Below are 56,826 nucleotides of genomic sequence, written 5' to 3'. Positions count from 1 at the left end.
CGACGTGGACCGTGCACGAGACGCTGCGCAAGGCGTACCACATCAGCTCCTGAGGCACCCTGGTCGACACGGGCCCCGGTCCACCAGCCCCGGCTCACCGACGCCCGGTCCACCGGGCCCGGGCTCACCGGGCCCCACGCGTCGTACCGTCACTGCTTCCCGATCGTGTCGGCCGGGGCCGGGGCCGGCTCCGGCCCCGGGTGCGTGGGGGCGGGGCGGGTGAGGACCCGGCGCAGTGCCAGCGCCGCCATCGGCAGCAGCAGGCACGCCCCCACCGCGTTCAGCCAGCCGTAGCTCGCCCGCGCGACGATGACCCCGGCGACCGCTCCGCCGATGCCCGCCGCCGTGTTCATGGTCAGGTCCGACAGGCCCTGCACGGCGGCGCGGGCCGCCTGGGGCACGGAGTCGGTGAGCAGCGCCGAACCGGCGACGAGCCCCGCCGACCAGCCCAGTCCGAGCAGGAAGAGACCGGCCGCCGTCTGCCCGTGGCTGGGGCCCGCGGTACCGGCCAGCAGCGCGGCGCAACAGAGCAGCCCGGCCGCCAGGCCGATCACGGCGAGCCGGCCGAAGCGGTCCGACAGCCAGCCCATCACGGGGGAGAACGCGTACATGCCCATGATGTGACCGCTGATGACCAGGCCGATCAGCTGGAGCCCGGCGCCGTGGTGGCCCAGGTCCACCGGGGTCATCACCATGATCGAGACCATCGTGGTGTGCGAGACGGCCACGGTCACCAGCGCCAGCCGCGCCATCGGCGAGGCCCGGACCGCCGCGATGCCCGCCCGCAGCGAACGGCCCGCCGGCGACCCCTCGTCCTGCGGGGCCAGGGCCCGCGCGGTGAGCAGGGGGTCGGGCCGCAGCAGTGCCCCGACCACCACGGCGGCCAGCAGGAAGATCCCGGCCGCGAAGAAGAACGGCCCCGCCTCCTCGGATATCGCCGTGCCGCGGAAGAGGCGGCCCACCGGGGCGGCGATGTTCGGCCCGAGGACGGAACCGATCGTGGTGGCCCAGATGACGGTGGAGATCGCCCGGGCCCGCCGGTCCGGCTCGGCCAGGTCCGCGGCGGCGAACCGGGCCTGCAGATTGGCCGAGGAACCGGCACCGAACGCGGCCATGCCGAGCAGCAGCAGGGGGAAGCTCTCCACGAGGGTGGACACGACCACGAGCCCCGCGCCGAGCGCACCGATCAGATAGGCCAGCACGAGGCCGGGGCGCCGGCCGCGCGAGGTCATCAGCGCCGCCAGCGGCAGCGAGAGCAGGGCGGTCCCCGCCACCGAAGCGGTGGGAGCCAGCCCGGACAGGGCCTCGGACCCGCTCACCTCCGTGGCCAGTACGGGGGCCAGCGCGATGCCGATCGGCACACCGAGGCCGCCGAGTATCTGGCTGGCTATGAGCACCACGGACGTTCTGCGTTGCAGCGCGGGCAACGCGGCTGCCGTGACCCGGGCGGCCTCGGGGCGGCCGGACCCGGCGGGGGTGTCAGGAGCGTCAAGGGGGTTGGTCACTGACGCAGTGTGCCAGCCCGTACGCAGGTACGAAACCGGGTTCGGGCCGATCCGGGCGGCCCGGGCCGGTGCTGAAGAGCATTCGGAACCCGGCACCGAAGGCCGCTTGGCACCCGCCACCGAAAGGCGTTCGTAACCCGGCCCCGAAGGCAGCTCGGAACCCGGCACCGAAGGCCGCTTGGCACCCGCCACCGAAAGGCGTTCGTAACCCGGCCCCGAAGGCAGCTCGGAGCTCGGCGGCGAGGAATGCTTGCATCCCGGTGCCGAGGGAGGCGCTCAGAACAACGGCTGCGGCAGCACGCCCTCCAGGGCCAGCAGCTTCCGCTTCGTTTCGAGTCCACCGCCGAACCCGCCGAGTCCGCCGCCGCTCTCCACCACCCGGTGGCACGGCACCACCACCGGAAGCGGGTTGGAGCCCATCGCCGCCCCGACCGCCTGCGCGGCCCCCGGCTGCCCGACCCGCTCGGCGAGGTCCCCGTACCCGACGACCGTCCCGTACGGCACCCCCGCCGCCAGCTCGCGGAGCACCTGGCGGTTGAAACCGGAGGTCAGCGACCAGTCCAGGGCGAGCGAGAACTCCCGCGACGAACCCGCGAAATACGCCGCGAGCTGCCGTATCGGCTCGGCGAGCCGGGCGGAACCGGGACTCTCCACCGGCTCCGCGCCCAGTCGGGCCCGCAGCTGTCCGACGGCCTTCCCGCACACCTCGGGACGGGCGTGGAACACCACGCTCACCAGGCCCGTACCGGTCGCGGCAAGGAGCAGCGGACCGATGTCGCTCCCGACGACGGCCCACTCGACGACCCCGTTGCTGTTCATGGGACCACGGTACGACCGGCCACTGACAGCCAAGAGGAGCATCGACCGGCCGCGGCGCCGGGACCGGCCGATGGGCCGGACCCGGGACCGGGGCGGACCCGGGCCGTCAGCCCCGGCCCGTGGCCTCGCGCACCACGTCGGGGTTGTTGGTGATGATCCCGTCCACGCCGAGGCCCGCCAGCCGCTTCGCGGTCGCCGCGTCGTTGACCGTCCAGGTGTTGACCCGGAGCCGCTTCTTGTGAGCGCCCTTCAACGCGTGCACCGCGGTCACGTAGTCGGCCGTGACCGAGGAGTGGGAGGGGTTGATCTGGTCGGTGAAGGCCGCGTACGAGGGAAGGTCGGCCACCGCGGGAGTGCCGAGGAAACCGGTCGTGACGTCGGGACGCTGCTGGTGCACCTTCTTCACGCTCTCGGCGCCGAAGCTCTGGATGACGAGCCGGTTCTTCACGTGGTCGCGGTCGAGCCACCCCTGCCGGCGCAGCTCCCGCAGGGTCGCCTTCTCGATGCCCGGGTAGATCTCGGGGCTCTTGATCTCCAGCAGCAGCTTCTGCCGGTTGCGCTCCACCCGGTTCAGGTACTGCCCGAGGGTGGGCACCCGGGCCCCGGCGAACTCCGGCCCGAACCAGCTGCCCGCGTCCAGCCTGGCGATCTCTGCGGCCGTGAAGTCCTTCACCGCCCACGAGGTCCGGTCGGGGAAGACCTCCTCGACGTTCGTGGTCCGCCTCAGATCGGTGTCGTGCATGACCACCAGCACACCGTCCTTGGAGAGCTGGACGTCGTTCTCCACCCAGTCGATGCCCAGGTCGTCGGCCTTGTCGACGGCGGCCAGGGTGTTCTCCGGCGCGTACGCCGAGGCGCCCCGGTGGGCGAAGACGACGGGGCCGCCCCGCCCCGGGCCCCCGGTCCGGGCGCTGACGGTCCGGACATCGGTGACCGTGGCCGTGTGCCCGGCCGCGGCCGTGGTCCTGCTCGTGGTCCGGGTGTCGGTGGACGACATCAGCAGCGCGCCGGTCCCCATCACGGCTGCGGCGGTGAGGACGGCGGTTGCGGTGCGTGCGTACACGGGTACTCCTTGCGTCAGAGTTGCGGCAGGGCCGAGAGTGACAGCCGTGCCCCAACGGGGGACAGGCGAAGGATGGCCACAACGTGAACGCCGTCGGCGACACCGGGTAACGGGCCGATTTCCGTGTCTATAAGATGCAGCTCTTCTGTTTGTCTGCCGGGCCTCGCGCTTTAGGGTCACCTCCGGACCCGGGCTTCCGCGAAGGGCGTACGAGCATGCAGGGCACGATCGACGGTTTCAGCTACGGGGCGGTGACGCCCGTCGCGGCCTTCCTCATGGCCTGCCTCGGTGCGGCTCTCGGACTGCGTTGCACGACCCGCTCGCTGCGCACCGAACGTTCCTTCAAGGCCGGCTGGCTGGCCCTCGGTGCGACCTCCATCGGCTCCGGCATCTGGACGATGCACTTCATCGCGATGATGGGCTTCTCCGTCGAAGGAGTGGTGATCGGCTACGACAAGCCGATCACCTTCGCCAGCCTCGCGGTCACGATCGGCATGGTCGGCGTCGGGATCTTCCTCGTCGGATACCGCGGCGCCACCCGTATGGCACTGGTGACGGGCGGCACCATCACCGGACTCGGCATGGCCACCATGCACTACCTGGGCATGGCCGGAATGCGTCTGGACGGACAGCTGGAGTACGACACGGTCACCGTGGCCCTCTCCGTCGTCATCGCCGTGGTGGCCGCCACCGTGGCGCTCTGGGCGGCCGTGTCCATCCACGGTTTCCTGCCCAGTCTCGGGGCCAGCGTCGTGATGGGCGTGGCGGTGAGCGGCATGCACTACACCGGCATGGCCGCGCTCAGCGTCCATCTGCACCCCGGTTCCGGCAGCGTGGCCGGCACCACGGCCGCCCCCCTCGTGCCGCTGCTGATCGGCCCCGGCTGCTTCCTGGTCATCGCCGCGGTGGTCGTGATGTTCGACCCCCTGATGGTGCTGGGCACCCCGGACTGGAACGACCCCGGGGCCGCGAACGGAGCGGGACGCCCGCCCGGGACACCGGTCCAGCGGCAGGTGCCGCGGTTCGGGACCCACGCCGACCCGGCGTCGTTCCACTCCCGTCCGCGCGACCCCGCCCCGCCCGGGGAGTGGTGACCGGAGGCCGGCGGAACGGCCGGACGGACCCGGTTGTCAGTGGGGGGTCGTACGGTGGTTCCATGCGGCCCGTTTCGAAGATCGAACGTTCGGTGGCGCCTTTCGAGGTCGTCAGTCCCTACCAGCCCAGCGGCGACCAGCCCGCGGCCATCGCCGAGCTGGAGCGGCGCATCCGCGCGAACGAGAAGGACGTCGTCCTGCTCGGCGCGACCGGCACCGGCAAGTCCGCGACCACCGCGTGGATGATCGAGAAGCTGCAGCGCCCCACCCTCGTGATGGCGCCGAACAAGACGCTCGCGGCCCAGCTGGCGAACGAGTTCCGTGAGCTGCTGCCCAACAACGCCGTCGAGTACTTCGTCTCGTACTACGACTACTACCAGCCCGAGGCGTACGTCCCGCAGTCGGACACCTACATCGAGAAGGACTCCTCGATCAACGAGGAGGTCGAGCGGCTGCGCCACTCCGCGACGAATTCGCTGCTCACCCGGCGCGACGTCGTCGTGGTCGCCTCCGTCTCCTGCATCTACGGCCTCGGCACGCCCCAGGAGTACGTGGACCGGATGATCCACCTCAAGGTGGGCGACGAGATCGACCGAGACCAGCTGCTGCGCCGCTTCGTCGAGATCCAGTACACCCGCAACGACCTCGCGTTCACCCGGGGCACCTTCCGGGTCCGCGGCGACACCATCGAGATCTTCCCGGTCTACGAGGAGCTCGCCGTCCGCATCGAGATGTTCGGCGACGAGATCGAGGCGCTCTCCACCCTCCACCCGCTCACCGGCGAGGTGATCAGCGAGGACCGCTCCCTCCACGTCTTCCCCGCCAGCCACTACGTCGCGGGCCCCGAGCGCATGGAGAAGGCGGTCAACGGCATCGAGCAGGAGCTGGAGCAGCGCCTCGCCGAGCTGGAGAAGCAGGGCAAGATGCTGGAGGCCCAGCGGCTGCGGATGCGCACCACGTACGACATCGAGATGCTCCGGCAGATCGGCACCTGCTCCGGCGTCGAGAACTACTCGATGCACTTCGACGGCCGCTCGCCCGGCACCGCCCCCCACACCCTCCTCGACTACTTCCCCGAGGACTTCCTCCTCGTCCTCGACGAGTCGCACGTCACCGTGCCGCAGATCGGCGCGATGTACGAGGGCGACGCCTCCCGCAAGCGGACCCTCGTCGACCACGGCTTCCGGCTGCCCTCCGCGCTCGACAACCGCCCGCTGAAGTGGGAGGAGTTCCAGGAGCGGATCGGCCAGACCGTCTACCTCTCCGCCACCCCCGGCACGTACGAGCTGTCCCGGGGCGACGGCTTCGTGGAGCAGATCATCCGCCCCACCGGCCTCGTCGACCCGGAGGTCGTCGTCAAGCCCACCGAGGGCCAGATCGACGACCTGGTGCACGAGATCCGCATCCGCGCCGAGAAGGACGAGCGGGTCCTGGTCACCACCCTCACCAAGAAGATGGCCGAGGACCTCACCGACTACTTCCTGGAGCTCGGCATCCAGGTCCGCTACCTGCACAGCGACGTCGACACGCTGCGCCGCATCGAGCTGCTGCGCGAACTGCGCTCCGGCGAGTACGACGTACTGGTCGGCATCAACCTCCTGCGCGAGGGCCTCGACCTGCCCGAGGTGTCGCTCGTCGCCATCCTCGACGCGGACAAGCAGGGCTTCCTGCGCTCGGGGACGTCCCTGATCCAGACCATCGGGCGCGCCGCCCGCAACGTCTCGGGCCAGGTCCACATGTACGCCGACACGATCACCCCGGCGATGGCCCAGGCCATCGACGAGACCAACCGCCGCCGCGAGAAGCAGATCGCCTACAACACCGAACGCGGTCTCGACCCGCAGCCCCTGCGGAAGAAGATCAACGACATCGTCGCGACGATCGCCCGCGAGGAGGTCGACACCGAGCAGCTGCTCGGCACCGGCTACCGCCAGACTAAGGGCGCCAAGGCGCCCGTTCCCGCACTGGCCAAGCAGACCGGCAGCAAGAAGGCCGCAGCCGGCACCGGCACGGTCACCGACCGGCCCGCCGCCGAACTCGCCGGGATCATCGAGGAGATGACCGAGCGGATGCGGGCGGCCGCCGCGGACCTCCAGTTCGAGGTGGCGGCGCGACTGCGCGACGAGGTGGGGGAGTTGAAGAAGGAGTTGCGCCAGATGCGCGAGGCGGGTCTCGCCTGACCGCGTTGCGTTCGGTGTGTTGCAGGACCGACACAAAATGGCCCCGAACGGTCGCAGTGTCGGTGTGACTGCGTAGGGTGCTGGGAAACCGCGCACGGATGGTTGCGGGGAAAGCGGAGAGGGGACAGCGCGTGACGGTCAATATGACCAAGGGTCAGGCCATCAGCCTGCAGAAGGGCGACGGAGGGACCCTGACCGCGGTGCGGATGGGGCTGGGCTGGCAGGCCGCGCCGCGCCGTGGCCTGTTCGGGTCGCGTACACGGGAGATCGACCTCGACGCCTCGGCGGTGCTCTTCGCCGACAAGCAGCCGGTCGACGTGGTCTTCTTCCGCCACCTCGTCAGCGACGACGGCTCGGTCCGGCACACCGGGGACAACCTGGTCGGCGGCGCCGGTTCCGGCGGCGACGACGAGGCGATCCTCGTCGACCTGCAGCGGGTGCCGGTCCACATCGACCAGATCGTCTTCACGGTGAACTCCTTCACCGGCCAGACGTTCCAGGAGGTGCAGAACGCCTTCTGCCGCATCGTCGACGAGACCAACGGCCAGGAGCTCGCCCGCTACACGCTGGACGGCGGCGGCCAGTACACCGCTCAGATCATGGCGAAGGTGCACCGTGCGGGGAGCGGCTGGCAGATGACCGCCCTCGGCAACCCGGCCAACGGCCGGACCTTCCAGGACCTGATGCCGTCGATCCTGCCGCACCTGTGAGCAGGACCTGACCGGACCGGTACGCACCGGTAACCGCAGCTCCCGGAGGCATCGGCCGCCGGGAGCTGCACCGCATGGCGCCGCACCGCACGCGGCGCACCGCATGGCGCCGCGGCGCCCTGCGGCACATCGCACGGCAGTGAAGCGAATCGTCGAGGGGACAGGGCAATGACGGCCGAGCTGGTCCGGGGGCAGAACCACACCTTGCCCCAGACCCGTCTGGAGATCCGGGTATCGGCCGGCACGCCCGTCGTGGCCGGTGCCACGCTCGGCGACGAGAACGGCACGGTGCACGGCACCGAATGGGTCGCCCACCCGGGATCGCCCCAACTGCCCGGCCTCGAAGTGTCCCGCCAGGCCGCCGCCGACCACCGGCTCGCCGTCGACCTCGACGCCCTGCCGGACGCGGTGCACCGGGTCACCGTGCTGCTGGCCCTGCCCACGGGCGTCGGCGGCCCGGTCCGCTTCGGCGCGGTCGCCTCGCCGTTCGTCGCGGTCACCGGACTCGACGGCACCGAGATCGCCACGTTCACCCTCACCGGACTGGACACCGAGTCCGCGGTCACGGCCCTGGAGCTCTACCGCCGCCAGGGCGCCTGGAAGGTCCGCGCCGTCGGCCAGGGCTACGCGGGCGGCCTCGCCGCCATGCTCGCCGACCAGGGCCTGTCCCGGGCGGCCGAACTGGCCCACTCGATCCAGGAAGCGGTCACCCGCGCGACGGCCCGCGCCGTCACCCCGCCCCCGCCGCGCACCCCGGACACCGGCCGCGCCGACCACGGCACGGGCCCCGTACCGCCCCCGCACGACCCCCGGCCGGCCGAACCGCTCACGGAGCCCGCCGCCCCACCGGCCCCGCCCGCCACGAGCGGCGGCCGCATCGACTACGCACACCCCCGCCGCCAGGCCGCCGCACCTCCGCCGCCCCCGTCCACCGCCCCGCCCGCGCAGCCGGGCCGGCCCGCCCCGCCCGTCGCCGGGGACGCGACCGGCTGGTCCATGGACGAGCGCCTCTACAACCAGATCTGGGGCATGTTCGAGGACCTGGCCCGCACCACCGCCGCGTACCGCAGCGCCGTGGAGTTCGCCGAGTCCCGCATGGACCAGGAGCTCGACCGGACCCTGTCCGACCCGCGCAGCCGGATCGGGGGCACGGGCGACCGGGCCCGTCAGGAGGCCCGCGCCAAGCGCGACGAGCTGACCGCCCGCGCCCGCGAGAGCCTCGACCGCGACCTCGCCCAGCTCGCCGCCGAGTCCGACGTCGTGGAGCCCGCGCTCCCCGCCGCGTTCGCACGCTGGGACAACCCCGTCTGGCACGCCTACCGCGTCCCGATGGAGATCCCCATGGCGCTGCGCATCGGCGACCTCCACCTCCCGGAGAAGCCCGACCTGCGCATCCCACTGCTGGTCCGGCTGCCCCTGGAGCGGGGGATCTGGATCGACAGCGGCCGCACGGCCTCCGACGCCGCGGCCCTGATGGACACCACCCGGCTGCGCACCCTGGCCATGGAGAGCGCCGTCGCCCACGCCGCACGCCTGCTGGCCGTCTACCCGGCCGACGAGTTCTCCGTCCACGTCATCGACGCCGCGGGCTCCGGTGCCGCGGCGCTCGCCCCGCTGGTGCACGCCGGGGCGCTCGCCGGGCCGCCCGCCGCCGGGGCCCAGGGGGTCGCCTCGGTCCTCGCCCACCTCACCCGGCGCGTCGACCTGGTGCAGATGGCGATCCGGGCGGGCGCCGCCGACTCGCTGCCGCCGGACCTCGACCCGGGCGAGCAACTGCTGATCGTCAACGACTTCCCGCACGGCTTCGACGACCGTGCCGTCACCCAGCTGCGCTACCTCGCCGACGAGGGCCCCTCGGTCGGCGTCCACCTCCTGATGGTCGCGGACCGGGAGGACGCCGCCGGGTACGGGCCGGTGCTCGACCCGCTGTGGCGCTCGCTGCTCCGGCTCACCCCGGTCCCCGACGACCACCTGGCCGACCCCTGGGTGGGGCACGCCTGGACGTACGAGCCGCCGGTGATGCCGCCCGGAAGCCGGGTCCTGGAACAGGTGCTCGCCGCGGTGGCAGCCGCCCGCCACCCACGACGGTACTGATCCGCGGATCGTTCCGAGCTCTCCCACGCCGCCCTGACCAGCGCTTTTGAAGGAGCTTTACCTTTCTCTTTACCTTTCCTTGGGATTCCCTGTACTCTTCTTTGGACGGAGGGGAGTACTCCCGTACGCGGCGTTCCCGTCAGTACGGACCGTGACCGGTCCCGGGGCGTCGGCCCGTGGCGCACTCCGCGCCCCGGGTGGAAGAGACCTCCGGCAGCGACGACGCTGATCAGTAGCCGTAGCGAACTGCCGGAGGCGCAGTGGACGTTTCATGGACCCTCTGGGCGCTGACCATTCTTGGTCTGTCAGCCCTCATCGCCGTCGACTTCGTCATCGGGCGCAAGCCCCATGACGTGACGACCAAGGAAGCCGGGATCTGGACGATCATCTGGATCGCGCTGGCCGTCCTCTTCGGGCTCGGCCTGCTGGTCTTCGGGGAGAGCCAGGCGTCGGGCGAGTTCTTCGCCGGCTTCATCACCGAGAAGTCGCTCAGCGTCGACAACCTCTTCGTCTTCGTCCTGATCATGGCGAAGTTCTCGGTGCCCTCGCACCTCCAGCAGCGGGTGCTGCTCGTCGGGGTGCTGATCGCGCTGGTGCTGCGGGCCGTCTTCATCGCCGCCGGTGCCGCCGTGATCGCCAACTTCTCGTGGGTCTTCTACATCTTCGGCGCGTTCCTGATCTACACCGCCTGGAAGCTCGTCCAGGAGGCGCGGGCCGGAGAGGAAGAGGAGGAGTTCGAGGAGAACCGTCTCCTCAGGACGATCGAGCGCCGCTTCGGGGTCGCCGACCGCTACCACGGCACCAAGCTCTTCATCCGGAACAACGGCAAGCGCGTCCTGACCCCGCTGATGGTCGTCATGCTCGCCATCGGCACCACCGACGTGCTGTTCGCCCTGGACTCCATTCCCGCGATCTTCGGTCTCACCCAGGACCCGTACATCGTCTTCACCGCCAACGCCTTCGCCCTGATGGGGCTGCGGCAGCTGTACTTCCTGATCGGCGGGCTGCTGAAGAAGCTGGTCCACCTCAGCTACGGCCTCTCGGTCATCCTCGGCTTCATCGGCGTGAAGCTGGTGCTGCACGCGCTGCACGAGTCCGGGGTGAACGTCCCCGAGATCTCCATCCCGGTGTCGCTCGGCGTCATCTGCGGCGTGCTGGTGATCACCACGATCACCAGCCTCGTCGCCGGCCGGAAGCAGGAGCGGGCCGAGGCCGCCGCACGGACGGACGGGATCACGGACGAGGCCGTGGACAAGGGAGCCGAGGTCGACGCCTGAGCCCGCAGGCCGACCCGGCATCCGCCCGGCCGGTCCGACGGGGTACGGAACCGGCCGGGGCGGGCGACACTTCGTCGTCCGCCCCGGCCGGTGTTCTTCGCTCGGAGGTGGGCCTTGGGGCAAGGCCCGACCGCCAGGCCCGCCGCAGTGGTCCGTGCACATGGTGCTGGATGCGCGAGAGCGAGCCCGACATCCTCTTCCGCGGCGGTGGCCGATGCCGCAACTTCCCCCGGATTCTCCAGCTGTTCGCGTGACCGGTCTGCGGCCCTGCAGCCGAAGCGGCGCCCGAAGCCACCTCTTACGGCTTCGGGCGCCCGCGCTGCTGCCACTTCCCGTCGCCCGTGCACTCTCAGCCGAGGAGCGTCGTCAGGATCAGTTTGTAGAAGACGAGGTAGGCCAGTAGTGAAAAGGGAATGGCGGTCAGGAGGGTCAGCGCGCGTTCTCTGTGGGTGCGGCCCATGAGCAGGGGGATGAGAACCAGAAGGGCGAAGCAGGCCCATGCCTGGGAGGCGTAGTGCAGAACCCAGGCGTAGTGGATGGCTTCCGTGCCGAAAACACCCGCCAGGGCGGCGAGACCGATGACGCGGTGGCGTGCGCCGATGCCTCGCCACCCAAAGCCCGCCACCCCGAAGAGGGGGCCGGCGATGAACGCCATGCCGAGCCAGACGAGGGGAGCGAACAGAGAGCCCATGCCGTCGCGCGCGACCTCCGCATAGCCGTAGTAGCCGACGACGAGACCGGACTCGGCGAACAGACCCGCAACGGCGGCCGCGGGCAGGCCGACCTTCCGGGCCGACAGCGCGCCTGCGACGAACGCGGCGACGGACCAGACCGCACCGGAGTTGGCGATCTGATTCCACGCCCCCGGAAGCCAGCCCTGGACCAGATTGGTCAGGACGCCGAGAAGGAGTCCTCCGGCGAATGCCGACGCCGTTGCGCAGGCCCAGGCTCTTCCGCTCGTATCGGGCGCCGAGGCGATGACCGGGGACGCGCTCATGGTGGTTGCTCACTTCTCTGCCGAGGGCTGCATGGCTCGCACCTCTTGGTGCAGTTGTAAGGATGCGTGGTGCCAACGGCGCGTTCCCGTGACCTGCTCCACTGTCCTGTCGCGGAGCAGCTGGTGCGTAGGGACACGTTGAACTGCGTGAATGCCAGGTAGTTCGAGACGGCCGATGGCCGCCGGTCAAACGGCCCGGCTTTCGCGGAAGTTCCGCTCGCCGGGAGACGCAAGCCCTGGCGATGCTCGGCCCCGTGACGACATTTGTACAAGACCGAGGGCCGACAGCCCCGGCATCCTCCCGAGTATGGCTATCCACGACGGTAAGCATGTGCACGGGATGCACTTGGTCCACGACGGCCCGCGGGAGGCGCCGCCGCTGGTGCTCATCCACGGATCGGGGGCCTCGGGCAGCTCCTGGGGCCCGATAGTGCCGGCACTGGCCAGCCGGTATCACGTCATCCGGATCGACCTCCCGGGCCACGGTCAGTCCCCGCCCGCGCCGTCGTACGACGTGCCTGAGCAGGCGGTCAGGCTGGCCGAGGCGCTCGATGAGCTCGGCCTTCGTCCGGTCACCGTGGCCGGGCACTCCAGCGGCGGGTATGTCGCCACCGCCCTCGCCGAACAGCGCCCGGACCTGGTGGGTTCGCTCGCACTGATCAGCAGCGGTCCGAGTCCCGACGCGCTCCTTCCGCAGCCCGTCCTCCTTCGGGTCCTGATCGACCCGCCGCTCGGCCCGCTTCTATGGAGAGTCCGTTCCGACGCGATGCTCCGCCGGGGGGTGACCGCGGTGTGCAACCGCCCGGTGGACGTCCCGAACGACCTGGTCGCCGACGTACGGGGCATCGGTTACCGCACGTTCAGGACGGTGCTGCGCCAAAACGGCGCGTACATCGCCGAGCGGAGCGTACCCGCGCGCCTGACCGCACTCGACGTCCCGGTTCTGGTGATCTTCGGCGCTGCCGACCCCCGCTGGGATCCGTCTTCGGCGCACCACTACGACACCGTGCCGAACGCGCGAGTCGAGCAGCTGCCCGACGTCGGGCACTTCCCCATGCTCGAAGCGCCGCAGGCGACCAGCGAGTTGCTGCTGCGCTTCGCAGCGACGGGCCGCTGACACCCCTCGCTAACCTGGTGCTGTGAAGTCCACCGAATCACCACCTGACTGGGCGTCGGTGGAGGTCGTCGCGTCCCGGCAACGGGGTCGGCTGCCGGGAGCCATCATGGCCGGGTTCCGCCAGCGTGCTCCGGCGCGCGTGGACATCGCCATGGTCGCGCACCCCTCAGTCACTCTGTTCGTGGACCTGAGCGACGAGGACAGCCTTGTCCACGACGCCCACGGCCGGCGCGAATGCGGCAGCACGGTCGTTGGACTGGTACCGGGCGACCTTCGGCTCGGGAGCCGGGCGGCCGGGGGGATCGAGTGCCTCCAGATCCGGTTGTCGCCGGTCCTGGCGGTAGCAGTGTTCGGAGCCTCGACCGACCTCAGCGGGACGGTGGTCTCCTTGGAGGACGTCTGGGGCCGCGATGCCGGGAGAACCGAGGAAAGGCTGCGGGCCGCCGCGTCGTGGGACGAGCGGTTCACGATCGCAGCGGATGCCCTTGGTCGACGGATGAGCGCCCGCCCGTCGCCTGATCCGGAGGTCGCCGCTGCCTGGTGGCTGATGCGCACCAGCCGAGGACGGGTGCGCGTCGACAGCCTGGCGAGCGAGGTGGGATGGAGCCGTAAGCGCCTGTGGTCCCGCTTCCGGTCCCAGATCGGCCTCACGCCCAAGCACGCCGCCCGGCTGGTGCGCTTCGATCACGCCGCCCATCTCCTCGCGGCGGGCAACGCCGCCGCCCAGGTGGCGGCCGAAAGCGGCTACGTCGACCAGGCCCACCTCCACCGCGAGGTCAAAGCGTTCACCGGGGTGACACCCACCGCCGTGGCCGCTGCGCCGTGGCTCGCCATCGATGACGTCGCGTGGCCGACCTCGTTCGCGGACCTGACACCATCGACGTCTCCGGTCCATCGGGTTCCGGCGCATTGAGCCGAGGTCCCACGAGAGACGAGGCATCCTCTCTTGGACGCTCCACCGGCTCCGGCACAGCGCCCTGACACAGGACGCCGAGAACGGCACCTCCACCCCGATGCTGCCGGCCCGCCCCCGCCGCGCCCCCGTCCCCTCCCTGGAGCGCTACGCCCGCCCCGGCGTCGACTCGGTCGCCCGGCACGTCGCCGAACACGACCCCGCCGCACGCCGCCGGACGTGACCCTCGCCGTTTGGGCTGGTGACAGCATTCTTACCGGCGTCCCTTGTACGAGGTTCCGGTTTACCAGCCGCGGGCTCTCCACTCCGCCAGGTGCGGGCGTTCCGCGCCGAGCGTGGTGTCGTGCCCGTGGCCCGGGTAGACCCAGGTCTCGTCGGGCAGCCGGTCGAAGAGCTTGGTCTCCACGTCGTGGAGCAGGCTCGCGAAGGCCTCGGGGTCCTTGTGGGTGTTTCCGATCCCGCCAGGGAAGAGGCAGTCCCCGGTGAACAGGTGCGGGGCGCCGTGCGGGTCGTCGTAGACCAGCGCGATGGAACCCGGGGTGTGACCGACGAGGTGACGGGCGGTCAGGGCGACCCGGCCCACCCGGATCGTGTCGCCGTTGTCGACCAGGACGTCGGTCGGGACCGGGATGCCCTCGGCGTCGTACCGTCCGGCGTGCGTCCGCGCCCCGGTGGCCGCGACGACCTCGCCGAGCGCCTGCCAGTGGTCGCCGTGCCGGTGGGTGGTGACGACGGACGCGATGCCGTCGTCACCGATCAGCCGCAACAGCGTCCCGGCCTCGGCGGCCGCGTCGATCAGCAGCTGCTCGCCGGTGGCCCGGCAGCGCAGCAGATACGCGTTGTTGTTCATCGCGCCGACGGCGACCTTGGAGATCATCAGATCCGTCAGCTCGTGCACATCGGCGGGCCCGCCGACCCTGACCGCTCCGCTGTACGTCATGCGACTCAGCCTATAGCGGGGGGAGCGCGGGGAGGGGTCCTCCCTCGACGGTCAGCGCCGACCCGTCGCGGCGCCCGCAGAGCCAGCCGAGCAGCTCGGGAGCGGTGCCGCGGACGGTGACGGGGGAGCCCGTCGCGCCGCCGCCGGTCGTCCGGGTCCGGCCCTCCTCGTCGACCGCACTCGTGGCCACGACATCGGGGTGCCCGTCGAACCGCTCGACCAGGAAGTCGATCTCCCGGGAGACGAACTCCTCCGGCAGGTCCTCCAGCTCGTAGCCGATGCCCAGGTCGACGTGGTGCAGCTCGACCTCGACGCGGCGCCGGAAGGGGACCCGGGAGGCCGAGTCCGTCACGCCGTTGCGCAGCGTGACCGTGCGGGACCAGTCGGCCGGGGCTGCGGCGGCCTCCGCGAAACGGGCCGCGCTCCCGGCCAGGTCGGCCAGCTGTTCGTCCCGCGGCCGGGGCGCGCCGCGCTCGATGTCGCGGTCGCGGGTTTCGCTGTCTGCGTACATGGGCCGGGCGTGGAGAACGTTCACGAGCGCGTCGGCGTTACGGGAGAGGTGCGCGAGGACGTGTCCCCGGCTCCAGCCCGGCAGCCGGGACGGCAGGGCGAGCGCGGCGTCGTCCAGTTCTCCGGCGGCGTCGAGCAGCCGATCGGTGGCCTCGCGAAGGGCTTCCAGGTCGTGCACATGATCGTTCATGGGGGTGAGCCTAGCCCCGCCACTCATTCGGGTGAAGGAGGTTGCGGACGTCCGTAAATCGAATGCGCGTGCTATACGCTCGGAGTCGAAAGCTTCGTACAACGCTGTGGCGCCCCCCATACCCTGGGACGGGGGCTCAGTTCCCCCATTTCTCTCCAGAAAGGTGCGGACCGGCGTGGCCGACCGTCTCATCGTCCGTGGCGCTCGCGAGCACAACCTCAAGAACGTCTCGCTCGACCTCCCCCGCGACTCCCTCATCGTCTTCACCGGGCTTTCCGGGTCGGGCAAGTCGTCCCTCGCGTTCGACACGATCTTCGCCGAGGGCCAGCGGCGCTACGTGGAGTCCCTCTCCTCGTACGCCCGCCAGTTCCTCGGCCAGATGGACAAGCCGGACGTCGACTTCATCGAGGGTCTCTCGCCCGCCGTCTCCATCGACCAGAAGTCGACCTCGCGCAACCCGCGCTCGACGGTCGGCACCATCACCGAGGTCTACGACTACCTCCGCCTGCTCTTCGCCCGGATCGGCAAGCCGCACTGCCCCGAGTGCTCCAGGCCCATCGCGCGCCAGTCCCCGCAGGCCATCGTCGACAAGGTGCTCGGCCTTCCCGAGGGCAGCCGCTTCCAGGTGCTCTCGCCGCTGGTGCGCGAGCGCAAGGGCGAGTTCGTCGACCTCTTCTCGGACCTGCAGACCAAGGGCTACAGCCGGGCCCGGGTCGACGGCACGACCATCCAGCTCTCCGAGCCGCCCAAGCTGAAGAAGCAGGAGAAGCACACCATCGAGGTGGTCATCGACCGGCTCACGGTGAAGGACAGCGCCAAGCGCCGGCTGACCGACTCGGTCGAGACCGCGCTCGGGCTCTCCGGCGGCATGGTCGTGCTCGACTTCGTCGACCTCCCCGAGGACGACCCCGAGCGCGAGCGGATGTACTCCGAGCACCTCTACTGCCCGTACGACGACCTCTCCTTCGAGGAGCTGGAGCCGCGCTCCTTCTCGTTCAACTCGCCCTTCGGCGCCTGCCCCGACTGCACCGGCATCGGCACGCGGATGGAGGTCGACCCGGAGCTGATCGTCCCCGACGAGGAGAAGTCGCTCGACGAGGGCGCGATCCACCCCTGGTCGCACGGCCACACCAAGGAGTACTTCGGCCGGCAGATCAACGCGCTCGCCGAGGCCCTCGGATTCCGTACGGACATCCCCTGGGCCGGGCTGCCGCAGCGCGCCAGGAAGGCCCTGCTGTTCGGCCACAAGATCCAGACCGAGGTCCGCTACCGCAACCGCTACGGGCGGGAGCGCGCGTACACCACCCCCTCGTTCGAAGGGGCGGTGCAGTTCGTCAAGCGGCGGCACTCCGAGGCCGAGAGCGACTCCAGCCGGGAGCGCTTCGAGGGCTACATGCGCGAGGTGCCCTGCCCGACCTGCGAGGGCACCAGGCTCAAGCCGATCGTGCTCGCCGTGACGGTGATGGAGAAGTCCATCGCCGAGGTCTCCGCGATGTCGATCAGCGAGTGCGCCGAATTCCTCGGCCGACTGAAGCTGAACGCCCGCGACAAGAAGATCGCCGAACGGGTCCTGAAGGAGGTCAACGAGCGACTGAAGTTCCTGGTCGACGTCGGCCTCGACTACCTCTCGCTCAACCGCGCCGCGGGCACCCTGTCCGGTGGCGAGGCCCAGCGCATCCGGCTCGCCACCCAGATCGGCTCCGGCCTGGTGGGCGTGCTGTACGTGCTGGACGAGCCGTCCATCGGCCTGCACCAGCGGGACAACCACCGGCTGATCGAGACCCTGGTCCGGCTCCGCGACATGGGCAACACGCTCATCGTCGTCGAGCACGACGAGGACACCATCAAGGTCGCCGACTGGGTCGTCGACATCGGCCCCGGCGCCGGTGAGCACGGCGGCAAGGTGGTCCACTCCGGATCGCTCGAGGAACTGCTCGGCAACGACGAGTCGATCACCGGCCAGTACCTGAACGGCAAGAAGTCGATCCCGACGCCCGAGATCCGCCGCCCGGTGGACCCGGAGCGGACGCTCACGGTGCACGGCGCCCGGGAGAACAACCTCCAGGACATCGACGTCTCCTTCCCGCTCGGCGTGCTCACCGCCGTCACCGGCGTCTCGGGTTCCGGGAAGTCGACGCTGGTCAACGACATCCTCTACACCCACCTGGCCCGGGAGCTGAACGGCGCCAAGTCGGTCCCCGGCCGTCACACCCGGGTCGACGGGGACGACCTGGTCGACAAGGTGGTGCACGTCGACCAGTCGCCCATCGGCCGTACCCCCCGGTCCAACCCGGCCACGTACACCGGTGTCTTCGACCACGTCCGCAAGCTGTTCGCGGAGACGATGGAGGCGAAGGTGCGCGGCTACCTGCCGGGCCGCTTCTCCTTCAACGTCAAGGGCGGCCGCTGCGAGAACTGCTCCGGCGACGGCACGATCAAGATCGAGATGAACTTCCTGCCGGACGTCTACGTCCCGTGCGAGGTCTGCCACGGGGCGCGCTACAACCGGGAGACCCTGGAGGTCCACTACAAGGGCAAGTCCATCGCCGAGGTGCTGGACATGCCGATCGAGGAGGGCCTGGAGTTCTTCGAGGCCGTCCCGACGATCGCCCGCCACCTCCGCACGCTCAACGAGGTCGGCCTCGGGTACGTGCGGCTCGGCCAATCCGCGCCGACGCTCTCCGGCGGCGAGGCACAGCGGGTGAAGCTCGCCAGCGAACTGCAGAAGCGCTCCACCGGCCGCACGGTCTACGTCCTGGACGAGCCGACCACGGGGCTGCACTTCGAGGACATCAGCAAGCTGATCAAGGTGCTCTCCGGGCTGGTCGACAAGGGCAACTCGGTGATCGTCATCGAGCACAACCTGGATGTGATCAAGACCGCGGACTGGGTCGTCGACATGGGCCCCGAAGGGGGCAGCGGCGGCGGTCTGGTCGTCGCCGAGGGCACCCCGGAACAGGTCGCCGCGGCCCCCGCCAGCCACACCGGGAAGTTCCTCCAGGGCATCCTGGACCCGGACCGGGTGAGCGAGGCCGCGGTGCCCGCCGCCCGCAAGCCGCTGCGGAAGACGGCCGCGAAGAAGACGGTCGCCGCGAAGTCGGCCCCGGCCAGACGGACGGCCACGGCCCGCACGGGCACGGGCAAGGCCGCCAAGGCCGCGGCCGGGACGGCGGCGAAGAAGCCGGCCGCGAAGAAGCCCGCGGCGAAGCGGACGACCCGCGCCCGCGAGGCCTGAGCCGGGAGGCACCCCCGGCGCACGGGCGGGTCGTCCTCGACGCCCCGCCCGTGCGAGCCCCGGTTCCGACCGGAGAAGGCCGGGAACGGACGGCGCCGGGCCGGGGACGGCGGGGCTCGGGTGGGCCGGGCGCGGGGGCGGTCGGAGGCGCCGGTATCGTCGGTTCCGTCACCGATGGCGCTGATGCCCAGGTACTCCCGGTGCCTCAGCCGTCCCCGGTGCCCCTCCGTTTCTCCGTTCCTTACGACCAGTGGAGACCGCATGTCCGGCCAGCCCGCCGCCCGCCGCACCGTGCTGAAGGGCGCCGCTCTCGCCGGCGCCGCCGGGCTGGGAGTGGCCGCCTGCTCGACCGAATCGAAGCTCGGCCACGCCAGGACGCCGACGCCGACCGCCCCCGTGACGCTCGGCGCGCCGGAAGACGTCCCGGTCGGCGGCTCCAAGCTCTACCGCGAGCAGCGGCTCGTCGTCACCTGCCCGGCCAAGGGCCAGTACAAGGCGTTCAGCGCCCAGTGCACCCACGGCGGCTGCCTGCTGGACAAGGTCGAGGACAACGTGGGCAACTGCCCCTGTCACGGCAGCCACTTCGACACCACGACCGGCAAGGCGACGCGCGGCCCGGCCACCGTGCCGCTGCCCGCGGTCCCGGTCCGGGTCGAGGGCGGAAAGCTGATCGCGGGCCCCGAGGCCTGACCCGGCCGGCACACCCGCCTCGCACCGACAGGGGGCGGAGGCCCCGCCGGGCCTGCCCCCTGCCGTGCCCCGCCCCGTGCGGGGCCGTGCCCGCCGCGCCCCGCCGCGCCGGACGCCCGCCGTGTCCCGTGCCGCGCCCGCCCCACCGCGCCGTGCCTGCCCGCCGGGCCGGACACCCGCCCCTCGCCGGGCCGGACGCCCCCGCCGGGGGCGGAGTCACTCCCAGTCCCAGTCGATGCCGACCAGGCCGGGCCGCACCCCCTGCTCCACCAGGTGGACGGTCCGGTGCCTGCCGGTGAGCGTGAGGTCCGTGCGGGCGCCGCGCGGCGCCCCCGCCGAGACCTGGGCGAAGCGCCGGCACCGTACCGGCAGCGCCGCCTCGTCGAACCCCACCTGCAACACGTACTGCCCGCCGCCGAAGCTGAAGCCGCGCACGTACTCGCCGCACGGGCCTCCCGTGCCGTCGTCGAAGCCGTAGCCGAAGAGGTACGTGTCGCCCGACCTCAGCCGGGTGTCGAAGAGCAGCTCGGCGACGAGGACCCCCGTTTCGCCGTCCCAGCGGACCCGCCCCGTCCGGCAGTTCTCCCGGGCCGTCACCGTCACCCGCGCCGGATCGCAGCCCGGGTCGCCCCGGTGGACGGCGAGGTAGCGGTCGATGTCGTCCCGGTGCGCCCGCACCACGTGCTGCGACTCGCGCTGCAGCAGCTCCCGGCCGGGGCCGATCCGTACCCGCTCGTGGTGCCCCACCGTGTGCAGCCCGCCGTCCACCGGCGACCCCAACTCCGCGAGCAGCCGCTCCACCGCACCGGACGATTCCAGCAGCGAACGGTACGACCGCGCGGCCGGGCGGTCGGTCTCCGGACGGCCGCTCTTGGTGCCCAGCAGCCGGAGCAACGAGTTCCCCGGCAGCCCCAGTACCTCCTCCAGCGCCTTCACGGCCCGCAGTGACTCGGCGCGCTGCGGGCGCCTGGCCCCCTGCTGCCAGTAACTCAGGCTGGTCACCCCGACCTTGACCCCGCGGTGCGCGAGATGGTGCTGCACCCGCTGGAGCGGCAGCCCGCGCACCGAGAGCGCGGTCCGCAGCGCCAGGTGGAACGGGCCGGTGTGCAGCACCTGCGCCAGTTCGGCCTCGGTGTGCCGCATGGGTCCTCCAGATGACCGGGTGAACGTTCACGACGCGGCGTGGGAGGGCCGCGTCGGCGGGGGCGGTTGCGCAGGTGGCCGGGGGAGGGCCGTTCACGTGTCCGCCACGCCGTTCACACCGCGATGTTTCCCCGCATTGAAGCGTGTTGACCCGGTCCCGACAACGGTTGATGCTCCTCGGGCAGCGTCCGGACGCGCTCCCGCGATCACCCATCCCCCGCATCGGGAGGAACGTCATGCGCAACCGAAGAATCCGACCGGGCCGGCTCCCCGCCGCGGCCGTCCTGGCCGCCGTGCTCCTCGCGCTGCCCACGGCGACGGCCTCGGCGGCCCGGCTTCCCGCCACGACCGCCCCCGCCACGACCGCCTCCTCCGCCCCGCACACCACCGCCGCCGCGACGCCGACGGACCCGGCCGCCACCACGGACGGCATCGCCGCGACCCGGCGCCTGGACATCACCATGCAGGCCCAGCAGAAGAGCAACTGGTGCTGGGCGGCGGCCGGCAACACCATCGCCACCTGGTTCGGCCGGAACTACTCGCAGAACCAGTTCTGCAGCGCCGCCTTCGGCCGCGCGCAGGGCTACGAGTGCCCCAACTCGCAGGCCACGCTCGGCAACGTCCAGGACGGGCTGTACTGGGCCGGGGTCAACCCCGGTTCGTACGTCACCGGCTGGCTGCGCTACCCCACCGTCCAGGCCGAGATCGCCGCGGGACGCCCCGTGGAGACCCGCATCCAGTGGTCGTCGGGCGGCGGCCACATGCATGTCCTGTACGGGTACGACGACTCGGGCAGCTGGGTCTACTGGGGCGATCCCTGGCCCTCCAGCAACCGCTACAACTGGGCCTCGCACGCCTGGTACGTCAACAACGCCGAGTTCTCCTGGACCCACTCGCTCTACCGGATCGGGGCGTGACGAGATGAGCCGCACGACCACCCGCACCACCGCTCGCACGACCGCCCGCCCGGCCACCCCCAGGACCGCCCGCACGATCACTCCCAAGGCCGCCCGCACCGCCCGGTCCACGGCTGCCGCCCTGGCTGCCGTCGGCGTCCTGACCGGCACCGCCCTGCTCACCGTCGCCGCTCCCGGCGCGACCGCCGCCCCCGGTCCCGCCACCGGCCCCGCGGTCGATTCGGCCGCGCTGAGCGCCGCCCGTCACGCGGCGGCCGACGCCGGGACGCTGGACACCCTGTCCCGGTTCTTCGCCCGCGAGGGCGCCGTCACGAGGTCCGCGGCGGCCCCGCGCCTCGTCGGCGCGACCGTGCCCGTGTACACCCTCGCCCCGGACTTCGTCGCCGGGAAACCGGGCGCGCCGGTGGCCGGACTGGACTACCTCGCCACCACGGCCGTCTCCTCGGACGGGCAGAAGGCGTCCCTGTGGACCCTTCCGAAGGAAGGGAAGGACGGCGGGTGGCAGGTGGTGAACATAGCCACCGGCGACGACGAGGCCCGGTACGCCGCCGCGGGCGCCCGCGAACTCCCCGGCGGAACGGTCTTCCGCGAACCGCAGACGGACGCCTGGTTCGTCCAGAAGGGGGCCAAGGTGCTCCCGCTGGACCAGGACGCGGTCCGCGCGGTCGGCGCCCGGGGCACCACGCTGGCCGCCTATCGCGCCCGGGTCCGGGAGGCGTACGGCGACAAGCTCCCCGGCTCCGGGTACGCGCGCGCCGGGAAGGCGGGCGGCTACGCACCGTCCGCACCCGCCGCCCCCGGTCCTGCCACCGGACCCACCCCCGCACCCGCCGCCCCCGCACCCGCCGGTCCCGCCTCCGCGTCCGCCGACGGGAAGCCCGGGCTCGTCACCGCGAGCACGGCGCCCGGCCCGGCCCTGACCGCCACCTCGGCCGCCGCCGGGGCCGGTGCCCTCGCCGTGCTGGCCCTCGGCGGCGCCGCGGCCCTGCGCGACCGACGCCGCCGCCGGGCGCCCCGCTGACCTGCGGCACCCCCGACCCGTGCTCCGGGGCGCGCTCCCACTGCCCGCGCCCCGGAGCACGGCACCACTTCGGGACCGGCCGCGCTGTCACTGCCCGCAAGTAGGGTGGGGGCCATGGCAGACCCCTCCAGCTACCGCCCCAAGCCGGGACAGATCCCCGACTCCCCGGGGGTCTACAAGTTCCGGGACGAGCACCGCCGGGTGATCTACGTCGGCAAGGCCAAGAACCTGCGCCAGCGCCTGGCCAACTACTTCCAGGACCTGGCCGGGCTCCATCCGCGCACGCGCACGATGGTCACCACCGCCGCCTCGGTGGAATGGACGGTCGTGTCCACGGAGGTCGAGGCCCTCCAGCTGGAGTACTCCTGGATCAAGGAGTTCGACCCGCGGTTCAACGTCAAGTACCGCGACGACAAGAGCTATCCGTACCTCGCGGTCACGCTCGACGAGGAGTTCCCGCGTGTGCAGGTCATGCGCGGTGCCAAGAAGAAGGGCGTGCGCTACTTCGGCCCGTACGGCCACGCCTGGGCGATCCGCGAGACGGTCGACCTGATGCTCCGGGTCTTCCCGGTGCGCACCTGCTCCGCCGGGGTCTTCAAGAACGCCGCCAGGACCGGCCGCCCCTGCCTCCTGGGCTACATCGGCAAGTGCTCGGCCCCCTGCGTCGGCCGGGTCACCGCCGAGGAGCACCGCGAACTGGCGGACGGCTTCTGCGACTTCATGGCAGGCCGCACCGGTACGTACATCCGCCGCCTGGAGAAGGACATGATGGCGGCGGCCGAGGAGATGGAGTACGAGCGGGCGGCCCGGCTCCGTGACGACGTGGAGGCCCTCAAGCGGGCCATGGAGAAGAGCGCCGTCGTCCTCGCCGACGCCACCGACGCCGACCTGATCGCGGTCGCCGAGGACGAGCTCGAAGCCGCGGTCCAGATCTTCCACGTGCGCGGCGGCCGGGTGCGCGGTCAGCGCGGCTGGGTCACCGACAAGGTGGAGAACGTCGACACCGCGGGTCTGGTCGAGCACGCCCTGCAGCAGCTGTACGGCGAGGAGGCGGGGGACTCCGTCCCCAAGGAGGTCCTCGTCCCGGCCCTGCCCGAGGACCCGGACGCGGTCTCCCAGTGGCTCGCCGGACGGCGCGGTTCCCAGGTCGGCCTGCGCGTCCCGCAGCGCGGCGACAAGAAGGACCTGATGGCGACGGTCCAGCGCAACGCCCAGCAGGCCCTCGCCCTGCACAAGACCAAGCGCGCCTCCGACCTCACGACCCGCTCCCGCGCCCTGGAGGAGATCGCCGAGGCGCTCGGCCTCGACTCGGCCCCGCTGCGCATCGAGTGCTTCGACATCTCGCACCTCCAGGGGGACGACGTGGTCGCCTCCATGGTCGTCTTCGAGGACGGGCTCGCCCGCAAGAGCGAGTACCGCCGCTTCCAGATCAAGGGCTTCGAGGGCCAGGACGACGTCCGGTCGATGCACGAGGTGATCGGCCGCCGGTTCAAGCGGTACCTCCAGGAGAAGGAGCGGACGGGGGAGTGGGAGGAGACCCCGGGGGCTCCTGAGTCCTCCGGAATCCTCGGGGCCCTCGACGCATCTGGGGCCTCCGGCACCTCCGGCACCTCCGGCACCTCCGGCACCTCCGGGATTCCCGGGATTCCCGGGATTCCCGCCCCGGACGGTGAGGACCGCGAGGACGAGGGCCGTCCCAAGCGGTTCGCCTACCCGCCCCAGCTCGTCGTGGTCGACGGCGGCCAACCGCAGGTCGCGGCGGCCAAGCGGGCCCTCGACGAGCTGGGGATCGACGACGTCGCCGTCTGCGGCCTCGCCAAGCGCCTCGAAGAGGTCTGGCTGCCCGATGACGATGACCCCGTCGTCCTGCCCCGCTCCAGCGAGGGGCTCTACCTCCTCCAGCGCGTCCGCGACGAGGCCCACCGCTTCGCGATCACGTACCAGCGCGCCAAACGGGCCAAACGCATCCGCTCCAGCCCCCTGGACGCCGTCCCCGGCCTCGGCGAAACCCGGAAGCAGTCGTTGCTCAAGCATTTCGGCTCCGTGAAGAAGCTGAAGCAGGCGACAATCGACGAGATCTGCGAGGTTCCGGGGATAGGCCGCAGAACGGCGGAATCGGTGGCTGTCGCCCTCGCATCGGCTGCCCCGGCCACGCCTGCCGTGAACACGGCCACAGGAGAGATCATTGAAGAGGACGACGGGGGCAGCACGACATGACCGAGCGTGAACACGAGCACGAAGCCGGCACCGGGAACGAAACCGGGGCCGGCCGCACCGACCGAGCAGACGGAGCAGGACACGTGAGTACGGGCAGCACCATCGAGACCGGCGACGGGAACGCGGCCATTCCCGAGCTGGTGATCATCTCGGGGATGTCGGGCGCCGGGCGCAGCACCGCGGCCAAGTGTCTGGAGGACCTCGGCTGGTTCGTCGTCGACAACCTGCCGCCCGCCCTGATCCCCACCATGGTCGAGCTCGGTGCCCGCTCGCAGGGCAACGTGGCGCGGATCGCCGTCGTCGTCGACGTACGGGGCCGCCGCTTCTTCGACAACCTCCGGGAGTCCCTCGCCGACCTGGAGGCCAAGCACGTCACCCGGCGCATCGTCTTCCTGGAGTCCTCCGACGACGCCCTGGTCCGCCGCTTCGAGTCGGTCCGCCGCCCGCACCCGCTCCAGGGCGACGGCCGGATCGTCGACGGCATCGCCGCCGAGCGCGACCTGCTGCGCGAGCTGCGCGGCGACGCCGACCTGGTGATCGACACCTCCAGCCTCAACGTGCACGAACTGCGCGCCAAGATGGACGCCCAGTTCGCCGGCGAGGAGGAGCCGGAGCTGCGCGCCACGGTCATGTCGTTCGGCTTCAAGTACGGCCTGCCGGTCGACGCCGACCTGGTGGTCGACTGCCGCTTCCTGCCCAACCCGCACTGGGTCCCCGAGCTGCGCCCCTTCACCGGGCTCAACGAGGAGGTCTCCGCCTACGTCTTCGACCAGCCCGGTGCCAAGGAGTTCCTCAACCAGTACACCGAGCTGCTCCAGCTGATCGCCGCCGGATACCGCCGCGAGGGCAAGCGCTACGTGACGATCGCCGTCGGCTGCACGGGCGGCAAGCACCGCTCGGTCGCCATGTCCGAGAAGCTCGCGGCCCGGCTCGCGACCGAAGGCATCGAGACCGTCCTCGTGCACCGGGACATGGGGCGCGAGTGACCGGCCGCAATCTGCGCCTGCGGCGGCTGCGCAGAGCCACTCCCGCGCTGTCCGGCCGCAAGCGCGGCGCCCAGCCCAAGGTCGTCGCCCTCGGCGGCGGCATGGGGCTGTCCGCGTCGCTCGCCTCGCTCCGCCGGATCACCGGCGACCTCACCGCCGTGGTCACCGTCGCCGATGACGGGGGCTCCAGCGGACGGCTCCGCGAGGAGCTCGGCGTCCTGCCCCCCGGCGACCTGCGCAAGGCACTCGCCGCCCTGTGCGGGGACGACGACTGGGGCCAGACCTGGGCCCGGGTGATCCAGCACCGCTTCCAGTCCAAGGGCGACCTGCACGAGCACGCGGTCGGCAACCTGCTGATCGTCGCCCTCTGGGAGCAGCTCGGCGACCACGTGCAGGCCCTGGACCTGGTCGGCAAGCTGCTCGGCGCGCACGGCCGGGTGCTGCCCATGTCCGCCGTGCCGCTGGAGCTCCAGGCGCTGGTCCGGGGGCACGACCCGGACCGCCCGGGCGACGTGGACACGGTGCGCGGCCAGGCCACCGTGGCGCTCACCCCCGGCGAGGTGCAGTCCGTCCACCTCGTCCCGCACGACCCGCCGGCCGTCCCCGAGGCGGTCGCCGCGGTGCTGGACGCCGACTGGGTGGTGCTCGGACCGGGGTCCTGGTTCTCCTCCGTGATCCCGCACCTGCTCGTCCCCGAACTGCTCGACGCGCTCGTCGAGACCAAGGCCCGCAAGGTCCTCTCGCTCAACCTCGCACCGCAACCCGGTGAAACTGATGGCTTCTCCCCGCAGCGTCATTTGGAGGTTTTGGGACGACACGCCCCTAAACTCGCCCTGGACGTGGTGCTGGCCGACGAAGCCGCCGTGCCCGATCGCGAGTCCCTCGCCGACGCCGCCAAACGGCTCGGTGCCGCGGTCGAGCTGGCGCCGGTGGCCTCACCCGACGGCGTTCCGATCCATGATCCGGAGCTGTTGGCCGCCGCGTACGACCGTATTTTTCGGATGCATGGAAGGATCGGCCCATGGCGATGACGCCGGCGGTGAAGGACGAAATTTCCCGGCTTCCCGTGACCCGGACCTGCTGCAGAAAGGCAGAGGTCTCGGCGGTTCTTCGGTTCGCGGGCGGACTGCACCTGGTGAGCGGCCGGATCGTGATCGAGGCGGAGCTGGACACCGCGATGGCGGCGCGCCGGCTGAAGCGGGACATCCTCGAGATCTTCGGGCACAGCTCCGAGCTGATCGTGATGGCCCCCGGCGGTCTGCGGCGCGGTTCCCGTTACGTCGTACGGGTGGTTGCGGGCGGTGACCAGCTGGCCCGGCAGACCGGTCTGGTGGACGGCCGCGGCCGTCCCATCCGCGGACTGCCCCCGCAGGTGGTCTCGGGGGCCACCTGCGACGCCGAGGCCGCCTGGCGCGGAGCCTTCCTGGCCCACGGCTCGCTCACCGAACCCGGCAGGTCCTCCTCCCTGGAGGTGACCTGCCCCGGACCGGAGGCGGCGCTCGCCCTGGTCGGGGCCGCCCGCCGGCTCTCCATCGCGGCCAAGGCGCGCGAGGTGCGCGGGGTGGACCGGGTCGTCGTCCGCGACGGCGACGCGATCGGCGCCCTGCTCACCCGGCTCGGCGCCCACGAGTCGGTGCTGGCCTGGGAGGAGCGGCGGATGCGCCGCGAGGTCCGCGCCACCGCCAACCGGCTGGCCAACTTCGACGACGCCAACCTGCGCCGCTCCGCGCGCGCCGCGGTCGCCGCGGGCGCCCGGGTGGGGCGCGCCCTGGAGATCCTGGGCGAGGAGGTGCCCGAGCACCTCGCGGCGGCCGGCCGGCTGCGCATGGAGCACAAGCAGGCGTCCCTGGAGGAGCTGGGCGCGCTCGCCGACCCGCCGCTGACCAAGGACGCGGTCGCGGGCCGCATCCGCCGCCTGCTGGCCATGGCCGACAAGCGGGCCCAGGACCTGGGCATCCCGGGCACGGAATCCACCCTCAGCGAGGAGCTCGCCGACGGCCTGGTGGGCTGAGCCGGAACCCCTGCGAAACCGGTCGTCACCGGAACGCGCGACACCCTTCCAGGTGTTGACGCTCCGTGATCGCCGCTGTCCGTGCGGACCATCGCCCGGAGACCCGTACTCCTACCGGGGAATACGGGTCTTCGTGGTTCTCCGCGTGGTTCTTACGGCCCTGCTCGATGTCACTCCGTAGCCCTCGGAGAGGTAGGGTCGGAGGCGGTCGGGGACATCTCATACAACTCGCCGGGGTGGAAATCCCGCGTATTCAACGAGGAGATCGGTTCGTGACGATCCGCGTAGGCATCAACGGCTTTGGCCGCATCGGACGTAACTACTTCCGCGCGCTGCTGGAGCAGGGTGCGGACATCGAGATCGTGGCTGTCAACGACCTGGGCGACACTGCGACCACGGCTCACCTGCTGAAGTACGACACCATCCTCGGTCGTCTGAAAGCGGAGGTCAGCCACACCGACGACACCATCACCGTCGATGGTCACGTCATCAAGGTGCTCTCCGAGCGCAACCCCGCCGACATCCCCTGGGGCGACCTGGGCGTCGACATCGTCATCGAGTCGACCGGCATCTTCACCAAGAAGGCCGACGCCGAGAAGCACATCGCCGGCGGCGCCAAGAAGGTCCTCATCTCGGCCCCCGCCAAGGGCGAGGACATCACCATCGTCATGGGTGTCAACCAGGACAAGTACGACGCGGCCAACCACCACGTCATCTCCAACGCGTCCTGCACGACCAACTGCGTCGCCCCGATGGCCAAGGTTCTGGACGAGAACTTCGGCATCGTCAAGGGCCTCATGACGACGGTTCACGCCTATACCAACGACCAGCGGATCCTGGACTTCCCGCACTCGGACCTGCGCCGCGCCCGCGCCGCCGCCGCGAACATCATCCCGACGACCACCGGTGCGGCCAAGGCCACGGCCCTGGTCCTCCCGCAGCTGAAGGGCAAGCTGGACGGCATCGCCATGCGCGTCCCGGTCCCGACCGGCTCGGCCACCGACCTGGTCGTCGAGCTCCAGCGCGAGGTCACCAAGGACGAGGTCAACTCCGCGTTCAAGAAGGCCGCCGAGGACGGCGACCTCAAGGGCATCCTGTTCTACACCGAGGACGCCATCGTGTCCTCGGACATCGTCGGCGACCCGGCTTCCTGCACCTTCGACTCCTCGCTGACCATGGTTCAGGAGGGCAGGTCGGTGAAGGTCCTCGGCTGGTACGACAATGAGTGGGGCTACTCCAACCGCCTCGTCGACCTGACCGTCTTCGTCGGCAGCCAGCTCTGACCGTCGAACCGGCAGGCACTTCGATGTGAGCACGGGGCTCGAACAGCGCAACGCCGCGCCGTTCGGGCCCCGTGGCATGCTCTCCCGCCTCCCAAGGAGTCCAGCAAGATGAAGACGATCGACCAACTTCTCACCGAAGGGGTCACCGGAAAGCGCGTATTCGTCCGCGCCGACCTCAACGTGCCGCTCAGCGGCAGCACCATCACCGACGACGGCCGCATCCGGGCCGTCCAGCCGACCGTGGAGAAACTCGCCGCGGCCGGCGCGCGGGTCGTCGTCGCCTCGCACCTGGGCCGCCCCAAGGGCGCCCCGGACCCCGCCTTCTCCCTGGCGCCCGCCGCCGCCCGCCTCGGCGAGCTGATCGGTGCCGACGTGGCCTTCGCGACCGACACGGTCGGCGAGTCCGCGCACGCCACGGTCGGCGCGCTCACCGACGGCAAGGTCGCCGTCCTGGAGAACCTCCGCTTCAACCCCGGCGAGACCTCGAAGGACGACGCCGAGCGCGGCGCGTTCGCCGACCGGCTCGCCGAGCTCGCCGACCTGTACGTGGGCGACGGCTTCGGAGCCGTGCACCGCAAGCACGCCTCGGTCTTCGACCTCCCGGCCAGGCTGCCGCACGCCGCGGGCGACCTGATCGCCACCGAGGTCGGCGTCCTGAAGAAGCTCACCGAGAACGTCGAGCGCCCGTACGCCGTCGTGCTCGGCGGCTCCAAGGTCTCCGACAAGCTCGGTGTCATCGACCACCTGCTGGAGCGCGCCGACCGCATCCTCATCGGCGGCGGCATGGCGTACACCTTCCTCAAGGCCCAGGGCCACGAGGTCGGCAGCTCGCTCCTCCAGGAGGACCAGATCCCGGCGGTGCTGGAGTACCTCCGGCGCGCCGAGGAGAAGGGCGTGGAGTTCGTGCTCCCCGTCGACGTCGTGGTCTCCGAGCAGTTCCCGGACCTCAAGGCCAAGGCACCGACCGAGCACCGCACCGTGCCCGCGGACGCCATGCCGGCCGGCTTCATCGGCCTGGACAACGGCCCCGAGACCAACAAGCTGTACGCCTCGAAGCTCGCCGACGCCGCCACCGTCTTCTGGAACGGCCCCATGGGCGTCTTTGAACACCCCGACTACGCCGAGGGCACCCGGGCCGTCGCCCAGGCCCTCGTCGACGCCTCGGGCTTCACCGTCGTCGGCGGTGGCGACTCCGCCGCCGCCGTCCGCACCCTGGGCTTCGACGAGAACGCATTCGGACACATCTCGACCGGTGGCGGTGCCAGCCTCGAATACCTCGAGGGCAAGACGCTCCCCGGCCTCGCCGCACTGGAGGACTGACCTTTCATGACCACCCGTACCCCGCTGATGGCGGGCAACTGGAAGATGAACCTCAACCACCTGGAGGCCATCGCCCACACCCAGAAGCTCGCCTTCGCCCTCACCGACAAGGACTACGACGCCGTCGAGGTGGCCGTCCTGCCGCCCTTCACCGACCTGCGTTCCGTCCAGACCCTCGTCGAGGGCGACAAGCTGAAGATCAAGTACGGCGCCCAGGACATCTCGGCGCACGACTCCGGCGCGTACACCGGCGAGGTCTCCGGCCCGATGCTCGCCAAGCTCCGGTGCACCTACGTGGCCGTCGGCCACAGCGAGCGCCGGCAGTACCACGGCGAGACCGACGAGATCTGCAACGCCAAGGTGAAGGCCGCCTACCGGCACGGACTGACGCCGATCCTCTGCGTCGGCGAGGGCCTGGACATCCGCAAGGCCGGTGACCAGGTCTCCCACACCCTCGCGCAGCTCGACGGCGCCCTGAAGGACGTCCCGGCCGAGCAGGCCGAGTCCATCGTGATCGCCTACGAGCCGGTCTGGGCCATCGGCACCGGCGAGGTCGCCACCCCGGAGGACGCCCAGGAGGTCTGCGGAGCGATCCGCGGCCGGCTGGCCGAGCTGTACTCGCAGGACCTGGCCGACGCGGTCCGCATCCAGTACGGCGGCTCGGTGAAGGCCGGAAACGTCGCCGCGATCATGGCGCAGCCCGACGTGGACGGCGCCCTGGTCGGCGGGGCCGCACTGGACGCCGACGAGTTCGTCAGGATCGTGCGCTTCCGCGACCAGTGAGTATGCGGTAGCGCGGATCCGTCGTACCCTTGCGGGGGCCGAGGAGGGTACAGCCTCCCGGCCCCCGTTGTTCGCACATGCAGTCCAGAGGATTCCGGAAAGTAGGGACCAGCCGTGGTTTTGGCGTTCGAGATCGCCCTGATCGTCTTCAGCCTGCTGCTGATGCTGCTGGTGCTGATGCACAAGGGGAAGGGTGGCGGCCTCTCCGACATGTTCGGCGGCGGCATGCAGTCGTCCGTCGGCGGCTCCTCGGTCGCCGAGCGGAACCTCGACCGGATCACCGTGGTCGTCGGCCTCGCCTGGTTCGCGTGCATCGTCGTGCTCGGTCTGCTGATCAAGCTGGACAGCTGACCCTCGTACGCGATTCCCGGTGAGGGTGTAACTCCTTTCACTGGACGCGCGTTGGGCCTTACGTAGACTGGGGCATCTTCGAGCACCATCACGCAGGGAGTTACGCCGTGGCAAGTGGCAACGCGATCCGGGGGAGCCGGGTCGGAGCGGGGCCGATGGGGGAGGCCGAGCGGGGCGAGTCCGCGCCACGCCTCCGCATCTCCTTCTGGTGCTCGAACGGGCACGAGACGCAGCCGAGCTTCGCCAGTGACGCGCAGGTACCGGAGACCTGGGACTGTCCGCGCTGCGGCTTCCCGGCCGGCCAGGACCAGAACAGCCCGCCGGACCCGCCGCGCACCGAGCCGTACAAGACGCACCTCGCGTACGTGCGCGAGCGGCGCAGTGACGCGGACGGCGAGGCCATCCTCGCCGAGGCTCTGGCGAAACTCCGGGGCGAGATCTAGTGGTTCACCGGCCGGGCACCCCCAAGGGTGCCCGGCCGGACTGCTTCCCCCCTCGTGCCGCGGCTTCGCCGTGCCTCGTCCGCCGGTCCGATCAATTAGGTTGGAGGGGCAGCGGGGCAACTGCAGGCACGAGAAGAATTGGGCTGATATCCCGGATGAACACACCAAGCCGAACCAGGCTCAACCAGATGCCCGAGTGGACCGCTCTGGGCAAGCACCGCGAGCAGTTCGGGACGACCCATCTGCGGCAGCTCTTCGCGGACGACCCGAGGCGCGGCACCGGATACGCCCTCAGAGTCGGCGATCTGTACATCGACTACTCCAAGCACCTGGTCACCGACGAGACGCTCCGGCTGCTGCGCGAGCTCGCCGCGGCCACCGACGTGGCCGGGCTGCGGGACGCCATGTTCCGCGGCGAGAAGATCAACACGACCGAGGACCGCGCCGTCCTGCACACCGCGCTGCGCGCCCCGCGCGACGCGGTGATCGAGGTCGACGGCGAGAACGTGGTGCCCGGCGTGCACGCCGTGCTCGACCGGATGGCGGCCTTCTCCGACCGCGTCAGGTCGGGGGAGTGGACCGGACACACCGGCAAGCGCATCAGGAACGTCGTCAACATCGGCATCGGCGGCTCCGACCTCGGCCCCGCCATGGCGTACGAGGCGCTGCGCTCCTTCACGGACCGCTCGCTCACGGTCCGCTTCGTGTCGAACGTCGACGGCGCCGACCTCCACGAGGCCGTGCGCGACCTCGACCCGGCCGAGACGCTCTTCGTCATCGCGTCGAAGACCTTCACCACGATCGAGACCATCACCAACGCCACCTCCGCCCGCGACTGGCTGCTGACCGGTCTGAGGGCCGGTCAGGAAGCGGTCGCCCAGCACTTCGTGGCCCTGTCCACGAACGCCGGCAAGGTCGCGGACTTCGGCATCGACACGGCCAACATGTTCGAGTTCTGGGACTGGGTCGGCGGCCGCTACTCCTACGACTCGGCCATCGGCCTCTCGCTGATGATCGCCATCGGCCCCGACCGGTTCCGCGAGATGCTCGACGGCTTCCACCTGGTCGACGAACACTTCCGCACCGCCCCCGCCGAGGACAACGCCCCGCTGCTGATGGGGCTGTTGGGCATCTGGTACGGCGCCTTCTTCGACGCCCAGTCGCACGCCGTGCTGCCGTACAGCCACTACCTGTCCCGATTCACCGCGTACCTGCAGCAGCTGGACATGGAGTCCAACGGCAAGTCCGTGGACCGGGACGGCAATCCGGTGGACTGGCAGACCGGTCCGGTCGTCTGGGGCACCCCGGGCACCAACGGCCAGCACGCCTACTACCAGCTGATCCACCAGGGCACCAAGGTCATCCCGGCCGACTTCATCGGCTTCGCCGAGCCGGTCGCCGACCTGCTGCCCGGCCTGGTCGCCCAGCACGACCTGCTGATGGCCAACTTCTTCGCCCAGACCCAGGCACTGGCCTTCGGCAGGACGCCGGACGAGGTCCGTGCCGAGGGCGTCCCCGAGGAGCTGGTGGCGCACAAGACGTTCCACGGCAACCACCCCACGACGACCATCCTGGCCGACCGGCTGACCCCGTCCGTCCTCGGCCAGCTCATCGCGCTGTACGAGCACAAGGTCTTCGTCCAGGGAGCCGTCTGGAACATCGACTCCTTCGACCAGTGGGGCGTCGAACTGGGCAAGGTCCTCGCCAAGCGGATCGAGCCCGTCCTGACCGGCGGTGAGAGCGGCGAGCAGCTGGACAGCTCGACCGCCGCGCTCGCCGCGGCGTACCGCACCCGCAGGGGGCGCTGAACCCATGACCAGGGGGGAGGGGACGGTACGGCTGAGGCCGCCGAACAACACGCTGGACGCGAGAGCCGTCGGGTGGTGGCGGACCCAGTGGCTGCTGATGACCGCGGTACCCGTGGTGGTCCTGGTCATCCTGGGCGTGCTCATCGAGCCCGCCAGGTTCTGGCTGCTGCTGCCCGCCGCGGTCCTGGCGGTCCTCGGCACCGGCTGCGCGCTGCTCCTCCCCGCCTGGTGGTACCGCACCCACCGCTGGGAGGTCACGGACGAGGCGGTGTACGTCAGGACCGGGGTCTTCCGGCAGGAGTGGCGGGTCGCGCCGATGTCCCGGATCCAGACCGTGGACACCGTGCGCGGCCCGCTGGAGCAGCTCTACCGGCTCGCCACGGTCACCGTGACCACGGCGTCCGCCAAGGGCGAGGTACGGATCGAGGGCCTGGACCACGAGGCGGCGGCCGAACTGGCCGACCGGCTGACCCGGATCACCCAGGCCACGCCCGGGGACGCCACATGAGCGCCGGGGCGGCCGTTCCCCCGGCCGCGGCGGGCGACGACCACCACGCCGACGGACCCTACGGACCTGGCGGCCCCGGCGGTCCCGGCGATCCCGACACGGCCACCGTCGTCGGCTGGCGGCGGCTGGACCGGCGCACGGTCCTCGTCAACGCGCTCGTCGTGGCCGGGGTGGCGGCCGGCGCGGCCGTGCCCACCACGCTCGGCCTGTCCGGCCGGTTCGGGTTCGCCACGGCGATCGCCTGGGTCCTGGCCGGCTCCGTCCTGTTGATCGGCTGCGCCGCGGCCGGCGACTACGTCCGGTGGCGCCGCACCCGCTACCGCATCGGCCCCGAACGGGTCGACCTCCACACCGGGCTGTTCCTGGTCAAGAAGCGTTCCCTGGCCCGCGAACGGATCCGGAGCGTCGACCTCACCGCCCATCCGCTGCAACGGGTCCTGGGCCTGGTCACCGTCCGCATCGGCACCGGGGAGCACTCCGGCGGCGACTCCACCCTGGAGCTCGACCCGGTGTCCGGCGCGGAGGGCGAACGGCTCCGCCGCGAACTGCTGGCACGGGCGGCCACCGACGGCCCCGGCACCCACCGCGAGGGCGAACTCGTCGCCCTCGACCCGCGCTGGATCCGCTACGCCCCGGTGTCGTTCGTCGCCCCGGCGCTCGGCGGCGCGGCGGCCGGAGCGGTGATGCAGGTCAGCGAATGGTTCGGGGCACAGGGCCGGGTGATCGCCTGGGTCGGCGACCGCTTCCGTGACACCTCGCTGCCCGCCATGATCGTGGTCCTCGTCCTCGGCGCGGTGCTCGTCGGCGCCGTCGGTGCGCTCGGTCTGTGGATCGAGATGTGGTGGGGCTACCGGCTGGAACGCGAACCGGGCGGCACCCTGCGCATCCGGCGGGGACTGCTGACCTCCCGGTCGATATCCATCGAGGAGCGGCGGCTGCGCGGCGTGGACCTCGTCGAACCGCTCGGCGTCCGGATGTGCGGCGCGGCCCGGGTCGACGCGATCACCACCGGACTGGCCAAGGACGACGAGGAGCAGCACGGCGACCACAACACCTTGCTGCCCCCGGCACCCCGGTCCCTCGCCGACACGGTGGCCGCCGAGGTGCTGCGCGAGACCACGTCCCCGACCGGCGCCCCGCTCGTCCGCCACCCCGCGGCGGCCCGCGGCCGCCGGCTGCGCCGGGCGCTGTGGGCGGTGCTCGTCCCGGTGGCCGTCCTGGCCCTGCTGGGCGCGCTGCTGACCCCCGTGCTGCTCTGGATCGCGCTCGCCTGCGCGGTCCTCGGACTGCCCGTCGGGCTGCTCCTGGCCCGCGACGCGTACCGCGGCCTCGGACACGCCGTCAGCGGCGACTACCTGGTGGTCAGGTCCGGTACGGTGCGCCGCTCGACCGCCGCGCTGGAACGGGCCGGGGTCATCGGCTGGACGATCGGGCAGACGTACTTCCAGCGGCGGGCCGGGGTGCTGAGCGTCACCGCGACGACGGCCGCCGGCTCGGGCGCGTACACGGCGCACGACGTGGACCCGAGCGAGGGCCTCGACTTCGCCGCCGGGGCCGTCCCGGGCCTGCTGGAACCCTTCCTGGAACGCACCCCGCCCACCACCGGCTGACCCCGCGCCCGGCACGCCCCGTACGCCGAGGGCCCGGCGCGCCCCTCGGAGCGTGCCGGGCCCTCGGCCGATGGTGGCCGTCGACGACCGCCGGGATCAGGCCGAGGCCGGCGGGTACAGGGCGCGCGGCAGCCGGGAGGCGGCCGCCGCGTCCATCAGCCACAGGGTGCGGCCGCGCCCGTACGCACCGGCCGCCGGGGCCTGGATCTCCCCGGCGCCCGAGAGCGCGATCTCCGCGGCCTCCGCCTTGTCCTCGCCCGCCGCGAGCAGCCACACCTCGCGCGCCGCCCGGATCGCGGGCAGCGTGAGCGAGACGCGGGTGGGCGGCGGCTTGGGGGCGCCGTGCACACCGACGACGGTGCGCTCGGTCTCCCGGACCGCGGGCAGCTCCGGGAAGAGCGACGCCACGTGCGTGTCCGGGCCGACGCCCAGCATCAGCACGTCGAACGTCGGCACCGGACCGTGGTCCTCCGGACCGGCCGCCGCGGCCAGTTCGGCGGCGTACCAGGCCGCCGCCGAGTCGGCGTCGTTGCCGAACGGGCCGTCCGACGCGGGCATCGCGTGCACCCGGGACGGGTCCAGCGGCACCGAGTCCAGCAAGGCCGCCCGGGCCTGCGTGACATTGCGCTCCGGGTCGCCCTCCGGCAGGAACCGCTCGTCGCCCCACCACAGGTCGAGCCGCGCCCAGTCGATCGCGTCCCGGGCGGGGGCGGCGGCGAGCGCGGCCAGCAGGCCGTTGCCGTTGCGCCCGCCGGTCAGCACCACCGAGGCATGACCGCGCGCGGCCTGGGCGTCCACGACCCGGGTGATCAGCCGGGCCGCGGCGGCCCGGGCCATCAGCTCCTTGTCGCGGTGCACGACGAGCTGCGGGGTGCTCACTTCGACGCCGCCTTCTTGGCCGCCGACTTCTTCGACGGAGCCGGAGCCTTCGCCGGAGCCGGGGCGGCGGCCGGGGCAGCGGCGGGAACGGGCTCGGCCTGCTCCGGCTCCGCCGCCCCGCCGAGCTTCTCCGTGCCGAACCGCACCGTCGCCGCGTACGTGTTGTCCGGGTCCAGACGCCGCAGCTCCTCGGCGAGCAGCTCGGCGGTGTCCCGCCGCTTGAGCGCCACCGCGCGGTCCGGCTGGCCCTGCATCGAGAGCGTGGCCAGCGAACCGTCGGGACGGTCCAGGACGATGACGCCGTTCTTGGTCTCCAGCCGCACGGCCGTCAGACCGGGGCCGGCGGACACGGTGCGCTCCACCGGGACCCCGAGCCGGTCCGCGAGCCACATGGCGAGCAGCTCGCAGCTCGGGTTCTCCGACTCGCCCTCGACGGTCGCGGAAACGACCGGGGCGGACTGCTGGTCGAGCGAGGCCGCCAGCATCGAGCGCCACGGCGTGATGCGGGTCCAGGCCAGATCGGTGTCGCCCGGGGTGTAGGAGTCGGCGCGGACGGCCAGCTCCCGGCCCGGGTGCTCCGCCGCGTACGCGTCCGTGATCCGGCGCTGGGCGAGCGCGCCCAGCGGGTCCTTCGCCGGGTCGGCGGGCGCGTCCTGGGGCCACCAGACCACGACCGGGGCGTCCGGCAGCAGCAGCGGCAGGACCACCGACTGGGCGTGGTGGGCCAGCTCCCCGTGGAGCCGCAGCACGACCGTCTCACCGGTGCCCGCGTCGGAACCCACCCGCACCTCGGCGTCGAGCCGGGCGTCCCGGCGGCTGCGCGGCGAGCGGCTGACCCGCTTGATCACCGCGATGATCCGCGAGGGGTGCTCGCGCGAGGCGTCGCCGGCCGACTTGAGCGCGTCGTACGCGTTCTCCTCGTCGGTGACGATGACCAGGGTGAGCACCATGCCGATGGCCGGGGTGCCGATGGCGCGGCGGGCCGACACCAGCGCCTGGTTGATCTTGCTGGAAGTGGTCTCCGTGAGATCGATCTTCATGGCCGGCGCCAGCTCCGTCCGTCTCGTGCGAGCATCTCGTCGGCCTCGGCCGGACCCCAGGTGCCGGCCGGGTACTGCGCGGGCTTGCCGTGCTTGTCCCAGTACTCCTCGATCGGGTCGAGGATGTTCCAGGAGAGCTCGACCTCCTGGTGCCGGGGGAAGAGGTTGGCGTCGCCGAGCAGCACGTCGAGGATGAGCCGCTCGTACGCCTCCGGGCTGGACTCCGTGAAGGACTCGCCGTACGCGAAGTCCATCGTGACGTCCCGGACCTCCATCGAGGTGCCGGGCACCTTGGAGCCGAACCGCACGGTCACGCCCTCGTCCGGCTGGACCCGGATGACCAGGGCGTTGCCGCCCAGCTCCTCGGTCGCGCCGGACTCGAAGGGCAGGTAGGGGGCCCGCTTGAAGACGACCGCGATCTCCGTGACCCGGCGGCCGAGCCGCTTGCCGGTACGGAGGTAGAACGGCACGCCCGCCCAGCGGCGGTTGTTGATCGTCAGCTTGATCGCGGCGAAGGTGTCGGTCGTCGACTTGGGGTCGATGCCGTCCTCCTCCAGATAGCCGAGGACCTCCTCGCCGCCCTGCCAGGCGTGCGCGTACTGGCCGCGCACCGTGTGCTTGCCCAGGTCCTCCGGCAGCTCCACCGCCGTGAGCACTTTGAGCTTCTCGGCGACCAGGGCCTTCGGGTGGAAGGAGCCGGGCTCCTCCATGGCGGTCAGCGCGAGCAGCTGGAGCAGGTGGTTCTGGATGACGTCACGGGCGGCGCCGATGCCGTCGTAGTACCCGGCACGACCGCCGATGCCGATGTCCTCGGCCATCGTGATCTGCACGTGGTCGACGTACGACCGGTTCCAGATCGGCTCGAACATCGTGTTGGCGAACCGCAGCGCCAGGATGTTCTGGACCGTCTCCTTGCCCAGGTAGTGGTCGATCCGGAAGACCTCGTTGGGCGGGAACACGTCGTGCACGATCTGGTTGAGCTCCTGAGCGCTCGCCAGGTCGTGGCCGAAGGGCTTCTCGATGACGGCGCGCCGCCAGGAGCCCTCCCTCTGGTCGGCCAGTCCGTGCTTCTTGAGCTGCTGGACCACCTTGGGGAAGAACTTCGGCGGCACGGACAGGTAGAAGGCGAAGTTGCCGCCCGTGCCCTGTGCCTTGTCGAGCTCCTGGATCGTGGTCTTCAGCTGATCGAAGGCCTCGTCGTCGTCGAAGTTGCCCTGGACGAAGCGCATCCCCTGGATGAGCTGCTGCCAGACCTCCTCGCGGAACGGCGTGCGGGCGTGCTGCTTGACGGCGTCGTGGACCTCCTGTGCGAAGTCCTCGTCCTGCCACTCGCGGCGGGCGAAACCGATGAGCGAGAAGCCCGGCGGCAGCAGGCCGCGGTTGGCCAGGTCGTAGACGGCGGGCATCAGCTTTTTGCGGGACAAATCGCCCGTGACCCCGAAGATCACCAGACCCGACGGCCCCGCGATGCGCGGGAGCCGTCGGTCCTGGGGGTCACGAAGCGGGTTGGCTCCGGGAACACCAGACAAGGTGGTCAGCCCTCCGAAGGGGCGAGGCGCTTGAGCTCCGCCTCGGTCGAGTTGAGCAGGTCGATCCAGGACGCCTCGAACTTCTCCACGCCCTCGTCCTCCAGGAGCTGGACGACGTCGTCGTAGGAGATGCCGAGCGCCGCCACGGCGTCCAGCTCGGCGCGGGACTGCTCGTAGGTGCCGGTGACGGTGTCGCCGGTGACCTCCCCGTGGTCGGCCGTGGCGTCCAGGGTGGCCTCGGGCATGGTGTTCACCGTGCCGGGGGCGACCAGGTCGACGACGTACAGGGTGTCCTTGTACGCGGGGTCCTTGACGCCGGTCGAGGCCCACAGCGGACGCTGCTTGTTGGCGTGCGCCCGGTCCAGGGCGGCCCAGCGCTCCGAGCCGAAGACCTCCTCGTACGCCTGGTAGGCGAGACGGGCGTTGGCGAGCGCCGCCTTCCCCTTGAGGGCCTTGGCCTCGTCGGTGCCGATCGCGTCGAGCCGCTTGTCGATCTCGGTGTCCACGCGGGACACGAAGAACGAGGCCACCGAGTGGATCTCGGACAGGTCCAGGCCCGCGGCCTTCGCCTTCTCCAGACCCGCCAGGTAGGCGTCCATGACCTCGCGGTAGCGCTCCAGCGAGAAGATCAGCGTGACGTTGACGCTGATGCCCTTGCCGATGACCTCGGTGATCGCCGGGAGACCGGCCTTCGTCGCCGGGATCTTGATGAGGGTGTTGGGGCGGTCCACCAGCCAGGCCAGCTGCTTGGCCTCGGCGACGGTGGCGTCGGTGTGGTGGGCCAGCCGCGGGTCGACCTCGATGGAGACCCGGCCGTCCTGGCCGTCCGTGGCGTCGAACACCGGACGAAGGATGTCGGCCGCGTCCCGCACGTCGGCCGTGGTGATCATGCGGATCGCCTCGTCGACGGTGACCTTGCGGGTGGCGAGGTCGGTGAGCTGCTGCTCGTAGCCGTCGCCCGCAGAGATGGCCTTCTGGAAGATCGACGGGTTGGTGGTGACACCAACGACGTGCTGCTCGTCGATCAGCTCGGACAGGTTGCCCGAGGTGATCCGCTTGCGCGACAGGTCATCGAGCCAGATCGCCACGCCCTCCTCGGAGAGGCGCTTGAGTGCGTCTGTCATGAGAATTGCATCTCCTACTAGTCGTATAACGGCGTCAGCGCGTGGCGGCGGCGAGAGATTCCCGCGCGGCGGCGGCGACGTGCTCGCCGGTGAAGCCGAACTCGCGGAAGAGGACCTTGGCGTCGGCCGAGGCACCGAAGTGCTCCAGCGACACGATCCGGCCGGCGTCACCGACGTACCGGTACCAGGTCAGGCCGATGCCGGCCTCCACGGCGACGCGCGCCTTCACCGACGGCGGCAGCACGCTGTCCTTGTACGCCTGGTCCTGCTCCTCGAACCACTCGACCGAGGGCATCGAGACCACCCGGGTCGGGATGCCGGCCGCCTGGAGCTCCTCGCGCGCCTCCACGGCGAGGTGCACCTCGGAACCCGTACCGATCAGCAGGACCCGGGGCTCGCCGCCCTCGGCCTCGCGGAGCACGTAGCCGCCCCGGGCCGCGTCCTCGTTCGCCTCGTACGTCGGCACGCCCTGACGGGTCAGCGCCAGACCGTGCGGGGTGCCCTTGCCGAACTCCTTGGTGTGGCGGCGCAGGATCTCGCGCCAGGCGACGGAGGTCTCGTTGGCGTCGGCCGGGCGGACGATGTTCAGGCCCGGGATGGCGCGCAGCGAGGCCAGGTGCTCCACCGGCTGGTGGGTCGGACCGTCCTCGCCCAGACCGATCGAGTCGTGCGTCCACACGTACGTCACCGGCAGGTGCATCAGCGCGGACAGCCGCACGGCGTTGCGCATGTAGTCGGAGAACACCAGGAAGGTGCCGCCGTAGATGCGGGTGTTGCCGTGCAGCGCGATGCCGTTCATGGCCGCGGCCATGGCGTGCTCGCGGATGCCGAAGTGGATCGTGCGGCCGTACGGGTCGGCCTCCGGCAGCGGGTTGCCCGCCGGGAGGAACGACGACGTCTTGTCGATCGTGGTGTTGTTCGAGCCCGCCAGGTCGGCGGAGCCGCCCCACAGCTCGGGGACGATCTCGCCGAGCGCCTGGAGCACCTTGCCGGAAGCCGCGCGGGTGGCGACGGACTTGCCCGGCTCGAAGACCGGCAGCTTGTCCTCCCAGCCCGCGGGCAGCTCACCGGCGGAGATCCGGTCGAACTCGGCGGCGCGCCCCGGGTTGGCGGTGCGCCACGCGGCGAAGCCCTTCTCCCACTCCGCCCTGGCCTCGCGGCCGCGGTCCAGCGCCTCGCGGGTGTGGGCGATGACCTCGTCGGCGACCTCGAAGGTCTTCTCCGGGTCGAAGCCGAGGACCCTCTTCGTGGCGGCGATCTCCTCGTCGCCGAGGGCCGAGCCGTGCGAGGCCTCGGTGTTCTGGGCGTTCGGCGCCGGCCAGGCGATGATCGAGCGGGCCGCGATGAACGACGGACGTCCGGTCTCGGCCTTGGCCGCCTGCAGCGCCGCGTACAGACCCGCCGGGTCCAGGTCGCCGTTGGGCAGCTGCTCCACGCGCTGGACGTGCCAGCCGTACGCCTCGTACCGCTTCAGGGTGTCCTCGGAGACCGCGGTCTCCGTGTCGCCCTCGATGGAGATGTGGTTGTCGTCCCACAGCAGCACCAGGTTGCCGAGCTTCTGGTGTCCGGCCAGCGAGGACGCCTCCGCGGAGATGCCCTCCTGGAGGCAGCCGTCACCGGCGACGACCCAGACCATGTGGTCGAAGGGAGAGGTGCCGGGGGCGGCGTCCGGGTCGAACAGGCCGCGCTCGTAGCGGGCGGCCATCGCCATGCCCACGGCGTTGGCGACACCCTGGCCCAGCGGCCCGGTGGTCGTCTCGACCCCGGTGGTGTGGCCGTACTCCGGGTGGCCGGGGGTCTTCGAGCCCCAGGTGCGGAAGGCCTTCAGGTCGTCGAGCTCCAGGCCGTACCCGGCCAGGTAGAGCTGGATGTAGAGGGTCAGGCTGGTGTGGCCCGCCGAGAGCACGAAGCGGTCCCGGCCGACCCAGTCCGCGTCGGCGGGGTCGTGCCGCATCACCTTCTGGAAGAGGGTGTACGCGGCGGGAGCGAGGCTCATCGCCGTACCAGGGTGGCCGTTTCCGACCTTCTGTACGGCGTCCGCGGCCAGGACGCGGACGGTGTCCACGGCCCGCTGGTCCAATTCGGTCCACTGGAGGTCTGTGGTGGTCGGCTTGGTGCTCACCCTGAGTCAGGGCTCCTCTCCACTGTCGAAAAACCGGTGACTGGTGACCGCACCGGGCGCTGTCGAGCCTACCCCTGACGGAACACGCAATTTCCGAGTGCTTTCAAGGGTGCGGGCGACCTGCGCAGTTCGCCTCCCGGCTAAGCCGCTCCTTCTTTCGAAGAGCCACCCCAACACGACGACACCCCCGCGAAGAACGGCCTGTACCCAACGTCTACAGTGGTCTGGTTCGCGCAAGTCTTTACCGGGCCTTCACGCCCGGAGCTTGCTGGGATTTCTCTGTCAGGGGTGTGCGTGACGGCCGTCGAGTCCCGACCCGCAGGGGTCGCCTTGACTCCGAGCCCAGGGGGCCATCGCCCGTTCGGGGCCCGTGTCAAGGCATTCGTGGCACTGACCAAGCCTCGGATCATCGAGCTGCTGCTGATCACCACGGTCCCGGTGATGTTCCTCGCGGCCCAGGGCGTGCCCGATCTGTGGCTCGTCCTCGCCACCACCATCGGCGGATACCTCTCCGCGGGCGGTGCCAACGCGCTGAACATGTACATCGACCGCGACATCGACGCGCTGATGGACCGTACGGCGCAGCGTCCGCTGGTCACCGGGATGGTGAGCCCGCGCGAGTGCCTGGTCTTCGGGATCTCCCTCGCGGTGGTCTCGACGGTCTGGTTCGGCCTGCTGGTGAACTGGCTCTCGGCCGCGCTGTCACTCGGCGCACTGCTGTTCTACGTGGTCGTCTACACGATGCTGCTCAAGCGCCGTACCTCGCAGAACATCGTCTGGGGCGGCATCGCCGGCTGCCTGCCCGTCCTCATCGGCTGGTCGGCGGTGACCAACTCGATGTCCTGGGCCGCGGTCATCCTGTTCGCCGTCATCTTCTTCTGGACGCCGCCGCACTACTGGCCGCTCTCCATGAAGGTCAAGGACGACTACGCCCGGGTCGGCGTCCCGATGCTCCCGGTCATCGCCTCCAACCGGGTGGTGGCCCGGCAGATCGTCGTCTACAGCTGGGTGATGGTGGCCGTCTCGCTGCTGCTCACCCCCCTGGGCTACACCGGCTGGTTCTACACCGCGGTGGCGCTGCTGACCGGCGGCTTCTGGCTCTGGGAGGCGCACGGTCTGCAGAACCGGGCCAAGGCCGGGGTGACCGGCGCCAAGCTCAAGGAGATGCGGCTGTTCCACTGGTCGATCACCTATGTGTCGCTGCTCTTCGTCGCCGTGGCGATCGACCCCTTCCTGAGGTAGTCCGCCTCCTCCCGACTCCTGCCGACGGGCGGGGTACGTGGCCCATGCCACGTACCCCGCCCGTCGCCGGTTGATCTACCCGTCGGTAGCATCCTGGGTATGGCAGAGACGGCAGAGACCCAGGTTGAGAGCGGCAAGCAGGCGGCCCGCGCGGAGCGCAGGGCGGCGAAACTCGCCAAGCAGATCGGCGCCTTCGCCAAGGCGCACGGCGGCGCGGAGGGACAGCTCGCCTACATCGGGGAGCACGGCACCCGCATCGTGCTGGTGGGCGAGGACGGCGGCTGGGGCGACCTGGTGGCCCCCTCGTACGCGGTCGCCGAGAACGCCACGCGCAAGGCCGGGATCACGATGCACGAGGACTTCGACGGCGAGTTCGCCGCGAAGGTCCGCACCGGTCCGTACGAGTGGACGCGGATGGCCGGCATCCAGGTGGGCGGCCCCTCCGACAAGGCCTGACGAACGGACCCCCGTACGCCGATCGCCGGACGGACCCGCACCCGGGTCCGTCCGGCGATCGGCGTACGAGGAGGCCCGGCGGCCCCGGGGGCGCTCAGCCCGCGGTGGCGGGTTCCGGCCGCTCGACGGCGGGCCCGGGCACCGCGGCCCCGGCCACCGGCCGCTCGCGCAGCGACAGCATCACCCGCACCACCGCGATCCACACCAGGCAGGAACCGAACATGTGCAGGCCGACCAGGAGCTCCGGGGTGTCCAGGAAGTACTGGACGTAACCGATCACGCCCTGGGCCATCAGCACCAGGAAGAGCTCACGGGTGCGGTGCCGCGGGCCGACCGGCGCGTCCACGGCCTTGAGCACGAACCAGAGCGCGACGGTCAGCGCCACCACGACCCAGGCCAGATCGGCGTGCAGCTGCGAGATCAGCTTCCAGTCGATCGGGATGCGGTGCACGTCGCTGGAGTCGCCCGCGTGCCGTCCGGCGCCGGTGACCACCGTGCCGACCGCGACCAGCAACCCCGCGGCGACCGCGAGCAGCCAGGCCAGCTGGGAGACCGCCTTGCCGACCAGCGGCCGGGGCTCCTCGTCGCCCTCGCCGATCCGCTGCCAGGTCACCATCGCGACGGTCAGCAGTGCCGTGGAGAGCAGGAAGTGCGCCGCGACGGTGTACGGGTTGAGGCCGACCAGCACCACGATCCCGCCGAGCACGGCGTTGCCCATGACGATCCAGAACTGCAGCCAGCCGAGCCGGGTGAGGCTGTGCCGCCAGGGCTTCGCGGACCGGGCGGCGATGATCGCCCACCCGACGGCCGCGCACAGCACGTAGGTCAGCAGCCGGTTGCCGAACTCGATGACGCCGTGGAAGCCCATCTCACTCGTGGTGGTGAGGCTCTCGTCGGTGCACTTGGGCCAGGTGGGGCAACCGAGACCGGAACCGGTCAGCCGCACCGCGCCACCGGTCACGACGATGAGCACGGACATGAGGATGGCCGACATGGCCGCACGGCGGACCGTGCGGGGGGTCGGGGTCCATCGCCCGGCGATGTAGGAGAGCGGGTTCCGCGCGGCTTGAGCGACTTCGGCTCGGGTCAGCTTGGGCACGCGCCCCATCGTAGGCGGCGGCTTGTGCAAGCTTTCACGAGGGGGACGAGTCGCGCGAAACGTCGACGGAGCGCATCCGTCCACTCACCCGCGGCGGATGGCTCCCCTCGCCCGCGGCGGGCGGCCCCGCTCACTCCCAGCGGAAGAACCGGGCCGCGGCGCCCAGGCCGCACACCGCCCACACCAGCAGGATGCCGAGGTCGCCCCACGGCATCGCGGCACCGTGCTGGAGCACGTCGCGCAGACCGCCCGACAGGGCCGCGATCGGCAGCAGCCCCAGCACCGACTGCGCGGCGTCCGGGAACTTGTCCAGTGGCACGACCACCCCGCCGCCGATCAGCAGCAGCAGGAAGACCAGGTTGGCCGCGGCGAGCGTCGCCTCCGCCCGGAGCGTGCCGGCCATCAGCAGCCCGAGCCCGGAGAAGGCCGCCGTGCCGAGCACGAGCAGCAGCAGGACGGCGAACGGGTTGCCCTGCGGCGACCAGCCCAGGGCGAACGCGATCGCGGTCAGCAGCACCACCTGGAGCACCTCGGTGGCCAGCACCGCGAGGGTCTTGGAGGTCATCAGCGCCCAGCGCGGCAGCGGCGAGGCGCCGAGCCGCTTGAGCACCCCGTAGCGCCGTTCGAAACCGGTGGCGATGGCCTGGCCGGTGAAGGCCGTGGACATGACGGCGAGCGCCAGGACGCCGGGCGTCAGGAAGTCCACGGCCCGGCCCGCGCCGGTGTCCACGATGTCGACCGCGCTGAACAGCACCAGCAGCAGGGTCGGGATGACCACGGTCAGCAGCAGCTGCTCGCCGTTGCGCAGCAGCATCCGCGTCTCCAGGGCGGCCTGCGCGGTGATCATGCGGGACAGCGGCGCGGCACCCGGCCGCGGGGTGTACGTACCGGCGCTCATGCGCGCAGCTCCTTGCCGGTCAGTTCCAGGAAGACGTCCTCCAGGGTGTGCCGCTCCACGGAGATGCCGGACGGCATCACCCCGTGCTGGGCGCACCAGGAGGTGACGGTGGCCAGCAGTTCCGGGCCGACGTCGCCGGTGATGCGGTACGTGCCCGGGGAGATCTCGGCCGTCCCGGCGCCGTCGGGCAGGGCCTTCAGCAGGGAACCGAGGTCGAGGCCGGGGCGGCCGGTGAAGCGCAGGGTGTTCTCGGCGCCGCCCCGGCACAGCTCCTCGGGGCTGCCTTGGGCGATGACCCGGCCCGCGTCGATGACGGCGACGTCGTCGGCGAGCTCCTCGGCCTCGTCCATGAAGTGCGTGGTGAGGACGACTGAGACGCCGTCGGCGCGCAGCTCGCGCACCAGGTCCCAGGTGGAGCGGCGGGCCTGCGGGTCGAGGCCGGCGGTCGGCTCGTCCAGGAAGACCAGCTCGGGCCGCCCGACCACGGCCATCGCCAGGGCGAGCCGCTGCTGCTGGCCGCCGGAGAGCCGCCGGTAGGTGGTGCGGCCGCAGCCGCCGAGGCCGAGGCGCTCGATCAGCGCGTCGACGTCCAGCGGGTGGGCGTGCAGCTTCGCCATGTGGCGGAGCATCTCGTCGGCGCGGGCCCCGGAGTAGACGCCGCCCGACTGGAGCATCACCCCGATCCGGGGGCGCAGCCGCGCGGAGTCGGCGACCGGGTCGAGGCCGAGGACCCGCACCGTCCCGGCGTCCGGACGGCGGTAGCCCTCGCAGGTCTCGATGGTGGTGGTCTTGCCCGCGCCGTTGGGGCCGAGGACGGCGGTGACGGCACCGGCGCGCACGGACAGGTCGAGACCGTCCACCGCGGTCTTGTCGCCGTACCGCTTCACCAGGCCGCGGATCTCGATGGCGGGATCCTGCGCGGAGTTTTCCGGGGAGGTGCGGCGGCCGGCGGCCGGCCGGGCGGGCTCGCTCTTCATGGCCGGTAAGTCTAGGCGGCGGGCGGCGGTCGACCCCTTCCCGGGGGCCGGATTAGGTGACCCTAAGTGATGAAGCGCACCGTAGATCGTTTCGGACCGTGGTTGTCACGCCCGGATGAATTACGCAACAATGGCGTTGTGAAATACGTCGGCGAGGCTCCCCAGGAGGAACTCGCGACCGGAGAACGCTCCACGCGCAACCGGGTCGCGCGCTCCATCCTGGACCACGGCCCGTCCACCGTCGCCGAGCTGGCGAAGCGCCTCGGCCTCACCCAGGCGGCCGTCCGCCGCCACCTCGACGCCCTCGTCACCGACGGCGTCGTCGAGGCCCGTGAGCAGCGGGTCTACGGGGCGCGGACCCGCGGCCGGCCCGCCAAGGTGTTCGCCCTCACCGACTGCGGACGGGACGCCTTCGACCAGTCCTACGACCAGCTCGCGGCGGACGCCCTGCGCTGGATCGCGGAGAACGCGGGCGAGGAGGCGGTCGCCGCCTTCGCCCGGTCCAGGATCGAGGCCCAGTCCGGTGCGTACCGCGCCGCGGTCGAGGCCGCGGACCCCGGGGCCCGCACCGAAGCACTGGCCAAGGCCCTCTCCGCCGACGGGTACGCTGCTACGGCGCGTAGCGCGCCCGAGCCGCAGCAGGGCGAGCAGCTGTGCCAGCACCACTGCCCGGTCGCCCATGTCGCCGAGCAGTATCCACAGCTGTGCGAGGCGGAGACGGAGTTCTTCTCCACCCTCCTCGGGACGCATGTGCAACGTCTGGCCACCATCGCCCACGGCGACGAGGTGTGCACGACGTACATTCCGCGCAGCGGCCACGCAGCACCACAGACCACCAATTCAGCATCTGCAAGCACGGCCGGGAGGAACCCCGCATGACGCTCCCCACGGAGACTGCCCACCCTGAGCTCGAGGGTCTGGGTACGTACGAATTCGGCTGGGCCGACTCCGACGCGGCAGGCGCCGCAGCCAAGCGCGGGCTCTCCGAGGATGTCGTCCGCGACATCTCCGCGAAGAAGAACGAGCCCGAGTGGATGCTGAAGCTGCGCCTCAAGGGCCTGCGGCTCTTCGACAAGAAGCCCATGCCCAGCTGGGGCTCGGACCTGTCGGGCATCGATTTCGACAACATCAAGTACTTCGTGCGGTCCACGGAGAAGCAGGCGGAGTCCTGGGAGGACCTGCCCGAGGACATCAAGAACACCTACGACAAGCTCGGCATCCCGGAGGCGGAGAAGCAGCGCCTGGTCGCCGGTGTCGCCGCGCAGTACGAGTCCGAGGTCGTCTACCACCAGATCCGTGAGGACCTGGAGGAGCAGGGCGTCATCTTCCTCGACACCGACACCGCGCTGAAGGAGCACCCGGAGCTCTTCAAGGAGTACTTCGGCACCGTCATCCCGGTCGGCGACAACAAGTTCGCCTCGCTGAACACGGCCGTGTGGTCCGGCGGCTCGTTCATCTACGTGCCCAAGGGCGTCCACGTGGACATCCCGCTGCAGGCCTACTTCCGCATCAACACGGAGAACATGGGCCAGTTCGAGCGGACGCTGATCATCGTCGACGAGGACGCCTACGTCCACTACGTCGAGGGCTGCACCGCCCCGATCTACTCCTCCGACTCGCTGCACTCCGCGGTCGTCGAGATCATCGTGAAGAAGGGCGGCCGCTGCCGCTACACGACGATCCAGAACTGGTCGAACAACGTCTACAACCTGGTCACCAAGCGCGCCGTGGCCTACGAGGGCGCGACCATGGAGTGGGTCGACGGCAACATCGGCTCCAAGGTCACCATGAAGTACCCGGCCGTCTACCTGATGGGCGAGCACGCCAAGGGCGAGACCCTGTCCATCGCCTTCGCGGGCGAGGGCCAGCACCAGGACGCCGGCGCCAAGATGGTCCACATGGCGCCCAACACCTCCTCCAACATCGTCTCCAAGTCGGTGGCGCGGGGCGGCGGCCGCACCTCCTACCGCGGTCTGATCGAGATCGGCGAGGGCGCCCCGGGCGCGAAGTCCAACGTGCTCTGCGACGCGCTGCTGGTCGACACCATCTCGCGCTCGGACACCTACCCCTACGTCGACGTCCGCGAGGACGACGTGTCCATGGGGCACGAGGCGACCGTCTCCAAGGTCTCCGAGGACCAGCTCTTCTACCTGATGAGCCGCGGTCTGACGGAGTTCGAGGCGATGGCGATGATCGTGCGCGGCTTCGTCGAGCCGATCGCCAAGGAGCTGCCGATGGAGTACGCCCTCGAACTCAACCGGCTGATCGAGCTGCAGATGGAGGGTTCGGTCGGCTGACAGGCCCCGACCGAGAACCTCCCGACTTCTGACAGAGAAAGTGAGCACCACGACAGCCATGGCTGAGGCTCAGAATCTTCCGACGGGTTCCACCACCGCCGGTTCCATCGCGGTGGCCGCAGAGTCGACCGTCGCCACGCGCATGAGCGCCCCCCCGTCCTTCGACGTGGCGGACTTCCCCGTTCCGCACGGCCGCGAGGAGGAGTGGCGGTTCACCCCGCTGGAGCGGCTGCGCGGACTGCATGACGGCACGGCCGTCGCCACCGGCGGCGTGAAGGTCGCGATCGAGGCCCCCGAGGGCGTCACGGTCGAGACCGTCGGCCGGGACGACGCCCGGCTCGGCCGGGCCGGTGTCCCGGTGGACCGGGTCGCCGCCCAGGCGTACAGCTCCTTCGAGCAGGCGTCCGTGGTCACCGTCGCCAAGGAGGCCGTGCTCACCGAGCCGATCCGGATCGCGGTGCACGGCGAGGGCGGTGTGGCCTACGGGCACCACGTCGTCGAGCTGGGAGCCTTTGCCGAGGCCGTCGTCGTCATCGACCACACCGGTGACGCGGTGCTCGCCGCCAACGTGGACTACGTACTCGGCGACGGCGCCAAGCTCACCGTCGTCTCCGTGCAGGACTGGGACGAGACCGCGGTCCACGTCGGCCAGCACAACGCGCTGGTCGGACGGGACGCCTCGTTCAAGTCGATCGTCGTCACCTTCGGCGGCGACCTGGTCCGGCTCCACCCGCGCGTCAACTACGCGGGCACCGGCGGCGAGGCCGAGCTCTTCGGGCTGTACTTCACCGACAAGGGGCAGCACCAGGAGCACCGCCTCCTGGTCGACCACAACACCCCGCACTGCAAGTCCAACGCCGCCTACAAGGGCGCCCTCCAGGGCGACGGCGCGCACGCGGTGTGGATCGGCGACGTCCTCATCCAGGCCGCGGCCGAGGGCACCGACACCTACGAGATGAACCGCAACCTCGTCCTCACGGACGGCGCGCGGGTCGACTCGGTGCCGAACCTGGAGATCGAGACCGGCGAGATCGTCGGCGCCGGCCACGCCTCCGCGACCGGCCGCTTCGACGACGAGCAGCTCTTCTACCTCATGTCCCGGGGCATCGGGGCCGAGGAGGCCCGCCGGCTCGTCGTGCGCGGCTTCTTCGCCGAGCTGGTCCAGCAGATCGGTCTGCCGGACGTCGAGGAGCGGCTGATGGAGAAGATCGAGGCCGAGCTGAAGGCTTCCGTCTGATGGCCTTCGTGAAAGCATGCGCGCTGAGTGAGCTGGAGGACGACACCCCGAAGCGGGTGGAGCTCGACGGCGTCCCGGTCTCCGTCGTCCGCACCGAGGGCGAGGTGTTCGCGATCAACGACATCTGCTCGCACGCGAACGTCTCGCTGTCCGAGGGAGAGGTCGAGGACTGCTCGATCGAGTGCTGGCTGCACGGCTCCAGCTTCGACCTCCGCACCGGCAAGCCGTCCGGCCTTCCCGCGACGCGCCCCGTCCCCGTATACCCCGTCAAGATCGAAGGGGACGATGTGCTCGTCTCCGTCACCCAGGAGTCCTGAGTCACCCATGGCAACGCTTGAAATCCGCGACCTGCACGTCTCCGTCGAGGCCGACAACGCCACGAAGGAGATCCTCAAGGGCGTCGACCTGACCGTGAAGCAGGGCGAGACCCACGCCATCATGGGCCCCAACGGGTCCGGCAAGTCCACCCTCGCGTACTCCCTCGCGGGTCACCCCAAGTACACGATCACCAGCGGCTCGGTGACCCTGGACGGCGAGGACGTCCTGGAGATGACCGTCGACGAGCGCGCCCGCGCCGGTCTGTTCCTGGCCATGCAGTACCCGGTCGAGATCCCCGGCGTCTCGGTCTCCAACTTCCTGCGCACCTCCGCCACCGCCGTCCGCGGCGAGGCGCCCAAGCTGCGCACCTGGGTGAAGGAGGTCAAGGAGACGATGGGCCGGCTCCAGATGGATCCGGCGTTCGCCGAGCGCAACGTCAACGAGGGCTTCTCCGGCGGTGAGAAGAAGCGCCACGAGATCCTCCAGCTGGAGCTCCTCAAGCCGAAGGTCGCGATCCTCGACGAGACCGACTCCGGCCTGGACGTCGACGCCCTGCGCATCGTCTCCGAGGGAGTCAACCGGGTCCGTGAGACCGGCGAGGTCGGCACCCTGCTGATCACGCACTACACGCGGATCCTCCGTTACATCAAGCCCGACTTCGTGCACGTCTTCGCCAACGGCCGCATTGCCGAGTCCGGCGGCGCCGAGCTCGCCGACAAGCTGGAGAACGAGGGCTACGAGGCATATGTGAAGGGTGGCGCTTCCGCGTGACACAGCTGCCGGGCCTCCTCGACACCGAGGCGATCCGCAAGGACTTCCCCCTGCTGGATCGGACGGTCCACGACGGGAAGAAGGTCGTCTACCTGGACAGCGCGGCGACCTCGCAGAAGCCGCGCCAGGTGCTCGACGCCCTCAACGAGTACTACGAGCGGCACAACGCCAACGTGCACCGCGGTGTGTACACGATCGCGGAGGAGGCCACGGCGCTGTACGAGGGCGCCCGTGACAAGGTCGCCGCGTTCATCAACGCGCCCAGCCGCGACGAGGTGATCTTCACCAAGAACGCCTCCGAGTCGCTCAACCTCGTGGCCAACATGCTCGGCTGGGCCGACGAGCCCTACCGGGTGGACCACGACACCGAGATCGTCACCACGGAGATGGAACACCACTCCAACATCGTGCCGTGGCAGCTGCTCTCGCAGCGCACCGGCGCGAAGCTGAAGTGGTTCGGCATCACCGACGACGGCCGCCTCGACCTGTCCGACATCGAGGAGATCATCACGGAGAAGACGAAGATCGTCTCCTTCACCCTGGTCTCCAACATCATGGGCACGATCAACCCGGTCGAGAAGATCATCCGCCGGGCCCAGCAGGTCGGCGCCCTGGTCTGCATCGACGCCTCGCAGGCCGCCCCGCACATGGTGCTCGACGTGCAGGCGCTGCAGGCCGACTTCGTGGCCTTCACCGGCCACAAGATGGTCGGTCCGACCGGCATCGGCGTGCTCTGGGGACGGCAGGAACTCCTGGAGGACCTGCCGCCGTTCCTGGGCGGCGGCGAGATGATCGAGACCGTGTCGATGCACTCGTCGACGTACGCCCCCGCGCCGCACAAGTTCGAGGCCGGTACGCCCCCGATCGCGCAGGCCGTCGGCCTGGGCGCGGCCGTGGACTACCTCTCGGCGATCGGCATGGAGAAGATCAGCCGGCACGAGCACGCGATCACCGAGTACGCGGTGAAGCGGCTGCTGGAGGTGCCCGACCTCCGGATCATCGGCCCGTCGACGGCCGAGGACCGGGGCGCCACGATCTCCTTCACGCTGGGTGACATCCACCCGCACGACGTGGGCCAGGTGCTCGACGAACAGGGCATCGCCGTCCGGGTCGGACACCACTGCGCACGGCCGGTCTGCCTGAGGTACGGAATTCCTGCGACCACGCGGGCGTCGTTCTATCTGTACTCCACGCCCGCCGAGGTCGACGCCCTGGTGGACGGTCTGGAGCACGTACGGAACTTTTTCGGATAAATGGGCGAGCGGCTGAGGGTTGACTGGTGAAGCTTGATTCCATGTACCAGGAAGTGATCCTGGACCACTACAAGCACCCCCACGGGCGTGGCCTGCGGGACGGCGACGCCGAGGTGCACCACGTCAATCCGACGTGCGGCGACGAGATCACTCTCCGGGTGAAGTACGACGGCGAGACCATCGCCGATGTGTCGTACGAGGGTCAGGGCTGCTCCATCAGCCAGGCCAGCGCCTCCGTACTGAACGATCTGCTGGTCGGCAAGGAACTGGGCGAGGCGCAGAAGATCCAGGAGACCTTCCTGGAGCTGATGCAGTCGAAGGGCCAACTGGAGCCGGACGACGCGATGGAGGAGGTGCTGGAGGACGCGGTCGCGTTCGCCGGCGTCTCCAAGTACCCCGCCCGGGTGAAGTGCGCGCTGCTGAGCTGGATGGCGTGGAAGGACGCGACGGCCAAAGCGCTGTCCGAAGGGAAGACGGCATGAGCGAGAACACGGTGACAACCGACGAGAGCCCGACGATCAAGCCGGCCTCCGAGGAGGAGGTCCGTGAGGCCCTGTACGACGTCGTCGACCCCGAGCTGGGCATCGATGTCGTCAACCTCGGCCTGATCTACGGCATCCACATCGACGACGCCAACATCGCCACCCTCGACATGACGCTGACGTCCGCGGCCTGCCCGCTGACCGACGTCATCGAGGACCAGGCGAAGTCCGCGACCGAGGGCATCGTCAACGAACTGCGGATCAACTGGGTCTGGATGCCGCCGTGGGGCCCGGACAAGATCACGGACGACGGGCGCGAGCAGTTGCGCGCGCTGGGCTTCAACGTCTGAAACGTCTGAGTTCCGACGTCCGGGCTTTGACGCCTGGGCTGCGATGTCCGAGTTCCGACGTTTGGGCTGCGCATTGTGGCGGACGGCCCCCGGGTTCCGGAAGGCCCCGGGGGCCGTTCGCATGTCCACGTGGTGCGGGAGCCAACTCCCGTGGCCCAGCGGACTTCTGACGCCCGGTCACCCGCAGGTGGTGTACGGGTGCGGCCCGCGCGGTGTTCGTCCTCCGTATGTGTGATGTACGCATGGGCGTGGCCCCGGCGGTGCAGCCTCTCCCCGACCTGTCACGTCGACGAGAGGCATGCCGTGTCGCATCAGCTTTCGTTCACCGACCGCCGGCCGGCCGCCGCGGCCGGTGTCGTCCTCGCACTGGCCGTCGCGGGGATCGGCGCCCCCGCGCACGCCGCGGATCCCGGGACACCGACGATCGGGCTCTCGGCCTCCTACCTCTCGGGCGCCGTCGGCGCGACCGGCGACCCCGTGGTGACCGTCACCGTGGCGCAGAGCGGTGCCGACGCGGACGCGCTCCGGGTGACGGCGTCCGCCAGCTCCCGGCCGTCCGTCGCGGACACCGAGGACGTGACCGTGACCGGGACGGGCACCACCCGGAAGCTGTCCGTCGCCGCCCGCGGCCGCGGCTACACCGACCTCACGATCAAGGTCACCGGCCTCGGCGGCAGAACCGCCACCAAGAAGCTGTACTACGCCGCGTCGGCCGCGGTCCGCGACAGCGCCGACACGCGGTACCTCACGGGCTCCTCGGACGCCTCGGCCGCCGTCGACGTGGGCGACGGCTACATGGTCGTCGCCGACGACGAGTCCAACACGCTGCGCCTGTACGACCGTTCCGCGTCCGGCGGGCCCGTGCGGAGCTGGGACGTCGGCCCGGACCTCGGCGTGTCGAAGGAGATCGACATCGAGGGCGCGGCCCGGGTCGGCGACACCATCTACTGGACCGGCTCGCTCGGCAACAACAAGAAGGGCGAATACAAGGCCGACCGCAACACCGTCTTCACCACGGAGGTGACCGGTTCCGGGGCCGCCACCCGGCTGACGGTGGGCGGTTCGTACGGGAAGCTCCGCGACGACCTCGTCGCCTGGGACGAGGCGCACGGCGACCGGCTCGGCTTCGCCGAGGGCACGAAGGACGGCGAGGTGCCCAAGCAGATCGACGGGTTCAACATCGAGGGCCTGGAGTTCGCCCCCGGCTCGACGACCACCGCGTACCTCGGCTTCCGGGCCCCGCTCGTCCCGCCGAGCACGGGGGGCAGGGCCCTGATCGTGCCCGTCACCAACTTCGACCGGGTGGCCGGCCACGGGGCGAAGGCGGTCATGGGCGACCCGATCGAGCTGGACCTCGGCGGGCTCAGCATCCGCGACATCCGGAAGAACGCCGCCGGCCAGTACCTGATCGTGGCCGGTTCCTGGGCCGCCGACGACAACTCCGACCCCTACGCCCTCTACAGCTGGGACGGTGTCGCCGCCCACCCGCCGGTCCTGCGGGCCGAGCTGCCGACCACGGACCCGGGCGGCTGGGAGGCCGTCGTCGAGGTCCCGGACCTGACGGACCCGAACGCCTGTGTCCAGCTGATCACGGACGCCGGATCGGCCGATCTGTACGGCGACGGCACGGAGGCGAAGGACCTCGACCACGCGGAGTGGAAGAAGTCCCGGACGGTCCGGTTCCGCGTCAGCGGCTGACCGGCGTGGCTACGGCCCGTGCGAGCCGTACGGGCCGTGCGGGCCGGGCTGCGGCTGTGCCTGCGGGGGCACGGCCGCGGCCTCCGCGAGGACCGGGCCCAGGTTCTCGGTGCGGATGCGGCGGTCGATGTAGACCAGGCCGGTCACCAGCTGCGGGAACGTCGCCGAGAGGAGCTGGCCGATCAGCTGGCCCAGCAGGATGATCACCAGGTAGGTGCCCACGACGAACGCGATCGAGGCCGGGTTGGGGTTCGCGTCCAGGGTCGTGCCGCCGATGATGCCGGAGAACATGCCGAGGAACGTGAACGGGATCTGGATGAGGTAGTTCGCCACGGCGGCGATGCCGAAGCCCAGCAGGGTGATGCCGAAGACCCGCCACCAGTCGCCGCGCACCAGCTGCGAGGAGCGGCGCAGCGCCGCCACCGCGGGCTGGTTCTCGAAGACCGCGATCGAGGGGGCCAGGCAGAACTTCACCCAGAGCCAGATCGCGAGCGGGACGGTGGCGATGGAACCCAGGAGGCCGAACGTGATCCACAGGGGGGCGCTGGTTTCGCGCGCCGCTGTGATCAGGCCGATCATGACGGCGAGGAAACCGCTCACCATGAGCAGCATCGGGAGGACCGCGACCAGGAAGCACAGGATCACCGTCCCGATCACCGCGGGCACCCGGGCCCAGGCCCGGCGCCAGACGGCGGCGAAGGTGGTCGGCCGGCCCAGCACGGCTTCCTGGAGGACCACGGGGACGGTCGCGTACACCAGGGCCGTGGCGACCACGAAGGCGAGCATCGCGACCAGCCAGACGATGCCGAGGGCGATCACGAGCGGCACCACGTCGGACGACGCCGCGTCCTCGTCGGCGCTGAGCTCGACGACCCGGTGCAACCGGTCGCTGATCGCCGAGTACGCGATCAGGGCCACCGCCACCACGATCACCAGCGCCCCGCCGTAGGCCGTCGCGCCCATGCCGAACAGCTGCTTCCAGTAACGCCCCATCGCGCTGAAGGCGCCACCGAGCACGTCCCCGAGCTTCAGGGGCGCCAGCGGGATCACCCCGGGCCTGGGCGGCGGTGGCATCCAGCCACCCCACCCCATGGGCCCCGGGGGTCCTCCGTACGGTGTTCCGCCGCCCCACCCTGCGTCCTGCGTCACTGCCGCTCCGTCATGTCTCGTCGTACGGATGTCTTGTCGTACTGGTGTGCTTCCGGTCGGGACACCGTAGCGTTTCGGCCGGTGGGGGGGCTTCGGCTCCGTCGTGCGGACGGTGATGCGTACACTTGTACACATGGGATACGGGCTGCTGGCGGCGGCGATCGCGGCGG

The 56,826-nt window shown here is 71.0% G+C and carries 53 protein-coding genes (2 of these 53 only partly in view); 37 read left to right on the top strand and 16 right to left on the bottom strand.

What is annotated here, in order from left to right:
- Positions 1-53: the 3' end of a cupin domain-containing protein gene (locus tag OCT49_RS07150; RefSeq protein WP_283851048.1), read on the top strand. 310 nt of this gene lie to the left of the window's left edge; 53 of the gene's 363 nt are visible here — the last part of the coding sequence; its start codon lies off the left edge, out of view; it ends in the stop codon at positions 51-53.
- Positions 54-149: 96 nt separating this feature from the next.
- Here the strand turns inward: OCT49_RS07150 and OCT49_RS07145 are convergent, their stop codons facing one another.
- From OCT49_RS07145 to OCT49_RS07135, 3 genes are all read right to left on the bottom strand, one after another.
- On the bottom strand, positions 150-1,505 hold the full coding sequence (locus tag OCT49_RS07145; protein ID WP_502963342.1) for an MFS transporter: 1,356 nt from the start codon (positions 1,503-1,505) through the stop codon (positions 150-152).
- A gap of 276 nt (positions 1,506-1,781) precedes the next feature.
- Positions 1,782-2,324, bottom strand: coding sequence for a methylated-DNA--[protein]-cysteine S-methyltransferase (locus tag OCT49_RS07140; RefSeq protein WP_283851047.1), 543 nt, complete (start codon positions 2,322-2,324; stop codon positions 1,782-1,784).
- Between the two features lie 106 nt (positions 2,325-2,430).
- Positions 2,431-3,387 carry a glycerophosphodiester phosphodiesterase gene (locus OCT49_RS07135; RefSeq protein WP_283851046.1) on the bottom strand — a complete coding sequence of 319 codons (957 nt, stop codon included), beginning with the start codon at positions 3,385-3,387 and terminating at the stop codon, positions 2,431-2,433.
- A 215-nt stretch (positions 3,388-3,602) separates the two neighbouring features.
- Between OCT49_RS07135 and OCT49_RS07130 the strand changes: the two genes are divergently transcribed.
- From OCT49_RS07130 to OCT49_RS07110, 5 genes are all read left to right on the top strand, one after another.
- Positions 3,603-4,481: an MHYT domain-containing protein gene (locus OCT49_RS07130; protein ID WP_283851045.1), complete on the top strand. Its 879-nt coding sequence runs from the start codon at positions 3,603-3,605 to the stop codon at positions 4,479-4,481.
- A 62-nt stretch (positions 4,482-4,543) separates the two neighbouring features.
- Positions 4,544-6,661, top strand: coding sequence for an excinuclease ABC subunit UvrB (gene uvrB, locus OCT49_RS07125; RefSeq protein WP_283851044.1), 2,118 nt, complete (start codon positions 4,544-4,546; stop codon positions 6,659-6,661).
- 131 nt (positions 6,662-6,792) lie between these two features.
- On the top strand, positions 6,793-7,371 hold the full coding sequence (locus tag OCT49_RS07120; protein ID WP_283851043.1) for a TerD family protein: 579 nt from the start codon (positions 6,793-6,795) through the stop codon (positions 7,369-7,371).
- A 168-nt stretch (positions 7,372-7,539) separates the two neighbouring features.
- The gene (locus tag OCT49_RS07115) at positions 7,540-9,465 is read left to right on the top strand and encodes a TerD family protein (protein ID WP_283851042.1); all 1,926 of its coding nucleotides are present in this window, start codon (positions 7,540-7,542) and stop codon (positions 9,463-9,465) included.
- A 260-nt stretch (positions 9,466-9,725) separates the two neighbouring features.
- Positions 9,726-10,742, top strand: coding sequence for a TerC family protein (locus OCT49_RS07110; RefSeq protein WP_283851041.1), 1,017 nt, complete (start codon positions 9,726-9,728; stop codon positions 10,740-10,742).
- Positions 10,743-11,091: 349 nt separating this feature from the next.
- Here the strand turns inward: OCT49_RS07110 and OCT49_RS07105 are convergent, their stop codons facing one another.
- A complete protein-coding gene (locus OCT49_RS07105; protein WP_283851040.1) occupies positions 11,092-11,739 on the bottom strand; it encodes a DUF6518 family protein in 648 nt (215 codons plus the stop codon).
- A 307-nt stretch (positions 11,740-12,046) separates the two neighbouring features.
- On the opposite strand from OCT49_RS07105, the gene OCT49_RS07100 reads away from it, so the two are divergent.
- The 3 genes from OCT49_RS07100 to OCT49_RS07090 all read left to right on the top strand — a co-directional run bounded on the left by OCT49_RS07100 (position 12,047) and on the right by OCT49_RS07090 (position 13,992).
- Complete coding sequence (locus OCT49_RS07100) at positions 12,047-12,856, top strand: alpha/beta fold hydrolase (RefSeq protein WP_283851039.1); 810 nt, start codon at positions 12,047-12,049, stop codon at positions 12,854-12,856.
- A gap of 22 nt (positions 12,857-12,878) precedes the next feature.
- On the top strand, positions 12,879-13,769 hold the full coding sequence (locus OCT49_RS07095; RefSeq protein ID WP_283851038.1) for a helix-turn-helix domain-containing protein: 891 nt from the start codon (positions 12,879-12,881) through the stop codon (positions 13,767-13,769).
- Between the two features lie 100 nt (positions 13,770-13,869).
- Positions 13,870-13,992 (top strand): PmrA, encoded by a 123-nt coding sequence (locus OCT49_RS07090; protein ID WP_283851037.1) that lies wholly within the window; start codon positions 13,870-13,872, stop codon positions 13,990-13,992.
- A gap of 60 nt (positions 13,993-14,052) precedes the next feature.
- On the opposite strand, the gene OCT49_RS07085 is transcribed toward OCT49_RS07090, so the two are convergent.
- Positions 14,053-14,709: an MBL fold metallo-hydrolase gene (locus tag OCT49_RS07085; RefSeq protein ID WP_283851036.1), complete on the bottom strand. Its 657-nt coding sequence runs from the start codon at positions 14,707-14,709 to the stop codon at positions 14,053-14,055.
- Between the two features lie 10 nt (positions 14,710-14,719).
- Positions 14,720-15,409 carry a maleylpyruvate isomerase family mycothiol-dependent enzyme gene (locus OCT49_RS07080; protein ID WP_283851035.1) on the bottom strand — a complete coding sequence of 230 codons (690 nt, stop codon included), beginning with the start codon at positions 15,407-15,409 and terminating at the stop codon, positions 14,720-14,722.
- A gap of 175 nt (positions 15,410-15,584) precedes the next feature.
- On the opposite strand from OCT49_RS07080, the gene uvrA reads away from it, so the two are divergent.
- Positions 15,585-18,644, top strand: a complete 3,060-nt coding sequence (gene uvrA, locus OCT49_RS07075; RefSeq protein WP_283851034.1) for an excinuclease ABC subunit UvrA — start codon at positions 15,585-15,587, stop codon at positions 18,642-18,644.
- Positions 18,645-18,905: 261 nt separating this feature from the next.
- The gene (locus OCT49_RS07070; protein WP_283851033.1) at positions 18,906-19,334 is read left to right on the top strand and encodes a Rieske (2Fe-2S) protein; all 429 of its coding nucleotides are present in this window, start codon (positions 18,906-18,908) and stop codon (positions 19,332-19,334) included.
- Between the two features lie 216 nt (positions 19,335-19,550).
- On the opposite strand, the gene OCT49_RS07065 is transcribed toward OCT49_RS07070, so the two are convergent.
- Positions 19,551-20,477, bottom strand: coding sequence for a hypothetical protein (locus OCT49_RS07065; protein WP_283851032.1), 927 nt, complete (start codon positions 20,475-20,477; stop codon positions 19,551-19,553).
- A gap of 236 nt (positions 20,478-20,713) precedes the next feature.
- Between OCT49_RS07065 and OCT49_RS07060 the strand changes: the two genes are divergently transcribed.
- The 14 genes from OCT49_RS07060 (at position 20,714) to OCT49_RS06995 (ending at position 35,735) form a co-directional block, all read left to right on the top strand.
- Positions 20,714-21,394, top strand: coding sequence for a papain-like cysteine protease family protein (locus OCT49_RS07060; RefSeq protein WP_283851031.1), 681 nt, complete (start codon positions 20,714-20,716; stop codon positions 21,392-21,394).
- 4 nt (positions 21,395-21,398) lie between these two features.
- A complete protein-coding gene (locus OCT49_RS07055) occupies positions 21,399-22,415 on the top strand; it encodes a hypothetical protein (RefSeq protein ID WP_283851030.1) in 1,017 nt (338 codons plus the stop codon).
- 114 nt (positions 22,416-22,529) lie between these two features.
- Positions 22,530-24,632, top strand: coding sequence for an excinuclease ABC subunit UvrC (gene uvrC, locus OCT49_RS07050; protein ID WP_283851029.1), 2,103 nt, complete (start codon positions 22,530-22,532; stop codon positions 24,630-24,632).
- Positions 24,629-25,618: an RNase adapter RapZ gene (gene rapZ, locus OCT49_RS07045; RefSeq protein ID WP_283851028.1), complete on the top strand. Its 990-nt coding sequence runs from the start codon at positions 24,629-24,631 to the stop codon at positions 25,616-25,618. The genes uvrC and rapZ overlap by 4 nt, the downstream gene beginning before the upstream one ends.
- Positions 25,615-26,649, top strand: a complete 1,035-nt coding sequence (locus OCT49_RS07040; RefSeq protein WP_283851027.1) for a gluconeogenesis factor YvcK family protein — start codon at positions 25,615-25,617, stop codon at positions 26,647-26,649. The genes rapZ and OCT49_RS07040 overlap by 4 nt, the downstream gene beginning before the upstream one ends.
- On the top strand, positions 26,640-27,629 hold the full coding sequence (gene whiA, locus OCT49_RS07035; RefSeq protein ID WP_283851026.1) for a DNA-binding protein WhiA: 990 nt from the start codon (positions 26,640-26,642) through the stop codon (positions 27,627-27,629). The genes OCT49_RS07040 and whiA overlap by 10 nt, the downstream gene beginning before the upstream one ends.
- A 272-nt stretch (positions 27,630-27,901) precedes the next feature.
- On the top strand, positions 27,902-28,912 hold the full coding sequence (gene gap / locus OCT49_RS07030) for a type I glyceraldehyde-3-phosphate dehydrogenase (protein ID WP_283851025.1): 1,011 nt from the start codon (positions 27,902-27,904) through the stop codon (positions 28,910-28,912).
- 108 nt (positions 28,913-29,020) lie between these two features.
- Positions 29,021-30,232, top strand: a complete 1,212-nt coding sequence (locus OCT49_RS07025) for a phosphoglycerate kinase (RefSeq protein WP_283851024.1) — start codon at positions 29,021-29,023, stop codon at positions 30,230-30,232.
- 6 nt (positions 30,233-30,238) lie between these two features.
- Positions 30,239-31,015 carry a triose-phosphate isomerase gene (gene tpiA / locus OCT49_RS07020; protein WP_283851023.1) on the top strand — a complete coding sequence of 259 codons (777 nt, stop codon included), beginning with the start codon at positions 30,239-30,241 and terminating at the stop codon, positions 31,013-31,015.
- Between the two features lie 114 nt (positions 31,016-31,129).
- Positions 31,130-31,366, top strand: a complete 237-nt coding sequence (gene secG / locus OCT49_RS07015; RefSeq protein WP_283851022.1) for a preprotein translocase subunit SecG — start codon at positions 31,130-31,132, stop codon at positions 31,364-31,366.
- Positions 31,367-31,521: 155 nt separating this feature from the next.
- Positions 31,522-31,809: an RNA polymerase-binding protein RbpA gene (locus OCT49_RS07010; protein WP_283855695.1), complete on the top strand. Its 288-nt coding sequence runs from the start codon at positions 31,522-31,524 to the stop codon at positions 31,807-31,809.
- A 155-nt stretch (positions 31,810-31,964) separates the two neighbouring features.
- Positions 31,965-33,617, top strand: a complete 1,653-nt coding sequence (pgi, locus tag OCT49_RS07005; RefSeq protein ID WP_283851021.1) for a glucose-6-phosphate isomerase — start codon at positions 31,965-31,967, stop codon at positions 33,615-33,617.
- 4 nt (positions 33,618-33,621) lie between these two features.
- The gene (locus tag OCT49_RS07000; protein WP_283851020.1) at positions 33,622-34,125 is read left to right on the top strand and encodes a PH domain-containing protein; all 504 of its coding nucleotides are present in this window, start codon (positions 33,622-33,624) and stop codon (positions 34,123-34,125) included.
- On the top strand, positions 34,122-35,735 hold the full coding sequence (locus tag OCT49_RS06995; RefSeq protein ID WP_283851019.1) for a PH domain-containing protein: 1,614 nt from the start codon (positions 34,122-34,124) through the stop codon (positions 35,733-35,735). The genes OCT49_RS07000 and OCT49_RS06995 overlap by 4 nt, the downstream gene beginning before the upstream one ends.
- 96 nt (positions 35,736-35,831) lie before the next feature.
- Here OCT49_RS06995 and pgl read toward each other — a convergent pair whose 3' ends face one another.
- The 5 genes from pgl to tkt are packed head-to-tail and all read right to left on the bottom strand — an operon-like array spanning position 35,832 to position 42,429.
- Positions 35,832-36,614: a 6-phosphogluconolactonase gene (pgl, locus tag OCT49_RS06990; RefSeq protein WP_283851018.1), complete on the bottom strand. Its 783-nt coding sequence runs from the start codon at positions 36,612-36,614 to the stop codon at positions 35,832-35,834.
- On the bottom strand, positions 36,611-37,654 hold the full coding sequence (gene opcA, locus OCT49_RS06985; RefSeq protein ID WP_283851017.1) for a glucose-6-phosphate dehydrogenase assembly protein OpcA: 1,044 nt from the start codon (positions 37,652-37,654) through the stop codon (positions 36,611-36,613). Before opcA ends, pgl begins: the two co-directional genes overlap by 4 nt.
- On the bottom strand, positions 37,651-39,183 hold the full coding sequence (gene zwf / locus OCT49_RS06980; RefSeq protein WP_283851016.1) for a glucose-6-phosphate dehydrogenase: 1,533 nt from the start codon (positions 39,181-39,183) through the stop codon (positions 37,651-37,653). Before zwf ends, opcA begins: the two co-directional genes overlap by 4 nt.
- 5 nt (positions 39,184-39,188) lie before the next feature.
- Positions 39,189-40,307 carry a transaldolase gene (tal, locus tag OCT49_RS06975; protein ID WP_283851015.1) on the bottom strand — a complete coding sequence of 373 codons (1,119 nt, stop codon included), beginning with the start codon at positions 40,305-40,307 and terminating at the stop codon, positions 39,189-39,191.
- A gap of 34 nt (positions 40,308-40,341) precedes the next feature.
- Complete coding sequence (gene tkt, locus OCT49_RS06970; protein WP_283851014.1) at positions 40,342-42,429, bottom strand: transketolase; 2,088 nt, start codon at positions 42,427-42,429, stop codon at positions 40,342-40,344.
- A gap of 288 nt (positions 42,430-42,717) precedes the next feature.
- Between tkt and OCT49_RS06965 the strand changes: the two genes are divergently transcribed.
- Both OCT49_RS06965 and OCT49_RS06960 read left to right on the top strand, forming a co-directional pair.
- Positions 42,718-43,671, top strand: coding sequence for a heme o synthase (locus OCT49_RS06965; protein WP_283851013.1), 954 nt, complete (start codon positions 42,718-42,720; stop codon positions 43,669-43,671).
- A 99-nt stretch (positions 43,672-43,770) separates the two neighbouring features.
- Positions 43,771-44,127: a hypothetical protein gene (locus OCT49_RS06960; RefSeq protein WP_283851012.1), complete on the top strand. Its 357-nt coding sequence runs from the start codon at positions 43,771-43,773 to the stop codon at positions 44,125-44,127.
- Between the two features lie 94 nt (positions 44,128-44,221).
- Here the strand turns inward: OCT49_RS06960 and OCT49_RS06955 are convergent, their stop codons facing one another.
- The 3 genes from OCT49_RS06955 to OCT49_RS06945 form a co-directional block, all read right to left on the bottom strand.
- On the bottom strand, positions 44,222-45,235 hold the full coding sequence (locus tag OCT49_RS06955; protein WP_283851011.1) for a COX15/CtaA family protein: 1,014 nt from the start codon (positions 45,233-45,235) through the stop codon (positions 44,222-44,224).
- A gap of 121 nt (positions 45,236-45,356) precedes the next feature.
- Positions 45,357-46,124 carry an ABC transporter permease gene (locus OCT49_RS06950; RefSeq protein ID WP_283851010.1) on the bottom strand — a complete coding sequence of 256 codons (768 nt, stop codon included), beginning with the start codon at positions 46,122-46,124 and terminating at the stop codon, positions 45,357-45,359.
- Positions 46,121-47,101 (bottom strand): ABC transporter ATP-binding protein, encoded by a 981-nt coding sequence (locus tag OCT49_RS06945; RefSeq protein WP_283851009.1) that lies wholly within the window; start codon positions 47,099-47,101, stop codon positions 46,121-46,123. The genes OCT49_RS06950 and OCT49_RS06945 overlap by 4 nt, the downstream gene beginning before the upstream one ends.
- 138 nt (positions 47,102-47,239) lie before the next feature.
- Between OCT49_RS06945 and OCT49_RS06940 the strand changes: the two genes are divergently transcribed.
- The 9 genes from OCT49_RS06940 to OCT49_RS06900 all read left to right on the top strand — a co-directional run bounded on the left by OCT49_RS06940 (position 47,240) and on the right by OCT49_RS06900 (position 55,507).
- Entirely contained in the window at positions 47,240-47,980 is a 741-nt protein-coding gene (locus tag OCT49_RS06940) for a helix-turn-helix transcriptional regulator (RefSeq protein WP_283851008.1), read from the top strand.
- Positions 47,977-49,398: a Fe-S cluster assembly protein SufB gene (gene sufB, locus OCT49_RS06935; protein ID WP_148834131.1), complete on the top strand. Its 1,422-nt coding sequence runs from the start codon at positions 47,977-47,979 to the stop codon at positions 49,396-49,398. The genes OCT49_RS06940 and sufB overlap by 4 nt, the downstream gene beginning before the upstream one ends.
- A 58-nt stretch (positions 49,399-49,456) precedes the next feature.
- On the top strand, positions 49,457-50,635 hold the full coding sequence (gene sufD / locus OCT49_RS06930) for a Fe-S cluster assembly protein SufD (RefSeq protein WP_283851007.1): 1,179 nt from the start codon (positions 49,457-49,459) through the stop codon (positions 50,633-50,635).
- Positions 50,635-50,952 carry a bifunctional 3-phenylpropionate/cinnamic acid dioxygenase ferredoxin subunit gene (locus OCT49_RS06925; protein ID WP_148834126.1) on the top strand — a complete coding sequence of 106 codons (318 nt, stop codon included), beginning with the start codon at positions 50,635-50,637 and terminating at the stop codon, positions 50,950-50,952. The genes sufD and OCT49_RS06925 overlap by 1 nt, the downstream gene beginning before the upstream one ends.
- Positions 50,953-50,959: 7 nt before the next feature.
- Positions 50,960-51,724: a Fe-S cluster assembly ATPase SufC gene (sufC, locus tag OCT49_RS06920; protein WP_266736468.1), complete on the top strand. Its 765-nt coding sequence runs from the start codon at positions 50,960-50,962 to the stop codon at positions 51,722-51,724.
- A complete protein-coding gene (locus tag OCT49_RS06915; RefSeq protein ID WP_283851006.1) occupies positions 51,721-52,977 on the top strand; it encodes a cysteine desulfurase in 1,257 nt (418 codons plus the stop codon). The genes sufC and OCT49_RS06915 overlap by 4 nt, the downstream gene beginning before the upstream one ends.
- 26 nt (positions 52,978-53,003) lie before the next feature.
- Complete coding sequence (sufU, locus tag OCT49_RS06910; protein WP_148834121.1) at positions 53,004-53,459, top strand: Fe-S cluster assembly sulfur transfer protein SufU; 456 nt, start codon at positions 53,004-53,006, stop codon at positions 53,457-53,459.
- Complete coding sequence (locus OCT49_RS06905) at positions 53,456-53,809, top strand: metal-sulfur cluster assembly factor (RefSeq protein WP_148834119.1); 354 nt, start codon at positions 53,456-53,458, stop codon at positions 53,807-53,809. Before sufU ends, OCT49_RS06905 begins: the two co-directional genes overlap by 4 nt.
- Before the next feature lie 303 nt (positions 53,810-54,112).
- Entirely contained in the window at positions 54,113-55,507 is a 1,395-nt protein-coding gene (locus tag OCT49_RS06900; protein ID WP_283851005.1) for a hypothetical protein, read from the top strand.
- 9 nt (positions 55,508-55,516) lie between these two features.
- Here the strand turns inward: OCT49_RS06900 and OCT49_RS06895 are convergent, their stop codons facing one another.
- Complete coding sequence (locus OCT49_RS06895) at positions 55,517-56,581, bottom strand: DUF7847 domain-containing protein (protein ID WP_283851004.1); 1,065 nt, start codon at positions 56,579-56,581, stop codon at positions 55,517-55,519.
- A 208-nt stretch (positions 56,582-56,789) separates the two neighbouring features.
- Between OCT49_RS06895 and OCT49_RS06890 the strand changes: the two genes are divergently transcribed.
- A protein-coding gene (locus OCT49_RS06890; protein ID WP_283851003.1) for a DMT family transporter crosses the window boundary here: on the top strand, positions 56,790-56,826 show its beginning. It continues 284 nt past the right edge of the window; the window shows 37 of its 321 coding nt (coding positions 1-37); it begins with the start codon at positions 56,790-56,792; its stop codon lies beyond the right edge, outside the window.

It is taken from the genome of Streptomyces sp. ML-6 (assembly GCF_030116705.1).
Lineage (GTDB): Bacteria > Actinomycetota > Actinomycetes > Streptomycetales > Streptomycetaceae > Streptomyces.
The sequence above is the reverse complement of the archived record's forward strand: the minus strand, read 5'-3'. Positions and strand labels throughout refer to the sequence as shown.

Excerpts from the sequence above, each read along its gene's own strand:
- OCT49_RS07140 (WP_283851047.1), bottom strand. The coding sequence starts at position 2,324 with ATGAACAGCAACGGGGTCGTCGAGTGGGCCGTCGTCGGGAGCGACATC.
- OCT49_RS07130 (WP_283851045.1), top strand. The coding sequence starts at position 3,603 with ATGCAGGGCACGATCGACGGTTTCAGCTACGGGGCGGTGACGCCCGTC.
- uvrB (WP_283851044.1), top strand. The coding sequence starts at position 4,544 with ATGCGGCCCGTTTCGAAGATCGAACGTTCGGTGGCGCCTTTCGAGGTC.
- OCT49_RS07115 (WP_283851042.1), top strand. The coding sequence starts at position 7,540 with ATGACGGCCGAGCTGGTCCGGGGGCAGAACCACACCTTGCCCCAGACC.
- OCT49_RS07105 (WP_283851040.1), bottom strand. The coding sequence starts at position 11,739 with ATGAGCGCGTCCCCGGTCATCGCCTCGGCGCCCGATACGAGCGGAAGA.
- OCT49_RS07100 (WP_283851039.1), top strand. The coding sequence starts at position 12,047 with ATGGCTATCCACGACGGTAAGCATGTGCACGGGATGCACTTGGTCCAC.
- OCT49_RS07090 (WP_283851037.1), top strand. The coding sequence starts at position 13,870 with ATGCTGCCGGCCCGCCCCCGCCGCGCCCCCGTCCCCTCCCTGGAGCGC.
- OCT49_RS07085 (WP_283851036.1), bottom strand. The coding sequence starts at position 14,709 with ATGACGTACAGCGGAGCGGTCAGGGTCGGCGGGCCCGCCGATGTGCAC.
- OCT49_RS07080 (WP_283851035.1), bottom strand. The coding sequence starts at position 15,409 with ATGAACGATCATGTGCACGACCTGGAAGCCCTTCGCGAGGCCACCGAT.
- OCT49_RS07070 (WP_283851033.1), top strand. The coding sequence starts at position 18,906 with ATGTCCGGCCAGCCCGCCGCCCGCCGCACCGTGCTGAAGGGCGCCGCT.
- OCT49_RS07065 (WP_283851032.1), bottom strand. The coding sequence starts at position 20,477 with ATGCGGCACACCGAGGCCGAACTGGCGCAGGTGCTGCACACCGGCCCG.
- OCT49_RS07060 (WP_283851031.1), top strand. The coding sequence starts at position 20,714 with ATGCGCAACCGAAGAATCCGACCGGGCCGGCTCCCCGCCGCGGCCGTC.
- OCT49_RS07055 (WP_283851030.1), top strand. The coding sequence starts at position 21,399 with ATGAGCCGCACGACCACCCGCACCACCGCTCGCACGACCGCCCGCCCG.
- uvrC (WP_283851029.1), top strand. The coding sequence starts at position 22,530 with ATGGCAGACCCCTCCAGCTACCGCCCCAAGCCGGGACAGATCCCCGAC.
- rapZ (WP_283851028.1), top strand. The coding sequence starts at position 24,629 with ATGACCGAGCGTGAACACGAGCACGAAGCCGGCACCGGGAACGAAACC.
- whiA (WP_283851026.1), top strand. The coding sequence starts at position 26,640 with ATGGCGATGACGCCGGCGGTGAAGGACGAAATTTCCCGGCTTCCCGTG.
- OCT49_RS07025 (WP_283851024.1), top strand. The coding sequence starts at position 29,021 with ATGAAGACGATCGACCAACTTCTCACCGAAGGGGTCACCGGAAAGCGC.
- tpiA (WP_283851023.1), top strand. The coding sequence starts at position 30,239 with ATGACCACCCGTACCCCGCTGATGGCGGGCAACTGGAAGATGAACCTC.
- OCT49_RS07010 (WP_283855695.1), top strand. The coding sequence starts at position 31,522 with ATGGGGGAGGCCGAGCGGGGCGAGTCCGCGCCACGCCTCCGCATCTCC.
- pgi (WP_283851021.1), top strand. The coding sequence starts at position 31,965 with ATGAACACACCAAGCCGAACCAGGCTCAACCAGATGCCCGAGTGGACC.
- OCT49_RS07000 (WP_283851020.1), top strand. The coding sequence starts at position 33,622 with ATGACCAGGGGGGAGGGGACGGTACGGCTGAGGCCGCCGAACAACACG.
- OCT49_RS06995 (WP_283851019.1), top strand. The coding sequence starts at position 34,122 with ATGAGCGCCGGGGCGGCCGTTCCCCCGGCCGCGGCGGGCGACGACCAC.
- opcA (WP_283851017.1), bottom strand. The coding sequence starts at position 37,654 with ATGAAGATCGATCTCACGGAGACCACTTCCAGCAAGATCAACCAGGCG.
- tal (WP_283851015.1), bottom strand. The coding sequence starts at position 40,307 with ATGACAGACGCACTCAAGCGCCTCTCCGAGGAGGGCGTGGCGATCTGG.
- OCT49_RS06960 (WP_283851012.1), top strand. The coding sequence starts at position 43,771 with ATGGCAGAGACGGCAGAGACCCAGGTTGAGAGCGGCAAGCAGGCGGCC.
- OCT49_RS06955 (WP_283851011.1), bottom strand. The coding sequence starts at position 45,235 with ATGGGGCGCGTGCCCAAGCTGACCCGAGCCGAAGTCGCTCAAGCCGCG.
- OCT49_RS06950 (WP_283851010.1), bottom strand. The coding sequence starts at position 46,124 with ATGAGCGCCGGTACGTACACCCCGCGGCCGGGTGCCGCGCCGCTGTCC.
- OCT49_RS06945 (WP_283851009.1), bottom strand. The coding sequence starts at position 47,101 with ATGAAGAGCGAGCCCGCCCGGCCGGCCGCCGGCCGCCGCACCTCCCCG.
- sufB (WP_148834131.1), top strand. The coding sequence starts at position 47,977 with ATGACGCTCCCCACGGAGACTGCCCACCCTGAGCTCGAGGGTCTGGGT.
- sufD (WP_283851007.1), top strand. The coding sequence starts at position 49,457 with ATGGCTGAGGCTCAGAATCTTCCGACGGGTTCCACCACCGCCGGTTCC.
- OCT49_RS06925 (WP_148834126.1), top strand. The coding sequence starts at position 50,635 with ATGGCCTTCGTGAAAGCATGCGCGCTGAGTGAGCTGGAGGACGACACC.
- sufC (WP_266736468.1), top strand. The coding sequence starts at position 50,960 with ATGGCAACGCTTGAAATCCGCGACCTGCACGTCTCCGTCGAGGCCGAC.
- OCT49_RS06905 (WP_148834119.1), top strand. The coding sequence starts at position 53,456 with ATGAGCGAGAACACGGTGACAACCGACGAGAGCCCGACGATCAAGCCG.
- OCT49_RS06895 (WP_283851004.1), bottom strand. The coding sequence starts at position 56,581 with ATGCCACCGCCGCCCAGGCCCGGGGTGATCCCGCTGGCGCCCCTGAAG.